The organism is Corallococcus sp. AB045 (genome assembly GCF_003668895.1).
In the GTDB taxonomy this organism is placed as follows: Bacteria; Myxococcota; Myxococcia; order Myxococcales; family Myxococcaceae; genus Corallococcus; species Corallococcus coralloides.
The window spans coordinates 1-56,145 of sequence record NZ_RAWN01000040.1 but is presented as its reverse complement, the minus strand read 5'-3'; the positions used below and the strand labels follow the sequence as shown (position 1 = coordinate 56,145).

Below are 56,145 nucleotides of genomic sequence, written 5' to 3'. Positions count from 1 at the left end.
CCGGCCGCTGCTGGAGTCCGTCAGGTTGATGCCCAGGAAGCCCTCCTTGTTACGAGGGTCGTACGCACCCGTGCCCTCGATGCGGTAGGCCGGGTACAGCGCCATCGCCGCCGGATTGCCCAGGAGTGCATCCGCACCCAGGCCCGTGGCCCGGAAGGCGCCGCCCATGCCCTGGGACCGTGCATTCGCGATGTTGCGCAGCTCATCGGCCCGTTCGGTCGTGGCGGCTCGGGCGAGGAAGGGGACCACGGAGAGCGTCAACGACAGGGCGGCGGCGATGGCACGGAGCGGCATGGCACCGGGGAATCTATCCGGCTTGCTGGGGTTCTGGGCCACCAATAGATTCCCCGCCCCATGTCCTCTCCTGACACGAAGGCAGCGAAGCTCATCCGCAAGTGCGTCATCCCCGCCGCCGGCCTGGGCACCCGTTTCCTCCCGGCCACCAAGGCCGTGCCGAAGGAGATGCTGCCCATCGTCGACACGCCCACCCTCCAGTACATCGTGGAGGAGGCCGTCGCCGCGGGCATCGAGGACGTCGTCGTCATCAACGGCCGCGGCAAGGGCGCCATCGAGGACCACTTCGACATCGGCTTCGAGCTGGAGACCACGCTGCGCGCCCGCGGCAAGACGGCGGACGCGGACAAGCTGCGCGCCATCGCGAACCTGGTGCGCATCATCAGCGTGCGTCAGAAGGAGCCGCTCGGCCTGGGCCACGCGGTGCTGTGCGCCAAGAGCGTCATCGGCGACGAGCCCTTCGGCGTCCTCCTGGGCGACGACATGATCGACTCGGAGGATCCGGGCATCGGCCAGCTCGCGCGCATCTACCAGCAGCACCAGAAGGCCGTCATCGCGCTGATGGAGGTCCCCGACAGTGAGACGCACATGTACGGCATCGCCGCGGGCAAGGACCTGGGCAACGGCGTCATTCAAATCGACCACGTGGTGGAGAAGCCCAAGAAGGGCACCGCCCCGTCGAACCTGGCGGTGATTGGCCGCTACGTGCTGCCCCCGTCCATCTTCCCCATCCTGGAGAAGCAGACCACGGGCGTGGGCGGGGAAATCCAGCTCACGGACGGCCTGGCCACGCTCCAGAAGACCGAAGGTCTGCTGGGCTACAAGTTCCAGGGCCAGCGCTACGACGCCGGTGACAAGGTGGGTTACCTCAAGGCGAACATCGCCTATGCGCTCAAGCGCCCCGACCTGCGCGGAGGGCTCCTGGAGTACCTGCGCGAGGTCGTCAAGACGGAGAAGCCGTGAAGCGTCTCATCGCTGTATCCGCAGTCCTCGTGTCCCTCGCCGCCGGCGCCTACGTGCTGCCCGGCGGCTCCATCCTGCGGCGCATGGCCACCGCGCGGGAGGAGAAGCGCCTGTCGGCCTTCCGCGTGGAAGGCTCCGTCATCTTCTCCTCCACGGGTGTGGCGGAGGCGGGGGCCGCCCTCAACGTCCCCACGGACCGCCCGGAGCTCCAGGGTGACGGCGTGCTGTCCGCGAAGATTCCGGGCCGCTGCCGCTTCGACGCGAGCTCGCCGGACAGCAGCCTCAAGTCCTCCACCGTGCAGGTCTCCGGCAAGAAGCGCGTGGAGGGCAAGGAGATGCCTGCCGTCTCCGTGCTGGTGGCCCAGGTGTGCGCCATCCTCGCGCAGGACGCGGGCAGCGTGCAGGACACCAAGCTCGCCCAGGAGGCCTACCTCCAGGGGCTGGGCGTCAACACCAAGGTCACGTCGCTCGCGCGCTTCGGCGGTGAGGTGGCCTTCGTCCTGGGAGACCCCGCGGAGGGCAAGCCCCAGTTCTGGGTCTACAAGGACGCCTTCCGGCCCGCGCGGCTGCGCTACTCGGACGCGTCCGGGGCGGCCTGGGACGTGCGCTTCCTGGACTACGCCTCGCCGGCCACCGGCGACTGGATGCCCCGCACGGTGGAGGTGTGGAAGGCGGGCCAGCGCGTGGTGCGCTTCACCGCCCTCAAGGCGGACAACCGCTCGGCCGTGCCGGACGCGCTCTTCAAGTAGCGGCGCGCTTCGATTCGCTTGCGGCGGGCGGGGCTGACGGTGAAAGTCCCGCCCGTTCCAGGACCGGGATATCCCCGGTTCCCGGCGCGGAGGCGATTCGCATGAAGCTCCATGGCAACCCGATGAGCACGTGTACCCGCAAGGTCCTCACCGTCCTGGCGGAGAAGGGCCACGAGGTCGAGTTCATCAACATCGACCTGCAGAAGGGCGAGCAGAAGTCGCCCGCGCACGTGGCGCGCCAGCCCTTTGGCGTGGTGCCCGCGCTGGAGCTGGACGACGGCTTTGTCATGTACGAGTCGCGCGCCATCAGCCGCTTCCTGGACCGCACCCTGCCGGGCCCGTCGCTGACGCCCGCGGACCCCAAGGCCTACGCGCTGATGGAGCAGTTCATCGGCGTGGAGCAGTCCTACTTCTCCGGCCCGGCGATGAAGATCGTCATGGAGCGCTTCCGGGGCACCAACAACGAGGAGAACATCGCCAAGGGCCGCGAGGGCCTGAAGCGTCCGCTGGAGGTCCTCGACGCGGCGCTGGCGACCCGGCCGTACCTGGCGGGCAATGACTTCACGCTCGCCGAGGTCTGCTTCGCGCCGTACATGGAGTACCTCTTCGTCATGGGGGAGAAGGACACCGTGGCCCCGTACAAGAACGTGATGGCCTGGTGGGACCGCGTGTCCAACCGCCCGTCCGTGAAGAAGGCCGCCGGCCGCTAGCCCGCCCGCTCGTCCCTCTTCCCCGCAGGCCACCCGGGCCTCTTCCGCACCCTGTCTTCCAGGGTCGGGAGGGGCCCTTCGTGTTTCCAGGGCACCGGGGATGTCAGACGCCCGGGGCACAGTGGATCCCGGGTGCAGGACGGGCGGGCCGGGGAACTGGCGGCAAGAGGTCGGTCATGGAGCAAGAGCACTTCGCGCTGGGTGGTTTTCCTCGGGCACAGGCAGAGGCCCCCTCTCGCGGTTCCATTCCGTTGCGGACGCGGCGTACGGATGTGGGAAGGGAAGTGTCGCAGCGGGAGCACGCCGCTACAGTGCGCCCCGTCGTGAGCGCCACTCCCGCCCAACTTGCCTCTGTCGCCGTAGGCCGTCCCGTGCGCGGGGAGTTCACCTACCTGGTGCCGGAGGCGCTCGGGGAAAAGCTCGCCCCGGGGCAGCGCGTGCTCGTGCCCTTCGGCCGGGGCATGGCGCTGGGCTTCTACCTGGGGCCCGCGAACGCGCCGGTGGAAGGCGGCGTGCGGCTCAAGCCCATCCAGCGCGTGCTGGAGGACTCGCCGTCCCTGCCCAAGGACCTCATCGCGCTCCTGCGCTTCACCGCGGAGCACTACCGCTACCCGCTGGGCGAGGTCATTCGCGGCGCGCTGCCGCCGGGCCTCTCCACCGCGGTGGATGAGAAGGAAGCGAAGCCGGACATCCAGTTCTTCGTGGAGGCGCTCATCACGGAGGTGCCTCCGCAACTGGCTCGCGCCCCGGCGCAGGCCGCGGTGCTCCAGTACCTCCTGGCGGTGGGCGGACGCGCGCCGCTGGACGAGGTGACGCACGCCATCCCCGGCGCGCGCGAGACGCTGAAGAAGCTGGCCACGCGCAAGTTCGTGAAGTGGGTGGAGGTGACGCTCCAGCCCGGCGTGCGCGAGGGCCTGGTGCAGAACCGCCCGGACCGCCTCACCCCGGAGCAGGCCCTGGCGGTGAAGGAGTTGCAGGGCGCTGTCGACGCGGGCGGCTTCCAGCCGTACCTCCTGCACGGCGTCACCGGCAGCGGCAAGACGGAGGTGTACCTGCGCGCGGTGGAGCACACGCTCGCGCGCGGCCTGGGCAGCCTGGTGCTGGTGCCCGAAATCGCGCTCACGCCGCAGCTGGTGGGGCGCTTCCGCAGCCGCTTTGGCGGCGACGTGGCGGTGCTGCACTCGGGGCTGAAGGACCGCGAGCGGCTGTTCCACTGGCAGGCGTTGCGCAAGGGCACGGTGAAGATCGCCGTGGGCGTGCGCTCGGCGGTGTTCGCGCCGGTGGAGCACCTGGGGCTCATCGTCGTGGACGAGGAGCACGACCCGTCCTTCAAGCAGGACGAGAAGCTGCGCTATCAGGCGCGCGACCTGGCGGTGGTGCGCGGCAAGCAGGCCAGCGCGGTGGTGGTGCTGGGCTCCGCGACGCCTTCGCTGGAGACGCTCCAGAACACGCGCTCCGGCCGCTACAAGCTGATTGAGCTGAAGAACCGCGTGGACGACCGGCCCATGCCCACCATCAACCTGGTGGACCTGCGCGTGGAGCGTCCGCGCGAGGGCCAGGTGACGGAAGAGGCGCCCATCTTGAGCCCGCAGATGCTCCAGGCCATGGAGGAGACGGTGGCCAAGGGGCAGCAGGTCATCCTGTTCCTCAACCGCCGCGGCCACAGCACCATCCTCCTGTGCGAGGTGTGCGGCCTGTCGCTCAAGTGCCAGGACTGCGACGTGTGCATGACGCACCACCGCTCGCAGAACCGGGTGGTGTGCCACTACTGCGGCGTGGCCTTCCCGGTCCCGGACAGCTGCCGCGAGTGCACCGGCCCGCTGCTCAAGCTCGGCATCGGCACGGAGCGTGTGGAGGCGGAGGTCCTGGAGCGGATGCCGCACGCACGCGTAGCGCGGCTGGACCGGGACTCCGCGACGAGCGCGGAGAAGCTGACGGAGCTGCTGGCCTCCTTCGCGCGGCGGGAGCTCGACGTGCTGGTGGGCACCCAGATGGTGGCCAAGGGGCACGACTTCCCGGGCGTGACGCTGGTGTGCGTGGTGATGGCGGACACCTCCCTGGCGATTCCCGATTTCCGAGCCGCTGAGCGGACCTTCCACCTGTTGACCCAGGTGGCGGGGCGCGCGGGGCGTGGGAAGGACCCGGGGCGGGTGTTGGTGCAGACCTACAATCCGGACGCGGAGCCGGTGAAGCGGATGCTGGCGCACGACTTCGACGGGTTCTCCAAGCAGGAGCTGGAGTGGCGCAAGGCGTTGGCCTATCCGCCCTTCGCGCGCATGGCGTCCGTCCGGCTGGAGGGTGAGCACCCGGAGCAGACCGCGGGTGTGGCTCGGTTCCTGGGGAACCTGGTGGGACGACACATGCCGCCGGCGTCGGCGGGGGTGCGCCTGTTGGGGCCGGCCCTGGCGCCCATTGCCCGCATCCGGGGCAAGACGCGCTGGCAGTTGCTCCTGAAGGCGCCGACGCATGCGGCGCTCGCCCCACTGCTCGCCCGGTTGGAGGCGGCGTTGGCGGATGTGCCCAATGGGGTGAAGGTCGTCATCGACGTGGATCCCGGGGCCATGCTGTAGACTCCCTGGCTCCCCCATGGGCGCCTCGGTCCTCCTCGTACACGACGATATCGCCACCATCGCCGCCGTCCGGCGACTGCTGTCCCGCGAAGGGCACGAGGTCATCCTCGCGACCTCCGCGGCGGACGCGCTCATTGCATTCGGGCATCACCTGCCGGAGCTCATCGTGCTCGCACCGAGCGTGGAGAGCGACCGCGGGCGCGTGGTGTTGGAGGAGCTGGTGCAGCACCCGGAAGGCCACAAGGCTCGGGTGCTGCTGCTGAGTGAGCCCATCGAAGGCTTCAGCGCGCCGGTGGCGCCGCTGCCCCTGGACGGGCCGAGCTTCGTGACGCTGGTGGACACGTTGATCCGCGCGCCGGCGGAGGCGGATGGCTGGCGCGTGGTGGAGAACCGGACGCTGCAGGAGCCGGCGAAGGGGAGCGCCCCGGCGGCGGACGAGGCCTGGCATGCGACGGCGCCGCGCTCGGTGGGCGGGGACCCCGCGCTGGCGAACGCGCTGTTCGGGGACCTGGCGCCGCTGAACCAGACGGACTGGGAAGTCGCGGCGATGACGCGCGAGGAGCGCAGCGCGCACGCCGTGCACCAGCAGCGCGAGCGCAGCACCCACCTGGCGATGAACGCCGCGCTGGAGCAGGCGCACCTGGAAGTGGAGACGGAGGCGATCGCCTCCATCGACTCCGCGCTGACGGTGGGCACGAAGTCGCAGTGGGCCGGGGCGGCGGAGGAGGGTGACTCCGGCGAGGCATGGGGCGAGGAGGATCCGGACGCGAGCGTCGGCAGTGAGTGGGACGCGGAGCCGCCGAACGCGGAAGGGGTGGACGAGGGCCGTCCACCGGAAGCGCGCACCACGTTGCGCTTTCCGTTCCCGAACGAGGAGGGCGAGGAAGAGGCGCCCGCCGAGGGGCAGCTCGCGTTCCGTGAGGAGCGGCTCACCCCGCCGGGGCTGAAGCCGGTGAAGCCCGCGCCAAAGCTGGGGGACGAGGGGTTCTTCGACGTCGACTCGGACGAGGAGGCGAAGGCGTCGGAGCCGGAGGGCTCGGAGCCGTTGGCGTGGAAGGAGCTGGAGCCGGATCCGGAGCTGGAGGCGCGTGCGTCTCCGGGCGGCGTGGAAGACTCCGACGAGACGGACTTCGGTTCGGTCGCGGACGACGTGGCGGCGGAGGAGCGGGCCGCGGCGGCGGGTGGGGCGGAGGAGGACGCGCCCTCGGAGCCGACCGCGGAGGAGCTGGCGGCGGCGGGCCTGTCGAACTGGGACGTGCTGGAGGCGGACCTCAAGGCCTCCGCCGAGGCGCGCGAGCAGGAGGATGAGGAGTCCTCCTCGGACGCCGCGAAGCCGGTGGGTTCGGACTGGTTCGACTCCGAGACCGTCGAGGAGGCGAAGTCGGAGGGCTCCAAGCCCCTCCAGTGGGCGGAGTCGTCGGGCACCGCGAGCCCGACGGATGCGGCACGCGCGAAGATTGATGACGCGAAGCCGGGCAAGGAGGCGTCGCGTCCGGATGAGGCCAAGGAGTCGCGCGATGGAGGAACGGCGGACAGCGCCGCGCCGCGCGTGAACACCGAGAGGCCGCTGCGTGTCGCGGCCCGTGTCCCGCTGCGCTCGTCGGGCAAGAGCAGCGCGGGTGTCGTGGCGAGCGTGGGTGTCTCGTCCGCGAGCCCAGGCGATGCAGCAGGAGCGGGTGGAAGCGCCGCGGCCTCGGGCAATGCGGCAGGCGCGGGAGGCAGCGCCGCGGGCCTGAGCGACAAGTCCGGTGCTTCGGCAACGGGCGGCACCTCCACGCGTCCGGGCACCGAGTCCGGAGTGGGCGATGCGGCACGTGCAGGTGTCACCTCGCTTCCTGACAATGCGTCGGGTGCTGTTGTCGCGGCAGGAGCAGGGGGCTCCTCCGCGAATCCGCGCGACGGAGCCGCGGATGCAGTTGGTGCCTCGTCGCGCGAGAACGCCCGGCTGGAAGTCCAGGCACAGTCTTCGCCGCTGCAGGTGCCCGGAGGATTGCAGCGGGCGAACAAGACGCGCACGCAGGAGCAGGAGCCCCCCGCTCCAGCGCGCCCGGACGCGGCCGAGCCGTCGTCGGAGCTCGCCGCGGAGCTGGAGTCACTGCGCGAGGAACTCGCGCTGGCCCACGCCGCCATCGAGGAGGCGGAGGCCCGGGCCGCGGACGCGGAAGCCCTGGCCGAATCGGAGCAGTCGCTCCGCGTCGAGCTGGAAGAGCGCATCGCGAGCGAAGAGCGAGCACGCGAAGACGCGAGGCTCGAAGCGGACGCGGAGGTGGAGGCCCGGAGCGCCGTGGAGGTGAGGGCCGAAGCGGAGGTCCACGCTCGCGCCCGAGCCGAGTCCTTGTTGAAGCAGGCCTCGGCGGCCCATGAGGCCTCGGAAGTCCGGGCCGAGTCGGCGACGGAGGCCCTCGCGGAGGTCGAGGCACGGCTCGCCTCCGAGGCCGGAAGCCGCGTGGAGGCCGAAGCCCGCGCGGAAGCCGAGGCGCGCGACCGCCGCGAAGCCGAAGCCCTCGCGGAGATGGCCCGGCTCGAGCTCGTCGAACTCGAGAAGCGGCTCGCCACGGAGGTCCAGGCGCGCGAGGAGGCCGAGCTCCGAGCCCGCCAGGAAGCGCAGACGCGCGAGGAAGCCGAAGCCCGCGCGGAGCTGGAGCAGGCCGCACGCGCGGACGTGGAAGCGCGGCTCGAAGCCGAGACCGAAGCCAGGATCGCGGCCGAAGCCCGCGCGGAAGCCGAATCCAAGGCCCGCGAGGACACGCGTCAGCGAGCGCAATCCGAGTCCGCGCAGGCGGAGAGCCGCGACACCGAGGATGCCGCGCTCCGTGCGGACCTGGAGGCGCGGCGTGCCGAGGCGGAAGCCAGGGCTGAAGCGGAGGCGAAGGCCCGCACCGCCGCCGAAGCGAAGGTGAAGCACTCCGCGCAGGCGCTGTCCCTGGTGGAGGTGCGAGCGCACCAACTGGCCCAGTCGCTGGCCGAGTCCGAAGCGAAGTCGAAGCAATCCGCGCAGGCGCTGGCCCAGGCGGAGACGCGGGTGCAGCAGGCCACGCAGGCGCTGGCGCAATCCGAGGCGAAGGCGAAGCAGTCCGCGCAGGCCTTGGCGCAGGTGGAGGCCAGGGCGCAGCAACTGGCGCAGGTGCTGCTCCAAGGCGAAGCCAAGGCAAGACAGTCCGCCCAGGCGGTGAGCCAGGCCGAAAGCCGCGCCACGCAAGCCGAGGAGGCCCGCGCCGCCGCGGAAGCCACCGCCGAACGAAACGCCGAAGCCCTGCTCCAGGCGGAAGCCCGCGTGGAGCAATTGACGCAGGCCCTGAATCAGGCCGAAGCGCGAGCCACCGAAGCCGAGAAAGCCCGCGACGCCAACACCGAGCAGCTGGCGCAGGCACGGGCCGAAGCAGGGGCCCGAGCGGAGCAACTCCAGCAGCTCCAGTCCAACTCGGGGAGCCGCGAGGACCAGTTCACGCAGGCCCAGGCCGAAGCCCAGGCTCGCATCGAGCAGCTCACGCAGGCGCTCGCGGAAGCGGAAGCCCGCATCGAACAGCTCACGCAGGAGCGCACCGAGGCTGATGCCCACGCGGATCAGCTCACGCAGGAGCGCACCGAGGCTGAAGCCCGCATCGAACAGCTCACGCAGGAGCGCACCGAGGCTGAAGCCCGCATCGAACAGTTCACGCAGGCGCGCACCGAGGCTGAAGCCCGCATCGAACAGCTCACGCAGGCACGAGCCGAAGCAGAGGCCCGCGCGGAGCAGTTCCTTCAGGTGCGCACGGAAGCGGAAGCCCGCGCGGATCAGCTCGCGCAAGCACGCACCGAGGCCCAGGCTCGCATCGATCAGCTCACGCAGGCGCGCACGGAAACCGAGGCACGCGCGGAGGAGTCCACCCGCGTTGGCACCGAGGCCCAGGCTCGCATCGAGCAGCTCACGCAGGAGCTGACCCAGGCCCAGGCCCGGGCGGATCAACTCGCGCAGTCCCTCGCCCAGGCGGAGTCCCGCGCCGAGCAGTCCACGCACGCCCGGACCGACGCGGACGAACTCGCGCGGACCCGCATGGCCCAGGCCGAACAGGCTCGCGCCGAAGCGGAAGCCACCGCCGAACAGCAGCTCCAGGCCCGCACCGCCGCGGAAACCCGCGCCCTCCAGGCCGAGCAGAAGGCCGCCGAAGCCACCGCCAAGGCCACATCCGAAGGCCGGCTGCGCACCGTGCTGGAAGTCCGCCTCGACTCCGAAGGCCGGGCACGCCAGGACCTCGAAGCCCGCCTCGAAACCGAGTCCCAGGCCCGCACCGCCGCGGAATCCCGTCTCGCCGCCGAGACCCAGGCACGCACCGAAGCCGAAGCCCGCGCCCGCTCCGAATCCACGGACCTCACGCAGGCCAAGGACACCCTGCAAGCGCAGCTCGACCAGCTCCGCGAGGAGCTCACCCGCGAGCGCGAAACCCGCGCGAGGCTCGAAGCCGAAGCCGTCGAACAGCGCCTCCAGGCCGAACGCGAGCGCGAACAACTCGAAGCCCGAGCGCAGCGGGACGCGGAAGAGGCCGCGGCCCAGGCCCGCGCCACCATCATCCCCCTCGAATCGCCCGGCCGCCCGGAGATGGCGGTGGCCCGCAGCGGCAGCCTCACGCAAGAGGGCCTCTCGCGCCTCATCCTGCGGCTCTGCGACGCGCGCATGGAGGTGCGCCTGGAGCTCAAGGTGATGAACGCCTTGCGCGTCCTCTGGCTGCGCGACGGAGCCCTGGTCGGCGCCGCGTCCTCCGCGCAGGGCGAGTCGCTCGTCGACCGCGCCCGCGCGGACGGCCTCATCGACGCGCGCCAGGAAGCCGAGCTGCGGCTCGTGCGCAGCGCCACCACCGGCACGCTGCTGGAAGCCCTGCGCGGGCGCGGCTACGTGCGCGAGGCCGAATCCGTCCCGCTGGTCCAGCGCTACACCGAACAGGTCTTCCTGGACGCGCTCGCGGAGCCCTCCACGCTCTACCGTCTGGTGCCGGAGCCCGCGCCTCACGAGGTGGCGCTCGCCGCCGCCACGCGCCCGCCGCTGCACCTGCTCGCGGAAGGGCTGCGCAACACGCTCACCGCCGAATCGCTCCTGGACGCAGCGGGCTCGCTGCGCGCCCAGGTCTCCCGAGGCGACGCGCACATGCCCCCCGCGGACTTCGGCCTCTCCGCCCGCGAGCTCCAGCTGCTCCAGGCCGTGGACGGCGAACGCACGCTGGAGTCACTGCTCCTGGGCGCGGGCCTGCCGCAGGACGGCGCGCTCAAGACGCTCGCGGTGGCGCGGACGCTGGGCCTCATCGCGCTGCATCCGCCTTCGGAGGACGCCCACGGCGGCCTGCCGCCGGAGCTGGACGTGCACCGCCTGGAGGCCAAGTTCGAGGAGATCCAGGACGCGGACTACTTCACCGTGTTGGGGCTCGCACGCTCGGCAGGCAGTGAGGAGGTCAAGCGGGCCTACGCGCTGCTCGCCGCCGAGTTCCACCCGCTGCGCTTCGCCGGACATCCGGACCCCGCGCTCCAGCACCGCGCGCAGCAGATTCGCGCGGTGTTGACTGAGGCCGCCCGGGCGTTGGGAGACGACCGCCTGCGGGGCGAGTACGCCCGTAATCTGCTCGACTGATGCCCGGTGGAACGGTTGCCCGTCGCGGTCCGGAGGGGTTAAGAGTCCCCTCCATGGTTCGCGAGATTCTCATCTGGCCCGACCCCATCCTGAAGCAGAAGGCCAAGCCGGTGGCGAAGGTGGACGACAAGGTCCGCGCGCTCATCAAGGACATGTTCGAGACGATGTACGCCGCCGAGGGCGTCGGTCTCGCCGCCCCGCAGGTGGGCATCCTCCAGCGCATCATCGTCCTGGACACCCGGCCGCAGCAGCCGGACTCCAAACCCCTGGCGATGATCAACCCGGAGTTCGTCTTGCTCGAAGGGGAGACGACCTACACGGAGGGCTGCCTCTCCATCCCCGGTGAGGCCGAGGACGTGGACCGCGCCGCCTTCGCCACGGTGCGCTACCTGGACGAGGAAGGCCAGGAGCAGACGCTGCGCTGTGACGGCCTGCTGGCCATCGCCGTGCAGCACGAGACGGACCACCTGGACGGCACCGTCTTCGTGGACCACGTCTCCACGCTCAAGCGCGAGTTCATCCGCAAGCGCATGAAGAAGCTCAAGGCGTCGCGCGAGCAGGGCGCTCCGGCGTCCGCTTAAGCCTTCGCGGTGGCGCGCACGCCCTTCTTGGGGCAGCGGTCCGCCACCACGCAGGAGCCACAATCGGGCGAGCGCGCGAAGCAAGTGCGCCGCCCGTGCCACACCAGCAGCTGATGCCCCAGCGTCCACCGCTCGCGAGGCAGCAGCGCCTGCAGGTCCTTCTCCACCTTGTCCGGGTCTTCGTGGGTGGTGAAGCCCAGCCGGTACGCCAGCCGCTTCACGTGCGTGTCCACGGGGAAGGCCGCGTCGCCGCCCAGGTGGATGCACACCACGCCCGCCGTCTTCAGCCCCACGCCCGGCAGCTCCGCCAGCGTGTCGCGCGTAAGCGGCACCTGCCCGCCATGCTCCGCGACGAGCGCGCGCGCCGTGGCGACGATGTTCTTCGCCTTCGCGCGGTACAGCCCGCAGGTGCGGATGAAGGGCTCCACGTCCGTGGGCTCGACGCGCGCGTAGGCCTGGGCATCCGGGAAGCGGGCGAACAGGGCAGGGGTCACCAGGTTGACGCGCTTGTCGGTGCACTGCGCGGACAGGATGACGGCGACCAGCAGCTCCAGCGGCGTGCGGTAGTCCAGCTCGATGCGGGCGTCCGGCATGGCTGCTTCCAGACCGTCCAGGACCGACACCGCACGCTGCCGCTTCTCACCCACTGTCTCTCGCCGGGCCACGCGGGCGTTGTATGTCACGGGGCGGCCCCGCCCAAGCGCCATGGCGGGGCATCCCTTTTCACGCAGCGAGGAGAACCATGAAGCCCATCGACTTCCGCTCCGACACCGTGACGAAGCCCACGCCCGCCATGCGCAGGCTCATCGCCGACGCGGAGGTGGGCGACGACGTCTACGGCGAGGACCCCACGGTGCGCCGGCTGGAGGAGCGCGTGGCCGAGCGGCTCGGACTGGAGGCCGCCGTCTTCGTCCCCTCCGGCACGCAGGCGAATCAGATCGCCATCGGCGCGTACTGCCGCCCCGGCGACGAGGTGCTCACGGAGGAGGGCAGCCACATCCTCCAGTACGAAGGCGGCGCGGTGCCGGCGCTGTGGGGCGTGCAGCCGGGGCCCCTGCCGGGCGAGCGCGGCCTGCTGAAGCCGGAGACCGTCGCGGCGGCGGTGCGCGAGGACAACATCCACAACCCGCGCACGCGCCTGCTGTCGCTGGAGAACACGCACAACCGCGGCGGCGGCACGGTGTGGCCGGTGGAGCGCTTCAAGGCGGTGGTGGAGGCGGGGCGCAAGGCCGGGCTCGCGGTGCACCTGGACGGCGCGCGGCTGTTCAACGCGGAGGTGGCGGCGGGCCAGCCCGCGTCCGCGTGGGCGTCGCTGACGGACTCGACGTCGGTGTGCTTCTCGAAGGGGCTGGGCGCGCCGGTGGGCTCGGCGCTCGCGGGCAAGAAGGACGTCATCCGCGAGGCGCGGCGGCTGCGCAAGCGGCTGGGCGGCGGCATGCGGCAGGCGGGCATCCTCGCGGCGGCGGCGCTGTACGCGCTGGAGCACCACGTGGAGCGCCTGGCCGAGGACCACGCCAACGCGCGCCGGCTGGCGGAAGGCCTGGCCCAGGTGCCGGGCGTGAAGGTGGACCTGGCGCGGGTGGAGACGAACATGGTGTTCGCGGACCTGGTGCGACCGGCGGCGGAGGCCTCCGCGCTGCTCCTGAAGCAGGGCGTGCTCGCCAACCCCACCGGCCCGCACTCCATCCGCCTCGTGTGCCACCTGGACGTGTCCACCGCGGACATCGACGACGCCCTGGCGCGCGTCCGTCAGGCCTTCGCCGGCTGATCCGGGCGGGCCCGCCGCGGTCCTCCAGAACCTGTCCGACAGTCGGACAGGTTGCAGCTGCTCGGCGTGGATGGCGCGGGGCCCCTGGCCACGGTGGCTGATCCGGCAGGCCCGACAGGGAAGGGCAGGGGGCGCCGGCCAGCGCGGGACCCGCCGCGGTCGTCCCAACCTGTCCGACAGTCGGACAGGTTCGCGGGGGGCGCCGCGGTCGGGCAGCCCCAAGAGGCGAGCCGCCCCGTCCAGGTGGACAGCCGCCATGTCCGAGGGGCTGAGCCCAAGGGACCGCCGCGTCCCGTGGGCGAGCCCCCTCCACGCCGGGTGTGGACCGCACGCACCTGTGCGCTACGGGAAATGATCCACGCCCCCAGGGCGGGTGGACGGCCCGGCGCGCGTGGTAGTCTCGCCCCGCCGTGCGCCGACCCGCCGTCCTTGCCCTGCTGGCCCTCTCCGCCTGCGCGACGCCGCGGCCGGGGAAGATGAGCTTTGAGGAGCTGTACGCGACCTCGGGCGACAGCGGCTTCGCCAACAGCAGCACGCCCTTCCTCCCCCGGGAACCGGACCGCGCCCGTGGGCCCCTGGCGCCGGAACGTTCCCTGGAACTCGACGCCGCCCTCGCCGCGTTCACGAAGCAGGCCCAGGGCTACCGCGAGAAGGTCCAGCGCGGCAGCGCCATGCCCGCCGAGCAGGTGCGCAACTGGGAGGCGATGAACGCGGCCTTGGACGCCTTCCTGGCCCGGCCGGTGGAGCACACGGACACCCGCGACCTGACGCGCGCCCGGGGCGTGATGGAGGCGGAGCTGGAGCAGGACGCGCGCCTGTACGGCGACATGCCGGGCTCGCTCGCGGAGGCCGTGGTGGTGCGTGTGGGCCGCCTCATCGTGCGCGCGTCCACCCTGCGCCGCTGGGAGCAGCCGCCGGAGCCCTCCGGACCGCCGCGCCTCGCCTGGCCCGTGGAGCCGGTCACCATCACCAGCCTCTACGGCGACCGCTGGCACCCCATCACCGGCCAGCTGCGACGCCACTCGGGCGTGGACCTGGCGGCCCGCCGGGGACAGCCCGTGGGCGTCGCGGACCGGGGCGTCGTCCTGCGCGCCGGCTGGAACGGCGACCACGGCAAGATGGTGGAGGTCCAGCACGACGGCCAGTGGGTGACGCGCTACAGCCACCTGTCCGAGGTCCTGGTGACGACCGGCGAGGTGCTGGCGAGGGGCGAGGTGGTGGGGCTCGCGGGGGACACGGGCCTGGCGACCGGCGTCCACGTCCACTTCGAGCTCTGGCACGAGGGCTACTCACTGGATCCGCTGGAGGCGCTCGTCGCCCCCGAGGCGGCCCCGGACGCGTCCGACGAGGGGCGTCCCGTGGCCCGCATGCCGGCGGAGTCCCCCGTCCTCACGTCCCAGGGGCGTCACCCGGCCACGGGTTCGCGCCCCTGAGGGGGACGGGCCTGCACAACGGCCCTGCGACTACAGCGAGTTCTTCAGCTCCTTCGCGGGACGGAAACCGACCGTCTTCGACGCCTTGAGCTTCATCATCTCGTTGGTCTGCGGGTTGCGGATCTTCCGCGCCTTGCGCGAGCGCAACGACCACGTGCCGAACCCGGGGTAGCTGAATCGGGTGTCCTTCTTCACCGCCTTGCCGATGTTGGTGAAGACGCTGTCGAGGATCTGGGCGGCTTGCTTCTTCGTGAGCTTCGACTGCGCAGCCACCACTTCCACGAGCTCTGCCTTGGTCATGACACCCCTCCCTCTTGCGTTGTCTGGCGTTGATCGAGCGGATGGCGGAGGTAACAAATCGAGCTTTCGACTGTCAATGCGCCACCTGCTCCCGGGCCGGAAAATCGGCCTCCGGATGAAAACTGGCCTCTGAAAATACACCCTGTAGAGAGAGGGGAGGATCGCATCTTTTGATACATCCTCACACTCCTGCTTTTCACATCAGGGGAAGTGATCGCCTGGTGATCGGTTCCGCGTGAAAGGCATTGGAAAATCGATCACTTAGCAGTCGCCGCTGATCCAGCTCCAGCAAGGTGCCATCAGGGGGCTAGAGTGCCTGCCCGCGTGCCCACCCGACTGCTTCCATGGCTCCTCGTCCTGTTGTGCGCCTGCTCGCGGCCGTCCCCACGGCCCCAGGCGACGGGCGAGCTCTGGGTGGACGGGGCAGCCTCGGGCGGCGACGGCACCCGGGAGCGCCCCCTGCGTTCGCTGATCGAGGCCCTGGCCCGCCCCGGCCCGAAGCGCGTGCACCTGGCCCCTGGCCGCTACGAAGGCCCCTTCCGGCTGCCGGAGGGCACCCGGCTCGTGGGGGAGGGCCCCTCCACGATCCTGGCGGCGACGGACCCCGGCACGACCGTGGTGGAGGCGCCAGGGGACACCGCCCTGGAGTCCCTGGCGGTCGAGGGAGGAGGCTGGGGCCTGGAGGCCCGGGGCCCCGTGAAGGTCCACACCGTGACCTTCCGGAATCAGTCCCGGGGCGCCATCCGGCTGGGCTCGGGTCCGCTGGAAGGCAGGGGGCTGCGCTTCGAGGCAGGGGCGGGCAGCCAGGCGTCGGTCGCGGTGGGGGTGCTCGTGGAGGCCGGAACCACGGGGGCCTCCGCTCCCTCCCTGATCCTCCGGGACAGCGCGTTCACGGGGGCCTACGACCGCGCGGTTCGGGCTCGGGGTGGGGCCAAGGTGCGCCTGGAGGGGGTGGACTTCCAGGGCCCCCGGATGGCGCTGAGCCAGGAGGGCGGCGTGGCGGAGGTCGAACGGGCGCGGGTTTCGGGCGGCACGGGCACGGCGTTCTCCACGGTGGAGGGCGCGCTGACGCTGGTGGACGTCCGGGTCCAGGGCCACGAGTACGGCGTGACGGCCAACCAGGCCCGGCTGTCGGTGCGGGGCTTCAGCTCGGAGCACGCCACGCGCGCGGGAATGGGGCTCACCGCGACGACCGGCCTGCTGGAGGACGTGACCGTGAAGGACGCGGGCAACTACGGAGCGCTTCAGCTCACCGCCTCGGACCTGGAGGTGCGGCGCTTCCGCCTGGAGGGCTCACGGGAATACGGCGTGGTGGCGCTGCAAGGCCGCGTGCGCCTGCGGGACGGCGTCGTCAAAGGCGTGAGCACCGCGGATGGCATCACGGGAGACGGGCTCCACCTGCGCCAGGTGGACGCGGACGTCGACACCGTGACCGTCGAGGGCGCGAAGGGCACCTGCGTGCTGGCGACGCAGCGGGCCCGCGCGACGCTCCGCAACGCCCGGCTCTCGGGCTGCGGGCTCGCCGCGTTGGCGGTGGATACGAATGCCACCCTGGAGTCCCGGAGCATCGACGTACGCGACACGCCGGGCTCCATCCTGGTGGCCATCGAAGAGGGCCAGTTGCAGGTGGAGCACCTCACCGCGAAGGACGCGCGGGGCGAACTGGTCTCCACCGACTGCGAGGGCCAGACGCGCGTCCGCCTCCGCCATGTCGACGCGAGCAGCAGGCGAGGACTGAGCTCCCCCTGCGTCCAGCTCGACGCCCGCCCGCCTCAGCCCTGAGCGGGTGCGGACGTGGGAGGCAGCGGCGTGGCGCGCTGTTCGAGCCACTCGCGAATGACGGGGTAGACCTCCATGGGCGCGCCGGTGCCGAAGATGAGGTCGCCGTGGCCGTAGTCCATCTTGTCCCCGCGGTCCCGGCCAAAGACATGCAGTGTGCGATCCGGTGACGTGAGCAGCGCGTACTGCGCCTCCACGTTGGCCGCGGTGGCCAGCCGGTCCGCGCTGCCGCCCATCACCAGCACCGGCAACTGGAGCTTCGAGATGCCCGCGCGCCAGTCCGTCTTGCGGTCGTAGGAACGGAACGTGTCGTGGGAGATCCAGTCCTGGAACTGGAGCAGCACCTTGCGGCTCATCGCCGCCATCATGTTGACGGACAGCTGCCGCAGGACGCGTGGCGGAACATGCCGGGGGTTCACGACGATGTCCGACAGGGGCAGCGCGAGGTAGCCCAGGAAGGGCGCCATGCTGGAGCTCACCCAAGACTGCCGGATGCTCCCGGGCCACGCCGCGCGCACGCCCAGCGAGATGAGCGTCCGCAGGAACGGCTCCGACTTGAGATACACCGGCGCGCCCAACTCGAGCAGGCCCGCCAGCTTCCCGCTCTCGGGCCCCTGGGCCACGCCGTACCCCACCAGGCCTCCCAGTGAATGGCCCAGCCAGAAGGCCTGCTTCGCGCCGGTCTCCTTCAGCGCCAGCTCCAGCAGGGCCGGCCCGTCATGGTTGATGTGGTCGTCGACGGTGAAGTCCGTGGGCCGCCGGCCCCTGGGCGGACGCTGCGAGTGCCCGGTGCCGCGCCACTCCACGCTGAAGCAGTCGAAGCCGGCCTCGGTGAGGTAGTGGGCCACGGAGTAGGGCGGCTCGAAGTCGAAGGTGAAGCGGTTGGCCGCCAGCCCGTGGCACAGCAGGACGGGCTCGGCGAAGCGGCGCACCGGGGCCCGCCGGGCGTGCACGGTCAACTCCCACCCATCCGCGCAGCGCACGCGCAGCATGTCGGGAAGGGGCCCCTTGAGGCGGTACCAGCGCCGCACGAGCAGGACCCACGCCACATTCACCAGCAGCAGGACGGCCGCCGCGGTCAATCCCCACAGGGCCCACTGCCCGTACGGCATTTCTCCTCCCATGCGACCCGGGACTGACTCCGGCGCGAATAAAACCCTGCTAAGGTCCGTTCCCTCGCCGTTTCTGCCACATGGGCAGCCGACCACCTGGGGAAGTCGAGGGAACGATGAAGCTGCGGAAACTGATGTTCGTGCTCCCGAACCTCTTCACCGTCACTTCCATCTTCTGTGGCTTCTACGCCATCACCCTGTGTTCGGGTGAGGCTGAACCGGTGCAGCTGTACCAGGCGGCCCTGGCCATCCTCTTCGCCATGTTCTTCGACGGGTTCGACGGACGGGTGGCCCGCCTGACGAAGACGCAGAGCGACTTCGGCATGCAACTCGACAGCCTCGCGGACGTCATGTCCTTTGGCGCGGCGCCGGCGCTCCTCGTCTACAAGTGGGCGTTGGCCCCCATGGGCTTCTGGGGCCTGTTCATCTCCTTCGCGTTCATGGCCTGCGGCGCCATGCGGCTGGCGCGCTTCAACGTGCTCGCCATGCGCAACCCGCATGGCGGTGGCGGCGGCTTCTTCGTGGGGCTCCCCATCCCGCTGGCGGCCGGCGTGCTCGTCTCCCTCATCATCTCCCACCACGTGGCCAGCCAGGGCGAGGCGCTCGGTGGCGGCGCGCGCCTGCCGGTGGCGGTGGCGGTGGGCGCCCTGTCGCTGCTGATGGTGTCCACGGTGCGCTACCGCACCTTCAAGGACGCGCGTCCCAGCCGCAAGACGGCGCTCGTCTTCATGGTCATGGCTCTCACGGGCGCGTTCATCGCCCAGCAGTTCCACCCGGCCTGGGTGCTGGTGACGTACTTCGCCGCGTACCTGGTCATGGGGCTGGTGGAGTCCGCGGTCTCCGTGCGCAGCCGGCTGGCGTCGCGCAAGGTCGGCGCCGTCGCGGCGGTGGCGGTGGCGGCCGGGTTGGACGAGGACGACGACGAGGACTCCGAGGCCAACGCCCCTGACGACGGTCCCGCGTTCCTCTGAGCAGTCAGGCGCGGGAGCCGGGACGCGGACCGTGCCCTCCCGGCCCGGGGCCGCTAGGATGCCCGGCCCATGCGCGTCGAGCTGCTGTGCACCGGTGACGAGCTCGTCACCGGCCTCATCACGGACACCAACAGCACCTATCTGGAAGCCCGCCTCTTCGACCTGGGCGTGAAGGTCGCACGGGTGACGCTGGTGGGCGACGTGCGTCCGGACATCACGGGCGCGCTGTTGGAGGCCTCGGCGCGCGCGGACGTGGTCATCGTCTCGGGAGGCCTGGGGCCCACGGCGGACGACTTCACGCTGGAGTGCGCCGCCGCCGCCGCGGGTGTGCCCATGGAAGAGGACGCGCGGGTGCTCGGTTGGCTGAAGGAGCGCTACGCCGCGCGGGGCATGCCCCTGAATCCGGGCGCCCTGCGCATGGCGCGCATCCCCGCGGGCACCGAGCCGGTGCGCAATCCCCAGGGCTCGGCGCCGCTGGTCATCCAGCAACTGGGCCGAGCCCACCTGTTCTTCCTGCCAGGCGTCCCGCGCGAATACCGCGCCCTGGTGGACGGAGAGGTGTTGCCGCGCGTGCGGACCTGGCTCGCCGCCGAATCTGGTCGCACGTTCCGGGCCTTCCGACTGCTGCGAACCGTGCGCCTGCCCGAATCCGTGCTGAACGAGCGGGTGATGCCCCTGGCCCCCAGCCACCCCAGGGTGGTGTTCGGCTTCCGGACGCACGCACCGGAGAACCACCTGAAGCTGATGGCGGAAGCCCCCACGCAGGCGGAAGCCGACGCAGCGCTCGCGGCCGCGGAGGCCGCATGCCGGCAGGTGCTGGGCACGCATGTGTACGGCGCGGATGGCAGCGAATATGCCCCCGTCCTCCTCGAGCTGCTGGCGCGCGGCGGTCACACGCTGGCGGTGGCGGAGAGCTGCACGGGTGGCCTCGTCGCGCAGGAGCTCACGGCCGTCCCGGGCTCCAGCCAGGTCTTCATTGGAGGGGCGGTCGCCTACTCGGAGAAGATGAAGTCCGCCTGGGTGGGCGTGCCCCCGGACATCCTCGAGAAGCACAGCGCGGTGTCGTCCCAGACGGCGCTCGCCATGGCGGAGGGAGTCCGCGTCGCCTGCGGCGCCACGTTTGGCCTGTCCGTCACGGGCTACGCGGGCCCTGGTGGCGGAACGCCCGAGGACCCCGTGGGCACCGTGTACTGCGGGCTGGCCGGTCCCGGAATGGAGTCCCGCTGCGAGCGGATCTCGCTCTCGGGTGACCGGGACCGGGTCCGTCTGTTCGCCGCGTCCCACGTGCTGGAAATGTTGAGGTTGCACCTGCTCGCCGCCCCCGTGTCGCCATGAGTCGCTCCAAATCAAAGCGTCCCCGTCCTTCCGCCCTGGACGCGCCGTCCACGGTGCCCCCGGCCCCCGCCACCGCGGGCGAACCCGTCCCGGCCACGCCCGAGTCCTCCGCGCCGCTCGACAGCCCCCCGGCGGCGACGGAAGCCACCAGCCCCCCCACGTCGCAGCCCGGAGCAGGAGCGCATCCGGTGCGGAGCGCGGTGCGCCTGTGGCTGTCCGCCTACCGGGTGGAGGTGGTGCTGTTCCTCGTCGCGTTCGCGGTGCTGTCCAGCTTCAGCTCGCAGCGCTTCCTCCGGCAGAGCGCCGCACCGCACTTCATCTACCAGGCGCAGTCCTGGTTGGAGGGACGGCTCGACGTGGATCCGCAGGTGTTGCCCAACCTGGAGGACTGGGCCTGCGTGCGGCTGGTGGACGGACACAAGGTGCGGTGCGAGGGACGCCCGCTCCGCGATGACCGCTGGTTCGTCAGCTTCCCGTCCTTCCCCGCGGTCGTGATGCTCCCCTTCGTCGCGCTGCACGGCTACCAGTTCAACGACACGTCCTTCGGCGTCTTCGTGGGCGCGCTCGCGGTGGCGCTCTTCTATTCGCTGCTGCGCTTCCTCGCGCAGGAGGGGGAGACGGAGCGCAACCGCGACGACAACGTGGTGTTGTCGCTGGTGCTCGCCTTCGGCACGCTGTTCTTCTACTGCGCCATCCGGGGCGAGGTCTGGTTTGGCGCGCAGGTGATGGGCGTGGCGCTCACGTGTCTGTACGTGCGCAACGCCGTCAAGGCGCGGCGCCCCGTGCTCGCGGGCCTCTTCTTCTCCATGGCCGTGCTCACCCGCACGCCGCTGGTGTTCGCGGGCCTCTTCTTCGTCCTGGAAGCGCTCTGCCCTGGCCCGGACCGGCTGGCCCAACTGAAGGCCCTTCCGTCCACGTGGAAGCCCGCCCTCCGCAAGCTTGTCCTCTTCGGCGCGGGGGCCGCGCCCCTTGCCGCGCTCGCGGCTGCGTACAACATCTACCGCTTCGGCAAGCCCGGCGAGTTCGGCCACTCGTACCTCTTCAACAACCGGGTGAACGTCGACATCGACCGCTTCGGGCTCTTCAACATCGAGTACCTGTCGCGCAACCTCCAGGCCGCGTTCCTCAAGCTGCCCCAGGTGTCGCTGTCTCCGCCGCGGCTGTCGTACGACCCGCATGGGCTGACGCTGCTGCTCACGCTGCCCCTGCTGGTGTTCCTGCTGGTCCCCCGCACGCGTCCCCGTCTGCACTGGCCCCTGTGGCTGACCGTGGCGGTGTGCGCGCTGCCGGGGCTCTTCTACCAGAACACCGGTTACATGCAGTTCGGCTTCCGGTTCAGCCTGGACTACACGCCCTACCTGCTGTTGCTCTTCGCCATTGGCGGATGGTCGCTGCGCAACCGCGCGGTGGTGGCAGTGCTGGCGCTTGGCGTGCTGGTGAACTTCTGGGGCGCCGTGGCCTTCCGTGGCTACACGGAGTTCGTGCGGAACTGGTAGGCCTCCAGGCTCCGGCGGCTTGAATCCGCCGGACCTCACCCGCACCTCAAGGGCGACATGCAACCTCCCACTGGCCAGCCCCCTCCAGGCAAGCGTTGGCACACCCGTGAGGACAGCGGCATCCGTCTGGATGCGGCGTTGCGCTGGTGGCACGACGACGAGCCCATCGAGCACCCGAAGATCATCGAGCTCTTCAACGCCTCACTGGTCCTGGATGACGACGGGCGCTACCAGCTCCGCATCGCCCCGGACTGGTGCTACGTCCAGGTGGAGGACGCGGCCTATGAGGTCCGCACCGTGGACATCACCCCGGACGAGCGTGTGTCCCTGCGACTGAGCGACCGGACGGCCGAAGCCCTGGACCTGGGGACGCTCCAGCTCTCTCCGGACGGAGTCCTCACCTGCCGCGTGAAGCAGGGCAGAGCGAAGGCCCGCTTCTCTCGTGATGCGCAGTACCAGTTCGGCGAGCTGCTGGAAGAGAGCCCCGAAGGGCACCTGGTGCTGCGCGCGGGCCAACGCCACTGGGAGGTCCCCCTCTCGCTGGATGCACTCCAGGCCGCGACCTAGGCCGCCGCTGCGTCCGCGGACGGCACGGAAGGCGCGGTGGCTCCCACCAGGTCGCGGGCGAGGGCCTCCAGGACGTCCGGGTGCTCCCGCAGCCACTCGCACGCCCGCTCGCGGCCCTGGCCGATGCGCTCACCCCGCAAGCTGAAGTGGCTGCCGGACTTCTCCACCACGCCCGCGCTCACGGCCAGGTCCAGCACCTCGGCGGCGCGGTGGATGCCCGTGCCGTAGAGCACGTCGAACTCCGCCTCCTGGAACGGGGGCGCCAGCTTGTTCTTCACCACCTTCACGCGGGCCCGGGAGCCCACCACCGCGTCGCCCTCCTTGAGGTTGCCCGTGCGGCGGATCTCCATCCGCACCGACGAATAGAACTTCAGCGCGTTGCCACCCGTCGTCGTCTCCGGGTTGCCGAACATCACGCCAATCTTCATGCGGATCTGGTTGATGAAGATGATGCAGGTGCCGGAGCGGCTCACCGCGCCCGTGAGCTTGCGCAGCGCCTGGCTCATCAGCCGCGCCTGGACGCCCATGTGCGCGTCACCCATCTCCCCTTCGATTTCCGCGCGAGGAACCAGCGCCGCCACCGAATCCACCACGATGAGGTCCACTGCGCCGGAGCGCACGAGCTGCTCGGTGATTTCGAGCGCCTGCTCGCCGGTGTCCGGCTGCGCCACGAGCAGTTCCTCCGTCCGCACCCCCAGCTTGCGCGCGTAGGACAGGTCCAGCGCGTGCTCCGCGTCGATGAAGGCCGCGACGCCTCCCACGGCCTGCACCTGCGCGATGGCATGCAGGGTGAGTGTCGTCTTGCCGGAGGACTCGTTGCCGAACAGCTCCACCACGCGCCCTCGCGGATAGCCCCCCACGCCCAGCGCCCGGTCCAACCCCACCGAACCCGTGGGAATGATCGCCACCTTCTGCTCCGGTGCGTCCGCGCCGAGCGTCATCACCGCGCCCCGGCCGAACTGCTTCTCGATGGACGCCACCGCCGCCGCCACTGCCTTCAACTTCTCCGTCAGCCTGCTCATCTCGTCTGCCTCCCTCGCCGCCCTGCGGGCTGGATGCCTCGGCGGTGGGCAGAGCAACGCTCATGCCGCGCGGGCTTCCAGGTGGACGGGCCTGCAAGGGCGTCCAGGTTCGCTGGAGCCGTCCGAACTGGCGGAGCGGCGTGGCTGTCTCCCGCGCGCTGAGAAGGCGCAAAGGTAGGGACGCCTCCGCATAAGCAGACACGACGGGACGTGACAGTCCGGCTTGATGGGATGGAAGGCTTTGCGTTGAAACCCTGGCGCGTCGCCGTGACATCCCTCACGTGAATACGACCCGTGAGAACCTTCCCCATGTGGTCATCCTGGGAGGCGGCTTCGGCGGCCTCTACGCGGCCCGGTACCTGCGAAAGGCAGGGGTTCGCGTCACGATGGTGGACCGTCACAACCACCACCTCTTCCAGCCCCTGCTGTACCAGGTGGCCACGGCGACACTGAGCCCCAGCGACATCGCCGCGCCACTGCGGGCGATGCTCGGACGCGATCACGTCCAGGTGCTGCTCGCGGAAGTGACCGGTGTGGACACCGCGCGCAAGCACGTCCTCCTGGCGGACGGCGAGCTGGCGTATGACTTCCTCATCGTCGCCACCGGGGCGACGCACTCGTACTTCGGCAATGACGCCTGGTCGCGACACTCGATGGGATTGAAGACCGTCGAGGACGCGCTGGAGATCCGCCGCCGCGTGCTCCTTGCCTTCGAGCAGGCCGAGCGCGAACCGGATCCCGAGCGCCGCCGCGCGCTGCTCACCTTCGCCATCATTGGCGCGGGTCCCACGGGCGTGGAGCTGGCGGGGGCGCTGGCGGAGATCAGCCGCAATTCATTGTCGGGTGACTTCCAGAACATCGACCCACGGGATGCGCGCGTCATCCTCATCGAGGGAATGGACCGCGTGCTCCCCACCTATCCCGAGAATCTCTCGGCGGAGGCCCGCCGGGTGGTGGAAGGGCTCGGCGTCGAGGTTCGTACGGGTACCCGGGTCACGAACATCGACGCCGCGGGCGTGGACATGGGCCCTGAGCATCTCGCGGCCCGAACGGTGCTCTGGGCCGCGGGGGTGGAGGCCTCGCCCGTGGCCCGCTCGCTCGGCGTGACGCTGGACAGGGCAGGGCGCGTCCCGGTGACGCCCGAGCTCACCGTGCCCGGGCATCCCGACATCTTCGTCGTGGGGGACCTGGCGCTCGTGAAGCAGGAGGACGGAAGCGCGGTCCCGGGAGTGGCGCCCGCGGCGATGCAGGAGGGCAAGCACGCGGTGCTCAACCTCCGCCGCCAGCTCGCGGGCGAGCCCATGCAGCCCTTCCGCTACTGGGACCGGGGAACCTACGCGGTCATCGGCAGAGGCCATGCCGTGGGCGTGGCCTTCCGCCGTGTGAAGCAATCCGGCTTCGTCGCCTGGTTGGCCTGGCTCTTCATCCACATCACCTTCCTCATTGGCTTCCGAAGCAAGCTGGCCGTGCTGCTCAACTGGGCGTACTCGTACCTGACCTTCGGCAGGTCCGCGCGCATCATCACCGGCCCCGCTCCCCGTCTGGAGGAGCGGGTGGTGCATCCGCTGCCCGCGAGTGGAAGGTCAGCCCCGGTCGAAGGGAGCCCCGAGACGTCCATCCAGCTCGGAGTCCTGGTGCCTGACAAGAGTGGGACGGGATGAGGCATTCACCGCGCCCCGGGTATTGGCGTGGAGCCAGCCCCGGCGGTCCAGCATCCGGCAATCGACGGCGAGCCGCATGTCCACGTCCTCGATACGTCCGTGTCCCTCCAGGTCCGCGCGCGTCAGCGCGAGCTTGAGGATGCGGTCATGCGCCCGAGCAGACAGGCCAAAATGAGTGACCGCGTCCTTCAGCGCCTTCTCCGCGGGCGGTGACAGCACGCAGTAGCGGCGCAGCAGATGCGAAGGCATCTGTGCATTGCAGTGCACCCCGGGCGTGTCGTGGAAGCGGGCGCGCTGCCGCTCGCGCGCGGTCTCCACACGCTGCCGGTAGTACTGGCTGGGCAGCTCCTGGCTCCTCTCCGCGAGGTGGTGGTACTCCACCGGCCGCGTCTGCACGGTGATGTCGATGCGGTCCAGCAGCGGCCCGCTGATGCGCGAGTGGTAGCCGAAGATGCGGTGCTCGAGGCAGGTGCACGTGTGTCCGGGGACGTTGAAGTAGCCGCACGGGCAGGGATTCATCGCCGCCACCAGCATGACCCGGCAGGGATAGGTGATGTGCTGGGTGGCCCGCGCCAGGTGGATGGCGCCCTCCTCCAGGGGCTGGCGCAGCACCTCCAGCACGTTCTTGCGGAACTCCGGCAACTCGTCGAGGAACAGCACGCCGTGGTGGGCCAGGGACAGCTCGCCTGGACGAGCCGTGGGGCCACCTCCCACGAGCCCCGCATCGGACAGCGTGTGATGGGGCGCGCGAAACGGGCGCTCGCGGATCAGCGCCTGCTCGTCTCCCAGCAGCCCCTGGATGGAGTAGACCTTCGTGACCTCCAGCGCTTCGTTGAAGGTCATCTCGGGCAGGATGCCTGGCAGCCGTCGCGCCAGCATCGTCTTGCCCGAGCCTGGCGGCCCGGCCATCAGGATGTTGTGGCCGCCAGCCGCCGCGAGCTCCAACGCCAGCTTCAGCTCCGGCTGTCCCCGGACGTCGGCCATGTCCGCGGCCGCCGTGCGAGGACCGCCCACGGAAGTCCCCGTGCGCGTCAGCGGCGTCAACGGGGACTTGCCGGTGAGGTGCCCCACGGCCTCTCGCAGGTGCGCCACGGACAGCACCTGGATGCCCTCCACCAGCGCCGCCTCCGCCGCGTTGGCCGCCGGCACCATGACCCCCTGGAAGCCGCCATTCCGGGCCGCCACGGCCAGCGGGAGCACCCCCTTGATGGCCTTGATGGAGCCATCCAGCGACAGCTCTCCGCCAAAGAGGTACCGCTCCAGCGGTTCCTCCTCCATCAACCGCGCCGCCGCCAGGACGCCCAATGCGATGGGCAGCTCGAAGGCCGCCCCTTCCTTGCGGATCTCCGCGGGCGCCAGGTTGACCGTGATCCGCTTCTGCGGAAGGTCGAATCCCGCGTTCTTCAGCGCGGAGACCACCCGGACCTTCGACTCCCGGGCTGCTCCCTCTGGCAGCCCCACGACGTTGAAGTAGGGCAGCCCGAGGGCCATGTCGACCTCGCACTCCACCACCACCGCGTCGATGCCCATCAATGCCCCCGACCGCACCCTCGCCAGCATCGTCTCCCCCTTCCAACCCGTACAGGAGGAGGGGAGAGCAATGCCCGTACCGGCGCGCTGTCCTCAGAGGCGGCCCTCCACGGCCATCCCACGCGGCAGACGTCGGGTCCCGAGCGCGGACATGGGGCCTGAAAACAAGAAGCCCGCTGGCGTCGGAACGCCAGCGGGCTTCGGATGGAATCGGTGACGGCGTGTCCGCGCGTCAACCCTGACGAAAGGCGTGGATCAGGGAGCCGGCGGGGCAGGGGGCGCGGGCGGTGCACCGTCCGGCGTGGTCTGCGTGCCCTGGATGACCGCGTTCTGGGGAAGCTCGGTGGCCATGCCCAGGATCTTCGCTCCCGCGGCACGGGCGCCATCCAGCGCCACCACCAGCTTGCCGTAGTTCGCCGCGTCGTCCGCCATGAAGAAGACGACCTTCTCGTCCGGCTTCTTGGCGTTCAGCATCCGCTTGAGGCGGGCGACGTAGTCCGAAGCGGGGATCTGCTCCGTGTTGATGGAGTAGGCGCCGCTCTTGTCCACCTGCACGACGATCTGCTGATCATCGGGCTCCGGCGGCGGCTGGTTCTCCTCCACCTCCGTCTCCGGGACGCGGACGAGGATGTCCTTCTCCAGGAGGGGCGTCACCACCATGAAGATGATGAGGAGCACCAGCACCACGTCCACCAGGGGCGTGACGTTGATCTCCGAGTTCGGCGCGGACGCGGGCTTGACCCACTGACGCTGCTTGTGTCCTCGGGACATTACTTCTTCTCCTCCACACCCAGGGCGATCTGCTTCGCCTTCGCCTTGCGGGCCGTGTCCAGCACCTTGCGCACGTCGCCCACGTTCAGGGCGTTGTCACCCTTCAGGAGGATCTTCTTGCCCGGATCCTTCACCAGCTCCGCGGCGATCTTCTCCTGGAGCCCCTTCTCGTCGACCTCATCGTTCTCCACGAACATCTTCTTGTCCGGGGTGATGGAGAGGATCAGCGGATCGGCGTCCGTCTTGCCTTCTTTTTCAATCTCCGTGGCCTTGGGCAGCTCCACGGACTTGCCGCGCTGGAGCATGGGCGTCACGACCATGAAGATGATGAGGAGCACCAGCACCACGTCCACCAGCGGCGTGACGTTGATCTCGCTCTTGATGCCCCCTTTGGGGCCTGCTGACATTCCCATGCGTGCACCTGTATCCGGGAAGGAACGCCCACCCCGGGGCAGCGCGGCTTCTCAGCCGGACCGCCCACATGGGTGGGGACGTCCCAGGGTGGGGCTACTAGGCCGCGTGCGACGAACCGCCGCCCACGTGCCGGGCCACCACGTCCAGGAACTCGTTGGAGGACTCGGAGATGTCCACGGAGCGGGCATCCACCCAGCCCTGCAGGAAGTTGTAGGCCATAACCGCGGGGATCGCCACGAGCAGACCGAACGCCGTGGTGATGAGCGCCTCGGAGATACCGGCGGAGATCGTCGCCAGACCGCCGGAGCCCGCCGCCGCCATCAGCTGGAAGGCGTTCACGATACCCATCGTGGTGCCCAGCAGACCGACGAACGGCGCCGTCGAACCGACCGTGGCCAGCAGGCCCAGGCCGCGCTTGAGGCTCTGCACCTCGCGCTGCGCCTGGCGCTCCAGCGCGCGGGCCACGGACTCCACCGCCAGGTCCTTGTTCCCGGGGGTGATCCGGTACGCCGTCAGGCCGGAGTTGATCACGCGGCCCAGGTGGCCCACGTCCTTGCCCAGGTTGGTGTTCGCCGCGGTGGTCAGGTCGCCCTTCGCGAGGATGGCGCCCATCTTGGCGGCGAAGTTGCGGCTGTCCGAGCGGGTCTTGCGGAAGACGATCATCCGCTCCGCCATGACGACCAGCGACGCCACCGACATGATGGCGAGGGTGAAGATGATCATGCGGGCGAAGAGGCCCGTGTGGTGCCAGATATCAAGCAGGGTAAATTGCATGGCTGTGGAGCGCTCCTCCTCACGAGCGCGAGGTGATGTTCGGCGGACTGCTCAAGCGGGGCTGCCTGCTTTGGATCAGCGCGGCAGCTTCAGGTTGAAGTTGAACGTGTACTGCACTTCGACCGGCCTGCCCTGGAACGTGACCGGCTTGTAGCGTGAGGCGGTGAGCACGTCCATCACGGCCTGCTCCATGTGAGGGAGCGGCTTGATCGTGCGGCAGCGCTCGACCTTTCCCTCGGTCGTGATCACGCACTTCACGATCATCAGGCCCTGCACGCGCGCCTCGATGGCCTCACGCGTATAGGACACCTCAGGACCCGCGATCTTCTCGGGACGCGTCATGCCCTGGCCGAACGCCAGCACGTCCGTGCCCGTTCCACCCAGCTGACCGCCCACCACGCCACCGATCACGCCACCCACCACGCCACCCACCACACCGCCCGCGACGCCACCTTCCACGCCACCCTCGACCTCGGACTCGCTCGCCTCTTCCTCGGGCTCGGGCGCGGTCTCCGTCTCCTGCGGCTTCTGCTGCGGGATCTCCTTCGGCTGCACGATCACGTCCTTGGGCTTCTTGGGCGTGACCTTCTTCTCCGTCTTCGGCTTCGACGCCGGGGGAGGCGGCGGAGGCGGCGGAGGCGGCGGAGCCATCGTGGCCTTCAGCGTGACCTCGACCTCCTTCTCCTCCACGGGAGGTGGACGCGTGGAGAGATAGGCCACAAGACCCAGCAGGCCAACGTGGAGCAGCGTGGAAACGCCAGCACCCACGCCGAAGCGCGACCTGGGTCCTTGGCCGCGGTCAAGGACTGAATCGAACATGCACGTAACTCCTCTTCACCAGTGGACTACCCGTCCCCGCCATGCCCGGATTGAAGGGCGGCCACCATACAGAAAAGGGTTCCGGGTTCAAGCAACCGTGTCTGGTGCCGCCGACGTGATCGCGCAATGCCGCACTGGTCACCAAAAAGCAACGGTCTATTGACAACTGCTTGACCTCGGATATTTTCCCAAGTCATTTTCGGTTGCAGCCCACCTTGGAGGGGTTAGGTATGCAAGTGAAACAAGTACTTCGGGAAACCGGAGTCGTCCTTGCTGCAGGTCTGTTGTACGGATCCGCGGCTTTCGCGCAGTCCAGCGTCATCATCGGCACTGTCATCAACACTGAGGACAAGAAGCCGGCTGCAGATGTCGTTGTGACCGCCACCTCGCCCAACCTGCAGGGCGAGCAGACCGTGGTTACTGACGCACAGGGTAACTACCGTATTCCCCAGCTCCCGCCGGGCACGTATACGTTGCGGTTCGAGAAGGAGACGTTCAAGCCTTACGCCCGCCCCGAAATCCAGTTGCTCCTCAACCGCACCATCCGTGTGAACGTGGAGCTCCTGCCGGACTCCTTCACGCAGACGGTTGACGTTATTGGTACGCCGCCGACGATCGACGTCGGTTCGACGAACCAGGGCGTCAACGTGGATCAGGAGTTCATCAGGCGCATCGCGGTGGCCCGTCCGGTCGGCAAGGGTGGCGCGACGCGCTCCTTTGAATCCCTGGCCGAGCTCGCCCCTGGCGCCCAGTCCGACCAGTACGGCGTGTCCATCAACGGCACGACCTCGCCTGAGAACGGCTACGTGGTGGACGGTCTGTCCACGAACGACCCGGCCTTCGGCGTGAACGCCAGCCCGCTGAGCATCGAGTTCGTGCAGGACGTGAACATCATCACCGGCGGTTACATGCCGGAGTTCGGTCGCTCCACGGGCGGTGTGATCAACGCGGTGACCCGGTCCGGTTCCAACGAGTTCCACGGCTCCGTGTTCGCCAACTGGACGCCGGGTGCCCTGGAAGGCAACCGCAAGCTGGTCATCGAGGACGGCACCACGATCACCGGCCTGAACGCCCTGAGCAACCTGGGCGACTTCGGCGCGACCCTCGGTGGTCCCATCCTGAAGGACAAGCTCTGGTTCTTCGCCGGCTTCGCGCCGTCGTTCCAGCGCTACGAGCACACGCGCTCGCTCAACGCCTTCGAGCTGGAGAACCCGTTCAACGCGGCGAACCCCACGCCGGCGGCGAACCCGGTGGCGACCGACGAGAACGGCTTCAGCGTGGTCCGGGAGATCCCGGGCTCGCAGCGGACGTACTTCGCCGACTCGCGCACGATCCAGTTCATGGGTAAGTTGACCTACCTCATCAACCAGGATCACAACGTGTCGTTCGCCCTCAACGGCACCCCGACCGTGTCGGGTGGCCTGGGCAAGCTGCAGATCAGCCCCCGCTCGGGTGGTCTGCCTGCGGCGCAGAACTCGCGTCCCGGTGACATCGGCCAGACCGAGAACCGCGCCAACACCACGGCGCTCGCCCTCAAGTACGCGGGCGCGTTCATGGACAAGAAGGTCCTGGTCGACGCCAACCTCGGTTGGTTCCACCAGACCGCGGGAACGCCTCCGGCGGACGGCAGCGCCATCGGCTCGACGAGCGGCCTGGCGGGCTACGCGCTGGCGCAGTACACCACCCGGCGTGCCCTGACGCAGTTCGAGAGCGTCCCGAACGCGGCGGAGTTCTGCGGCGACACCATCGAGGAGCAGCGGCTGCGCTGCCCGACGACGAACTACTTCGTCGGCGGCCCCGGTTTCATGTCCGAGGCCACGCTGGATCGCTACCAGATCAACGCCAAGGCCACCTACCTGCTGAACGCCCTGGGCACGCACGTCTTCAAGGCGGGCGTGGACACGGAGTTCCTGACCTTCGATCAGAAGAAGGCCTACTCCGGTAGCGTGTTCCTGCGGGAGGCGCGCACGTCGTACAACGGCGCGACCATCCCGATCTGGGCGGACGACCGTCGTTACGGCTACCAGACGGCGCCGGACTCCCCGGTGTTCGAGACCCTGCAGCAGTCCTCGACGAGCGGCACCACCATCGGTGGCTTCCTCCAGGACAGCTGGTCCATCGCCAACCGCGTCACCCTCAACCTGGGTGTCCGGTACGACGTGCAGTCCATGTACGGCGGTGATGGCAACCTGGCCCTGAAGCTCGGCAACCAGTGGTCGCCCCGTATCGGCGCGGTGGTGGATCCGTTCGCCAACGGCCGCGCGAAGCTGTTCGTGAACTTCGCTCGTTACTACGAGCAGGTTCCGCTCAACATGATGGACCGCGCCTTCCCGGGTGAGCGCCGCTTCACCGCGCGTCGCTTCTTCTCGGAGCCGGGCGCCGCGGGCGGTTGCGATCCGTCCACGCTGGAGGGCCAGCGCGGCAACTGCGCGGACACCCAGTTCATCGTGCCGCGCGCGGAGAGCACCCCCAACGCGAACCAGTTCTACAACGGCGGTCTGGTGCAGAACGAGCCGGTCGATCCGGACATCGAGCCCCAGTCGTCCGACGAAATCGTGGTCGGCGGCGAGTACGAGCTCCTGTCGAACACCCGCCTGGGCGCGACCTACACCCACCGCAACATGGGCAAGGTCATCGAGGACATGAGCCGCGATGACGGCAACACGTACTTCCTCGGTAACCCTGGCAGCGGCTTCGCCAAGGAGTTCCCGACGCCGGTGCGTGACTACGACGCGGTCACCGTCTACCTGAACCGCACGTTCACGGAGGGCTGGCTGGCGCAGGCGAGCTACACCTGGTCCCGCCTGTACGGCAACTACCCCGGTCTGTTCCGCCCGGAGAACAACCAGCTCGATCCGAACATCCTCGCGGACTTCGACCTGATTGCCCTCCTGAACAACCGCACGGGCCTGCTGCCCTTCGACCGTACGCACGCCATCAAGGTGTTCGGCGCCAAGGAGTTCAACATCTCCAACGCGCTGTCGGCGAGCATCGGTCTGTCCTACCGCGGCAACTCCGGTACGCCGATCAACTACCTCGGCGCCTACCCGGGCTACGGCCAGGATGAGACGTTCATCCTGCCGCGCGGCACCGGCGGTCGCACCCCGTGGATCAACAGCATCGACTCCAACGTGGGCGTGAACTACCGCGTGAGCAAGGACAGCGTGGTGTCCTTCACCCTGGACGTGTTCAACCTCTTCAACTTCCAGGGCGTGGACAGCGTGGACGACTCGTACACGTTCGCCCAGGTTCTCCCGGTGTACGACGCGAAGACCGGCAAGTCCGGCAACGCGTCCGACCTGCCGGGTCCGGGCAACCCGGGCAACGTTCCGCTCGCGGACGGCTCGGGCTATCTGGCGGAAGAAGACGTGAACCTGAACTTCAAGAACCCGGACCGTTACCAGGCCCCGCGGCAGATCCGCTTCGGTGTCCGGTACACGTTCTAATCCCCCAACCACGTGAGGAAGATCAGCAACATGCGCAAGAGCATTCTTTCGACGCTGGTTACGGTTGCTCTCGCGGGCAGTGTCACCGCCTGCGACATCGAGCAGCCGGATCCCGGGTGCATTGTCCAGGACGCGTCGTTCGCGAACTGGTGGGCGAAGTTCGACGCCGTGGACGCGCCGACGGGCACCTGCACGGACTTCGAGCCGCTGCTGGGTGACGAGCTCGGTGTCTGGAAGTTCGCGGACCCCGTGGCGAACACGGCCAAGCTGGTGATCAGGCCCCTGAGCCTGGCCGCCCTGGGTCAGTTCGACCTGACCAACACGTTCGACAGCCTCCAGGCGACGGGCAAACTGAGCACGGGGAAGGACGCGGATCAGTTCTGCACCGCGGACACCTTCACGACTGCCACTGTCAACGTGGATCAGGGTGACTTCGCTGCCGCACCGCAGGCCATCACGTACCAGTTCGACAACGTGAAGGTGTATTCGAACACCCGCGCGCCGGGTACGCAGATGACCGGCGAGCTGACCTACACGAACAACGGCTGCACCGCGCACTACGTGGTGCGCGCCGTGTGGCCCGCGACGAACTGCGACCCCACGCTGGATCCGAACGACGAGGCGAACTTCACCTCGACGTGCGGTCCGGGCTCCGGCATCAACCCGGACTTCGACCTGGTCTGCGACGCCGAGACCGAGTACTGCACCCCGGCCAAGGCCATCCCGTCGTTCAAGTAGTCGGCACTGACCGACCCTGAAGGCCAACGCGGCCCCGGCAGCCCCTCCCCCACGCGGGAGTGGCGGTCCGGGGCCGCGCTGTTGTTAGGTGTCTGGAATCCACGTTGGGAGGACCATGGAGGGCCGTTACGAACTCATCGAGCACGTCTGCTCACTGCTGGCGGACGAGGCGGGAACGCTCCGCAAGGAGGCGCCCTACCGGGTCGCGCTCTGCTACCCGAGCCCCTACCACGTGGGCATGAGCTCGCTGGGCTACCAGGCCATCTACCGGGAGGTGCATGAGCACGCGGGCGCGACCGCCGAGCGTGTCTTCCTTCCCGATGATGTCGAGACATACAAGAGAACCAGGACGCCATTGTTTACCTGGGAATCCCAGGCACCCGTGTCTAGCTTTGAAATGCTTGCCTTTTCAGTTGCCTATGAATTGGAGCTTTCAGGTTTGTTCACGATGTTGGATTTGTCTGGTTTGCCGGTTCTTTCATCGGAACGGGATGCCAGACATCCGCTGGTGGTGGCGGGCGGCCCGCTGACGTTCTCCAACCCGGATCCGCTGGAGCCCTTCGTGGACGTGCTCGTCCAGGGGGAGGCGGAGGATTTGATCCACGTGCTGCTGGAGGCCGCGGCCTCCATGGAGCGCGAGGCGCTGCTGGATCACCTGGCGAAGGTCCCCGGCTTCCGGGTGCCCGGGCGGGGTGGGGCGCGCTACCACGTGGCGAAGGCGACGGACGCCCGGCTGCCGGCGCGCACGCAGATCATCACGCCCCACACGGAGCTCCGGTCGATGTTCCTCATCGAGCCGGAGCGGGGCTGCTCCCGTGGCTGCCACTACTGCGTCATGCGCCGCACCACGAATGGCGGCATGCGCACGGTGCCGCCGGAGCGCATCCTGTCGCTCATCCCGGACCATGCGAAGCGCGTGGGCCTGGTGGGCGCGGCGGTGACGGACCACCCGCGCATCGTGGAGCTCCTGCGCACCCTCGTGGACTCGGGGCGCGAGGTGGGCGTTTCCTCGCTGCGGGCGGACCGGCTCACGCAGGAGCTGGTGGATCAGCTCCGGCGGGGTGGGGCGACGAACCTCACGGTGGCCGCGGATGGGGCGTCCCAGAAGATGCGGGACCTGGTGGACCGCAAGCACTCCGAGGAACAGATTGTCCGCGCGGCCCGGTTCGCGCGCACGGCGGGCATGAAGCAGCTCAAGGTCTACAACGTGGTGGGCCTGCCCCATGAAGAGGACGCGGACATCGACGAGCTGATCCGCTTCACCACGGAGCTGTCGCGCATCCTTCCGGTGGCGCTGGGGGTTGCGCCCTTCGTGGCCAAGCGCAACACGCCGCTGGACGGGGCTCCCTTCGCGGGCCTGCGGGAAGTGGAGAACAAGCTGGAGCGGCTGCGCAAGGGCCTGCGAGGGAGGGCGGAGGTGAGGCCCACGTCCGCGCGCTGGGCCTGGGTGGAGTACATGCTGGCCCAGTGCGGTCCGGAGGCGGGGCTCGCGGCCATGGACGCCTGGCGCGCGGGGGGCAGCTTCGCCGCGTGGAAGCGGGCCTTCCAGGAGCGCGGGTGCGAGCCGTACATGGCCCGCCGGGTGGAGGACGGGCGGCGCCAGCCCACGGTGTGGCCCATCGTGCCGGGCCGCCCGCCGCCCCAGCCGTCCGCCGCCTGACGGGGCCCGCAAAGGCCGTATTCGCCGGGCTCCGCTTTCGCTAGAAGATGGTCAGCGGGGCCGATGGCCGGCACTCGCATGGCCTCGGAGCGCATCTGGTGAGCACGCAGCGCGTGGAAAAGTCGTGGCAGAAGACGGGCCTCAAGGACTACTCGACGGAGGCCCTGCTGAGCACGCTGGGGCACTACGGCATCCCGGTGGGAGAAGAGGACTACCGCAAGCTGGCGGAGTCCGCCTATCCGCTCGGCATCGCCCAGCAGTGGGCGGCGAAGTGGAAGGGCACCGGCCCCTTCAAGGACTACGTCGTGGCCGCGGCCGTGGAGCTGTGGCGCCGGTGGATGCCGGACCGCGTGTCCCCGCAGGAGTTCACCACGGCCCTGGCGACGCTGATGCAGGTGCTCGTGCACAAGCTCAACGGCGCGAAGGAGGCCCCGGTGGCCTCCTCCTTCGAGCACGTGAAGGCGCTGCGCTCGAAGCTGGCGGTGGATGACAAGGGCGCGCTGCCCCAGCCGTTCCTCCAGGAGGCGCTGGCGCCCTTCTCGGAGAAGGACGCGGAGCTGTTCGACAGCCTGGCGGAGTCGCTGGCCGCGCAGGGCCACCTGGACGACGCCTCGGCGTTCGCCGAGGTGGAGGAGTTCCTGCTGCCCGACCGGCGCGGCATCTCCCAGGCGGTGGTGCGCGCCGCGAAGGGCGAGCGCGAGCCCGCCATCCAGGACCTCAAGAACCTCATCCACGACACGGCGCGCGCGCCCATCTCGCGCCTGCTGGCGGTGGACGGCCTCATCCACCTGCAGGCGTGGATCGACGCGTCCGTCGAGGGCCGCGGCCTGCTGGCGGAGGCGGAGAAGGCCAACGACATCCACCTGGCGCTGGACCTGGTGCCCCGCCTGGAGCACGTCTTCAAGCAGCAGAACGACCGGTCCGCGCTCCTGGAGCTGATGGGCACGCAGGAGCGGCTGGAGGCCCTGCACGACAAGATGCACCCGGGCCACCGGGCGCACCGGCACCAGCACGCGCAGCCGCAGCGTCGCCGCTAGTCGGCCGAGCTTCAGGTCCCCGTGCGCCGGGGGCTCCGGGCTTCCGGGGCCTCGGGCGCTTGGGGTTCGCTGGCCGCCGCGGGCGTCGCGCCTTCCGCGTCCGGCGTGCCGGGCTTCACGCCAGGCTTCTCTGTCGCCGCGCGCTTGAGCTTCACGGTGACGACGCCGGGCACGCCTTCCGCCACGTCCCGCACGGGCACGACCGCGCCCACGGTGGTGTACCGGATGGCGCCCGTCTGGGTGAAGGCGTGCTTGAGGGCGTACTCGCGGGCGCGGGGGAGGAACCACTCGCGCACCCGGGGCAGGGGCAGGGCGTGCAGCTCGCCCTGCGTGAGGAACACGTACAGCATCAGGTCCGCGCCGCTGTAGAGGAAGCAGCCCGGCGTGTCCTTCTCCAGGTTGGAGATGAGCTCGAAGAAGTAGCGGCGCCGGGTGGCCTGGCGGTCGCCCTTCACTTCAATGCCGCGCACCTCTCCGGAGGGCAGCTCCCAGAGCAGGTCCACGCCCCGGTGCTGGAAGCGCGGATCCAACTGCACGTCGTGCACGCGCGACCCGGGCTCCGTCTCCAGGAGCCACGCGCGGGCGTGCTGCACGGCCCGGTCGGCCGCGCCCTGCACGCCCCGCATGCTGAAACTGCGGCCTCCCATCGCGGCTAGCGGCGCAGCTCGACGCCGGAGGCCACGAGCTGAATCTCGCGGGGCTTGCCGTCGGTGCCGCGCGGGACGATGGCGCCCTCGGCCTCGTAGTGCTTCGCGTGGGCGTCGCTCAGCTCCGCGACCTTCACCACGCCCTCCACGCGCGCCTGCGAGCCCGCCGAGTCCAGCGGGACGAAAAAGCCGTAGTCCTTGAACGTCACGCGCACGCCGGGGCTCTTGGCGTCCTGGGCCAGCTCCATCCAGCAGCCCTTCTTCTCACACGCCTTTCGCACCTGGCCCTCCACGCGCACGACCTTGCCGTCGTGGGCCTGGGGCTTCGCGAGCAGCTCTGACAGCTTCACCGTCTTCTCACCCTTGAGGGGCTCGCCGCGGGTGAGCGTCCAGTCGCCAGGGTTCGCGGCCTTGGCGGCCTCGGGCGTCTTCGCGTCGGCGGGGTGGTGGCAGTCGCTCGCCGCGGCTTCGGCCTTGGACGCTTCCGCGGCCTTGGCTGCGGGCTTGGGCGTCTTGTCCGCCGCGAGGGCCACGAGGGGAGCGGCGACCAGCATCACGAGGGCGGTGCGGAGCATGTGCATGCCCGTTCGCTTAGCCCAGGTTTCCGGGGCCCGGCAAGGCACCCCTTCCATCCTCGCGACTTGTCCCGCACACTCGGCGCGAGGTGCGCATGAAGGTCACCATCCCCGCCCCCAACCGCCGGTTGGGCACATTCGAATGGCTCGGGCTCGTCGGGCTCGGGGGGCTGCTCGTGGGGCGTTACGTCCCCGTGGCCCGCATCATCCCGTTCTGGGGCTGTGTGCTGCGCGAGCACACGGGCTGGCCCTGCCTGGGCTGTGGGCTCACCCGCGTGGCGGACCGCGTCGCGCACTTCAACATCCCGGGGGCGTGGGAGGCCAACCCCCTGGGCACCGTGTGCGCGCTCTTGTTCGCGCTGGCCGCGGTGGCGACGGTGCTGCACTTCCTCTTCGCGATGCCCATCCCGGAGGTGGAGCTGGAGGAGCGCGAGTGGCGGTGGGTGCGCATCGCGTTCCCGCTGGTGTTGCTGGTCAATTACGCCTACGTCGTGGTGCACACCCGTTTCCCGCACCTGCTGTCCTGAAGGGCGGGACCCTGTCCTCTTCCGTGCTCTCCGCCTTCCTCCTGCTGGGCTACCTCTGCGGCTCCGTCCCCTTCGGCGTGCTGCTGACGCGGTGGCTGCGCGGAGTGGACGTGCGCGCCAGCGGCAGCGGCAACATCGGCGCCACCAACGTCACGCGCGTCGCCGGCAAGAAGCTGGGCGCGGTGGTGCTGCTGCTGGACGCGCTCAAGGCCGTGCTGCCCGTGGCGCTGGCCGTGCACTACCTGCCCGGGGACACGAAGGCGCACGCGCTGGTGGGGCTGTCCGCGGTGCTGGGGCACGTGTACCCGGTGTGGCTCAAGCTCCAGGGCGGCAAGGGCGTGGCGTCCGCGCTGGGCGTGCTGGTGGTACTGGTGCCCAAGGCGGCGCTCGCGGGGGCCATCATCTACGGGCTGGTGGTGGCCCGCTGGCGCGTGAGCTCCGTGGGCTCGCTGGCCGCGGCGGTGGTCGCCATCGCCACCGCGTTCCTCACCGCGCCCGCCCGCGAGTACGTGCTGCTCACCGCGGGCCTATTCGTCCTGATGCTCTGGACCCACCGGAGCAACCTCCAGCGACTCGCCCGCCGCACCGAGCACCGGCTTTGAGCCGGGAGGCAGCGGCGGGGCGCGGTAGCCCAGCAGCGTGCAGGGGATGGGGCCGTTCCACACGTCGCGCCGGGCCATGGGGCGCGCGTGGAAGGCGCTCTCGAAGGCGGGGTTGCCGGACAGCACCCAGACGCGCCAGCCCGGCAGCGCGCGCAAGCTGTCACCCAGCTTGAAGTAGAAGGTCTTCATGCCCTTCTGGCCGCCGGAGCCGAGCCGGTCTCCATAAGGCGGGTTGGTGAGGACGAGCCCGCCGCCCTCGGGCAGGGGCGGGAGCTTCGTCGCGTCGCCCTCCGCGAGCTGGATTTCCTCGCCCATCCGCGCCGCCTTCACGTTGCGGTCCGCGGCCTCCAGGGCCTCGTCGCTCTTGTCGAAGCCGAGGATGGGGACCTCCACCTTGCGCTCGTTGCGCCGCGCGTCCGCGCGCAGGTCCGCGAGCAGCTCCTTCGCGCGCGCGCCCAGGTGCGGCCAGCGCTCCACCGCGAAGCCCCGGTTGATGCCCGGGGCGCGCTTGCGCGCGATGAGGCCGCCCTCGATGACGATGGTGCCCGAGCCGCACATGGGGTCCACCAGCGCCTCCGTGCCGGTGTAGCCCGCCGCGCGCAGGAGGGCCGCGGCCAGGTTCTCCTTCAGGGGCGCGGGGGTGGGGCGCACGCGGTAGCCGCGCCGGTGCAGCGGGTCTCCGCACAGGTCCAGGGAGAGGGACAGCTTCTCCTTCACCAGGTGCGCCACCACGGACACGTCCGGGTTGCGGGTGTCCACGTCCGGCCGCGAGCCCAGCTTGTCGCGCAGGCGGTCCACGATGGCGTCCTTCACCTTCAGGGCCACGAAGCCGGAGTGCGCGTGCTCGGTGTCCTTCAGGTTCGCGTCCACGGCGAACGTCACGTTCGTGGTGAGGTGCTCCTCCCACGGCACGCTGGCGACGGCGTCGTAGAGCCCCTGGGCACCATGCGCTTCGAACTCGCCCAGTGGATAGAGCACGCGCATGCCGATGCGGGACCAGAGGCAGACGTTGAGGGCCTCGTCGAGCGAGGCCATGAAGCGCACGCCGCCGCGGTCCTGGCGGATGCGCTTCGCGCCAAGCTCCTTCAGCTCCTCGGCGAGCAGGTCCTCGGTGCCACGCGCGGCGGTGACGAATAGGGCAAGACGTTCAGCCATGGTGCACCGCCCTTAGACGACCCGGGGCCGATTGGGAACTGCTCAGGTGGCCACGACCTCGTACATCGTGAAACTGGCGTCCTCCTGGGACGCGCTGGCCCCCTTCGCCCGCTGGAAGTCCTCGGACTGGAAGTAGGCCCGCATGGCGTCCCGGTCCTTCCAGCGCGTGACGAGCAGGATTTCAGGCGAGCGCTCGAACGAACGCAGCACCTCCAGGCCCAGGAATCCCGCGTAGCCGTCCACGCGCCGCGAGCGCTCCTGGAGCCGGTGGACCCAGCCGTCGGCCTCTTCGGGGGACGCGCGGAAGCGGGAGATGGCGACGATCATTCGGCCGTCCAAGGGAAAGTAGAGCGGGGGCGCCCGGAAGCTCTTTCCGTGGCGCCCCCGAGGGGAAAACCGCCGGGGGACGAATGTCCGTTCCCCTGGCTGTGAGGCGGTGGCGACGGGCTACATCGCCCCGGCGCCGGGCATGTCGCCCAGGCCGCGCAGCAGCACCTCGCGGGGCTTGGCGCCGTCCGCGGGGCCCACCACGCCGTCGCGCTCCATGCGTTCAATCATGCGCGCCGCGCGGTTGTAGCCGATGCGCATCTTGCGCTGGAGCATGGAGATGGAGACGGAGCGCATCTCGCTGACCGCCGCGAGCGCCTGGTCGTAGAGCTCGTCGGACAGCTCGTCCTCCTCGCCACCGCCGCCCTCGTTGTCCTCGTCGCGCGGCTTGAGGATGGACTCGTCGAAGACGGGCTTGCCCTGGGCCTTGAGGTGGTCCACCGCCTTCTTGATCTCCTGCTCGGAGACGTAGGCGCCGTGTACGCGCTGCAGGTGGGCGCTCGTGGGCGGCATGATGAGCATGTCGCCCATGCCCAGCAGGGCCTCCGCGCCCACCGTACCCAGAATCGTCATCGAGTCCGGCTTCGAGCGCAGCATGAAGCTGATGCGCGTGGGGAAGTTGGCCTTGATGATGCCCGTGACGACGTCCGTGGACGGACGCTGGGTCGCGACCATCAGGTGGATGCCGGCCGCGCGCGCCATCTGCGCGAGGCGCGCCACGTAGGTCTCCACCTCGCGGCTGGCGACCATCATCAGGTCCGCGAGCTCGTCGATGATGACCACGATGTAGGGCAGCTTCTTGAGCTCCTTCTTCTCCGGGGAAGCGGCCTCCGCCGGCGTGGACTCCTCGCCGTCCTCCTCGAACTCCGCGTCCTCCTCGCCGTCGGCCTCCAGGGTGGGAGCGGGCTCGGAGACGATGGCCTCACGCAGGTCTTCGTCGTCCTCGCGCGGCATGGCCACGCCCAGCCCGTCGCTGGCGGAAGCGGGGGCGGGCACGGTGCTGCCCTCCACGTCCACGACGAACATCTTCTTGGGCTTGGTCTTCTTCTTCGCGGCGGGGGCAGGGGCGGGCTTCTCCTCCGACGCCTGCGTCTCCACCAGCTTGTTGAAGCCGGCGATGTTGCGCACGCCCGCCTCGGACAGCATCTGGTAGCGGCGCTCCATCTCCTCCACCGCCCAGCGCAGCGCGAGCGCGGCCTTCTTGGGGTCGGTGACGACGGGGAGCAGCAGGTGCGGGATGCCCTCGTAGACGGAGAGTTCCAGCATCTTCGGGTCCACCATGATGAAGCGGACCTCCTCGGGCGTGGCCTTGAGGAGGATGCTCATGATCATCGAGTTCACCGCCACGGACTTGCCGGAGCCGGTGGTACCCGCGATGAGCAGGTGGGGGGCCTTCACCAGGTCGAAGACGTACGGCATGCCTTCGATGTCCTTGCCCACGCACATGGTGAGCTTGCTGCCGCTCTTCTGGAACGTGTCCTGCTCCGCGATCTCCTTGAGGAACACCGTCTCGCGGTCGCGGTTGGGGACCTCGATGCCGACCACGCCCTTGCCGGGGATGGGGGCGACGATGCGCACGCGCATGGCCTCCATGGCCATGGCCAGGTCGTCCTGGAGCGCGGCGATCTTGCTGACCTTGATGCCGGGCCCGGGCAGGAACTCGTACATGGTGACGACTGGGCCGGGGCGGATCTCCACGACCTCGCCCACGATGCCGAAGTCCGCCAGCTTCGCGCGCAGCTTCTCCGCCGTGACGAGGAACGCGTCCTTGTCCAGCGCGGAGCGCTCCTTCTTGTCCGCCTCCAGCACGTCCAGCGGCGGCAGCGAGAAGCTCTTGCGGTCACCCACGAACTCGAACTGGTCCTGCGGCCGCTTCATGGCGGTGGGCTTGGGCGGCGCCTTGGGCTCCACGATGAGCGGCATGCGCGCCAGCGCCGCGGGAGGCGCGGGGATGAGGGCGTTGCCCGGCGCGGCGGCGGCCGGCTTCTCCGCGGCCACGGGCTTCGCGGCGGGCTCGGCGGCCGGAGGCGTGAGCGACGCGGCGGGCACCGGCGGCGTGGACGGCGCGGAGGGCGGGGTGACGATCTGCGGCGTCTTGCGAGCGCGGCGCGGCGGCTCTCCACCGTCCGCGTTGGCGGGCAGCTGCGGCTGGGGCGCGAGGAATGACGCGGCCCAGGCGGGGTCGGCGCCCGGGGAGCGGCGCTCGGCGCGCTCGGGCGGCAGCGAGGGCTGCTCGTCGGAGGCGTCGTCGTTCTCCTCGTCCTCGGACGGCTCCTCGCGGGCGAGCTTCTTCTCCAGCTTCTCGCGCTCCTTCTGCTCCTTGAGCGCCTTCTTCGCGTTGGCGAGCTGCTCCTTCTCGTTCTGCCGGGCCAGGCGCACGGCTTCTTCCGCCAGGGACTCGGCCTCGGCGGCCTCGGCCTCGGCGGCAATGCGCTCGGCCTCGGACAGCTCCTCCTCCTCGGCCTCCAGCTCCGCGAGGAACGCGGCCTCCTCTTCCTTCTCCTGCGCGAGCCGCTCCTGGCGGGCCGCGTAGTTGACCTTCTGCTGCTCCCAGAAGACGTGCGCGTTCTCGGAGATGCGGCGGCCCAGGACGGTGAGGCCGGCCCACACCAGCGAGCACAGCTTGAAGAACGTGTACTGGGTGCCCACGATGAGCGCCGCCGCGCTGATGGCGGTGACGAGGATGATGGTGCCGACGGTGGAGAACATCCCCTCCATCAGGCCGCCCAGGCTTGCGCCCAGCGCGCCGCCGGGCGGGTGGGCCCAGCCCTTGTCCTTGGCGAACATGAGCTGCGCGAGCACGGACACGCTGCAGGTGAGCAGCGCCAGGGAGATGATCTGCGGCAGGCGGCGCCGGTCGCGGTTGCCCACGAAGAGCACCACGGCGGTGTAGATGCCACCCGCGGGGATGAGGTAGGCGCACACGCCCAGCGCGCCGCGCAGGGTCTCCGCGATGAGGTGGCCCATGGGGCCCACCGCGTTGTGGAAGCCGGGCCCCACCCGGTCATGCGCGTCGAACGTGGCGACCGCCAGCAAGGCCAGCAACGAGGCGGCCAGGATGAAGACGCCGATGAGCGCCCGCTTGGCGGGGCTCGCCGCGCCCGGGGCCTTCATCTTCTTGTTGTTGAGCGCCTTGCGGCGCGTCGCGATCTCCTGCCGGGAGAGCACCGCCTTCTCCGCCCGGCCACCCTTCTTTGCCGCTGTCATGGACCCCTGTTCCCTCTGCCCGATTCCAGCCGCGTAGCGAGCTGTAGCAATCCGCCCGGCGAGAATAGGGAGGGAGGGGGCGGGGTCAATTTTCCGGCAGGCGTCCAAGGGGGCCCGGAGGAGGCGGAAGCAGGGCCTACATTTCGGGCGCGTCCCCGCGGCGAGAGGGTATGGTGCCTGCCGCCAAGGAGAACCCGAGACCATGTCCGACCTGAGCCCCGACAAGCCCTCCCACAACGAAGACGACTACTTCGCGCGCGAGGAGATTGAAGCCAAGCGCAAGCTGGCCCTCGAGCAGTCCAAGGAGATGGCCGCCCAGCAGCGCGAGTCGCTCAAGCAGCTGCACTACATGAAGTGTCCCAAGTGCGGCATGGACCTGCAGACGCTGAAGCAGGGCGACGTGGAGCTGGAGAGCTGCTTCAACTGCCACGGCGTCTGGCTGGACGCGGGCGAGCTGGAGCAGGTCATCAAGCAGCACGGCCACGAGGGCAGCGGCAAGGTGATGGGCGCCATCCTCAACCTGTTCAAGCGCTCGTAGTATCGCAAGTCCGGAGGAGGCTTCCCCATGGCCCTCACGCTCGAGCAGGTCCGGCACGTGGCCACCCTGGCGCGGCTGTCGCTGACGCCGCAGGAGGAGGAGCGCTACGCCACCCAGCTGTCCGCGGTCCTGGACGCGGTGGCGGAGCTGGAAGCGCTCGACGTGAGCCAGGTGGAGCCCACCTCCCACGCGACGCTCGCGTCCTCGCTCTTGCGCGAGGACGTGCTGCGTCCGTCACTGCCCCCCGAAGCAGGGCTCGCCAACGCGCCGGCGAAGGTGGGCAGTGCCTTCGCGGTCCCGAAGATTCTGGAGTAGCCCGCCATGTCGTCGCTGACCGACCTGTCGATGCTGGAGCTGGCGGCGAAGCTGGCTTCGCGCGAGGTGTCCTCCGTGGAGGCCACCCAGGCGAGCCTCCAGCGCATCGCCCAGGTGGACCCGAAGGTGCGCGCCTTCCTGCGCGTGGACGAGGCCGGGGCGCTGAGGGCCGCCGAGGCCAGTGACGCGCGCCGCAAGGCGGGCAGCCCGCTGAGCGCGCTGGACGGCGTGCCCGTGGGCCTCAAGGACATCTTCCTCACGGAGGGCGTGGAGACCACCTGCGCCTCGCGCGTCCTGGAGGGCTTCGTCCCGCCCTACGACGCCACCGTGGTGCGCCTGCTGAAAGAGGCGGGCCTGCCGCTCGTGGGCAAGCTGAACATGGACGAGTTCGCCATGGGCTCGTCCAACGAGTCGAGCGCGTACTTCCCCACCCACAACCCGTGGGACCTGACGCGCACGCCGGGCGGTTCGTCCGGTGGCTCGGCGGCGGCGGTGGCGGCGCGCGAGGTGTTCGGCGCGCTGGGCACCGACACGGGCGGCTCCATCCGCCAGCCCGCGGCGCTCACCAACACCGTGGGGCTCAAGCCCACGTACGGCAGGGTGTCGCGCTACGGCGTCATCGCCTTCGCCTCGTCGTTGGATCAGCCGGGCCCCATGGCGCGCACGGTGGGGGACACCGCGGCGCTCTTCCAGCTCATCGCGCGGCATGATCCGCTCGACTCGACCTCCGCGGACGTGGAGACGCCGGACTGCCTCACGGGGCTGGAGGACGGCGTGCGCGGCCTCAAGCTGGGCGTGCCTCGCGAGTACTTCGCGGAGGGCATGGACCCGGAGGTGGCGGGCACGCTGCGCGCGTCGCTGGAGGAGCTGGAGAAGCTGGGCGCGACGCTGGTGGACGTGTCGCTGCCGCACACGAAGTACGCGCTGGCGACGTACTACCTGCTGGCGTCGTCCGAGGCGTCCAGCAACCTGGCCCGCTACGACGGCATCCGCTACGGGCAGCGGGCGAAGGACGCGCGCGGGCTCAAGGAGCTGTACACGCAGACGCGTGGGCAGGGCTTCGGCGCGGAGGTGAAGCGCCGCATCATGCTGGGCACCTACGCGCTGTCCGCCGGCTACTACGACGCGTACTACCTGCGCGCGCAGAAGGTCCGCACGCTCATCCGCGAGGACTTCACGAAGGTGTTCCAGCAGGTGGACGCCATCGTGTCACCCACGTCGCCGGTGCCGGCGTTCAAGCTGGGCGCGAAGGTGGACGACCCGCTGTCCATGTACCTGATGGACGTCTACACGCTGCCGTGCAACCTGGCGGGACTGCCCGGCCTGTCCGTGCCGTGCGGCTTCACGCAGGCGGGGCTGCCCATCGGCATGCAGCTCTTGGGGCGCCCCTTCGACGAGGCCCGCCTGCTCCGCATCGCCCGCGCGTTCGAGCGCGAGCACGACTTCTTCCGCCGCGCCGCCCCCGTCTAGCGGGCGCGACACAAGGGTGACACCGCCATGCCCCTGAGCGACTTCCAGACGGTCATCGGCCTCGAGGTCCACGCGCAGCTGCTCACGCAGTCGAAGATCTTCTGCGGCTGCTCCACTGCCTTCGGCGCCGAGCCGAACCACCACACCTGCCCGGTGTGCCTGGGCATGCCCGGCGTGCTGCCTGTGCTCAACCAGCGCGTGGTGGAGTACGCGGTGCGTACGGGCCTGGCGCTCGGGTGCACGGTGAAGCCCACGAGCGTGTGGAGCCGGAAGAACTACTTCTATCCGGACCTGCCCAAGGGCTATCAGATTACCCAGTACGACCAGCCCATCTGCGAGTGGGGCGAGCTGGTCATCGACACGCCCTCCGGGGAGAAGACGGTGCGCGTGCGGCGCATCCACCTGGAGGAGGACGCGGGCAAGAGCGTGCACGACGCGACCGCGTCCGCGGGGCAGAGCCTGGTGGACCTGAACCGCGCGGGCGTGCCGCTGATGGAGATCGTCAGCGAGCCGGACCTGCGTGATGCCGACGAGGCGGTGGAGTACCTCAAGGTGCTGCGCGACGTGCTGGTGTACCTGGGCGTCAACGACGGCAACCTGGAGGAGGGCAGCTTCCGCTGCGACGCCAACGTGTCGGTGATGCCCAAGGGCTCCACCACGTACGGGCAGCGCTGCGAGTTGAAGAACCTCAACTCGTTCCGCTTCCTCAAGCAGGCCATCGAGTACGAGGCCGCGCGGCAGGTGGACGTCATCGAGTCCGGCGGCAAGGTGGACCAGGAGACGCGCCTCTGGGACGTGAACAAGGGCATCACCCGGTCCATGCGCTCCAAGGAGGACGCGCACGACTACCGCTACTTCCCGGAGCCGGACCTGCCGCCGCTCCTCGTGTCGGACGCGCTGAGGGACTCGCAGCGGCAGTCGCTGCCGGAGCTGCCGCGCGCGAAGCGCACGCGCTTCATGGGCGAGTACGGCCTGCCGGCCTACGACGCGCGCATCCTCACCGCCGAGCGCCCGCTGGCGGACTTCTTCGAGGCCTGCGCGAAGCACGTCTCCGACGCGAAGAAGCTCTCCAACTGGTTCCTGGGTGAGCTGAGCCGCCTGCTCAAGGAGGAGGGCACGCCCATCTCCGCGCTGCGCTTCACCCCGGCGCAGCTGGGTGAGTTGCTGGCCACGGTGGAGAAGGGCACGGTGTCCGCGAACGCGGCGAAGGACGTGCTCGGGGAGATGTTCCGCACGGGCCGCCCGCCCGCGGACATCATCGCGGAGAAGGGGCTCGCGCAGGTCAGCGACGTGGGCGCCGTGGAGGCGGTGGTGGACGACATCCTCGCGAAGAACGCGGGCGAGGTGGAGAAGTACAAGGCCGGCAAGAAGAGCGTGTACGGCTTCTTCGTGGGCCAGGTGATGAAGGCCATGAAGGGCAAGGGCAACCCCGGCCTCGTCAACGAGCTGCTCAAGAAGAAGCTGGGCGAGTAGGGCGCTCGTGGCCCGGCTCCTGACGGTGAACGGTGTCTCGTACCGCTGGAGCCTTCGGGGGCGGCGGGACGCACCGGAGGGAACGGGCTGGCGGCTGCTCACGGTCGTGTGGGCCGAGGCCACCCGGCAGGCGTTGCACGTCCGTGTCCGCCACGATGATCCGTGGCTCCACGTCGACGACGGCGACATGACCGGACTCGTGACTCGCGACGTGGGCCCCGACCTGGTGGCGCGGGTCATCGTGATGGCGTGGGACCTGGGATGGAAGCCGGAGGATCGCGGCCCCACGCTCAAGTTCGTCCTGGAGGATGACGCGCGGCTCGTTCCCGCGGCGCCTACCGGGGAACAGTGACGTGGAGCACGTCCTCGCCGCGTGGATCCGCGGACTGGGCGAGCACGTGCACGTCGTCCGGCCCCCGGCGCTCCAGGATGAGCGAGGGCGCCTCGAAGGTGTTGTCGAAGAAGCCACCGGTGAGCTGCGGGTTCACCGCGTAGCGCACGCGCTTCAGGGTGCGCAGCTGCGTGAAGAGTCCCTCGTTGAACCACTGCTCGCGGCGCAGTTGTGTCTCGCCGGGCGCGTTGAAGGCCCAGGGGGCGTCCCAGCTCCAGGCGTTGGCGGAGGGCTGCGCGAGCACCTCCACGCCCAGCGCGTCCAGGTACTGCGCGCAGGGCACGAAATAGGGCTCGCCGGACGTGTGGGGTTCGCGGAAGCCGTCGTAGCAGACGAGCGTCCCCAGCTTCCCGAACGGCGTGTCCAGCACGGGCAGGTCCTCCGGGCGGCCCGGGCTCAGGTGCAGCACGTCCTCCTGCGTGGGCACCAGGTTCACCTTTCGCGTGACGGCCACGCAGTGCCCGTCCGGTGAGAACGTGTAGCTGGTGTTGAAGGTGCGCGCGCCCGCGGGCTCGTACTCGGGGGTGTCCGGGCCCAGGCGGTTCGTGGGCAGCAGCGCGCTGCCGGCCACCACCCACAGGCCGAAGTCGCGCGCGATGCCGGAGAAGGTCTCGTACATGGCGCGGTGCACGCGGGGCGCAACCGTGGCGTAGAGGCATTCCTCCAGCGTCGGTGGATGAAAGGCGCTCCACGTGCGGAGCATGCCCAGCCACTCCGCGAGCGCCACGCGCGTCATGGCCCCGTTCGTCGTCTTGCGGCGGCGCACGCGCGACAGGTGCCCCATCAGTCCCAGCGCCGCGCCCACCATCTCCGGCCAGACGACGAGCGCGGGGTTCAACGGCCGGCCCGAGGCGTCCCGGGGACGCAGCGCGTCCGCCCGTGCAGCGAGCGCCCGATGGTGCGAGGCGAACGTCTCCTGCGAGGCATAGTCGTCGAGCGTGACGCGCGGCTGGATGGCGAACAGGTCGAGGGAGGGGGGCACGGTGCCGCGAGGATGGCACCCACCCCCATGCCGCGCGAGCCTCGCGGCGATGGACCGTCAGGTTCCGGGAGTGCCCCCGTCGAGGCCGTGCCCGGAGGCAGTGATGCGCATGAAGAGGACACTCCACGTCGAGGTGCACCCGTTCGTCGACGCGGCGGAGGCGCTCGCGGGACGGAAGGTGAAGGGCCGGGGCGTGGCACCCGACAACACCGTGTGGTGGCTCGCGGACGCGGGAGGCGAGGGCGACGAGGTCCTCCACTTCGCGGATGCGTGGGACTTCTGGGAGCGGTTCACGCTGCCTCGCGGTGCACCGGACTTCGACTTCGTCCAGCCGCTTCCCGATGGCGCGGTGCTGCTCGTGAACGGGCGTTGCCGTTACCGTTCGGAGACGGGATACGAGCGCAACGCCCACGTCTACTCGCCGGAAGGCACGTTGCTGCGGGAGCTGACCCTGGGGGACGGCATCGAGGACGTGCAGACGACGTCCGATGGACAGGTCTGGGTCAGCTACTTCGACCAAGGCGTCATCGGCAGCCTGACCAGGGGCGGCGGGTCGTCCATCGGCGCCAAGGGCCTGGAGCGCTTCGATGCGCTGGGGCAGCGGCAGGAGAGCGGTGTGTCGATGGCGCTCGGCCTGGGGCAGTACATCCTGGACTGCTACGCGCTCAACGTCGCTTCGGAGCGGGAGACCTGGTTCTACAGCTACACGGACTTCCCGCTCGTGCGCATGCGGCCCGGACAGCCCTCCACGGTCTGGACCTCCCCGGTGCATGGCGCGCGCGCCATCGCCGTCAACGACACGCACGTGCTGTTCGGCGGGAGTTACGACGACAAGCCGCTGCTCCAGCTCTACCGGCTGTACTACCGGGGCGAACAGCGCCTGGCTCCGCTGACCCATGTCGTCCTCACGGACGAGACGGGCCGTGCGTGGCAGCCCTCGTGGCTCAAGGGCCGGGGACCCTGGCTCCACGGTGCGGAAGGGACTCGCCACTTCCGCGTGCACATGGATGAGCTGCTCGCCCTCGCCGCTGCTACTTGAGGAAGCCCAGCTCGCGCAGGCGCTGCTTGAGGAACGCGTCCGCGGTGATGGGCGGGTGGCGCGCGGGGTTGTCCGGCGTCTCCGTCTGCGGCAGCGGCTTCAGGATGCAGTCGGAGAACGGGTGCACGAAGAAGGGCATCGAGTAGCGCACGGTGTCCTGCTCCGTGCTGGGCGGGTTCACCACCCGGTGCGTCGTGGACGGGATGACGCCGTTCATCACCCGGCTCAGCATGTCGCCGGAGTCCACGACAATCTGGCCGCGCAGCGTGTCCACCGGAATCCATTCGCCGTCGCGCGTGAGCAGCTCCAGGCCGCCGGCCGTGCCCTCGCACAGGAGCGTGATGAAGTTGATGTCCTCGTGCTCCGCGGCGCGCACCGCGCCCGGGATGAAGCGGTCCTTCAGCGGCGGGTAGTGGATGAGCCGCAGCACGGAGTTGCCGTCCACCGTCATGTCGCTGAACGTGTTGCGCGCGATGCCCAGGTAGTCCGCCAGCGCCTGGAGCATCACCGTCGCCGCGTCGTCCAGCTCCCGGTAGAGCGTAAGCGTGTGCTCACGGAAGGTGGGCACCTCCTCCGGCCAGACGTTGGGGCCATAGTCGTCGCGGTACGGGTGGCCCACGGGCAGCTCGCGCCCCACGTGCCAGAACTCCTTCAGGTCCCCCACCTTGCGGTTCTTCGCGTGCTCCTGGCCGAACGCCATGAAGCCCCGCTGCCCCGGACGCTCCGGCACCGCGTAGCGCGTCTTGGTGGACTCCGGCAGCTGGAAGAAGCGCTCCACGTCCGCGTACGTGCGGCGGATGAGCGCGTCCTCGACGCCGTGGCCTTCCACGGTCACGAAGCCGAACTCCTTGAGCGCGTCGCCAAACACCTGGACGAAGCGGGCCCGCTCCTCGGGAGTGCCGGAGCGGTAGTGGGACAGGTTCACGGTGGGGATGCGTCGGGCCGAGCGGGACATGCGCGCATCCTAGCCGCGTGACACCTTCCTGACACGTCGCAGTCCGCCGCCCAACCGTCACCCCGGCCCACGGGCGGGGGCCCTCCTCACTTTGAGACACCCACCCTTGGCGGCAGTGGATGCCGGGCTTCCGGGATGTGCAGATTGGGCAGGGAATAGGCCAGGGGGGCGCGGTATGGCCGAAGTCGCGAGGAACGAGCGCACGTGCTCAGCGTGCGGGCGGGGACATGGCGAGGGGACGTCGTGCGACACGCTTGTCCGGGAGGCGGGGGGCGGCCCGGGCAAGGCCGTGGAGCCGCCGGCCGCCGTGGCCGCGGCGGAGGAGGTGGACCCGCTGGTGGGCACCCAGATGGGCAGCTTCCGGCTGGTGCGCCGGGTGGGCCGGGGAGGCATGGGGTCCGTCTACCTGGCCGAGCACGTGTCCATTGGCAGCCGCGTGGCGGTGAAGGTGCTGCACGAACACCTGACGCGCTACCCGGAGCTGGTGCAGCGCTTCCACGCCGAGGCCCGGGCGGTGAACCTCATCGGGCACGAGAACATCGTCAGCATCTTCGACCTCAACGCCACGGCGCCCCGGCCGTACCTCATCATGGAGTTCCTGGAGGGGGCGCCGCTGTCGGCGTGGGTGGGGACGCCCCTGTCAGCCGGGGCGGTGGTGCCCATGCTGATGCAGGTGTGTGATGCGCTGCATGCGGCGCACGGGCGGGGCATCGTCCACCGCGACCTGAAGCCGGACAACATCTTCCTGGTGAAGCGCGGGCGGGGGATGCCGTTCGTGAAGGTGCTCGACTTCGGCATCGCGAAGCTGGTGGACGCGAGCATGCCGGAGACGGTGGCGGGCATCATCGTGGGCACGCCGGAGTACATGGCCCCGGAGCAGTCCCTGAGCCGGCGCCTGGACGGCCGCGCGGACCTGTACGCGGTGGGCGTCATCGCCTACCAGCTGCTCACCGGGCGGCTGCCCTTCCCCGACGAGGGGCTCACCGCCCAGCTCGTGGCGCACCAGACGCGCACGCCCCCGGCCCCGCGCTCCATCTGCCCTTCGGTGCCGCCCGCGCTGGAGGCGGTGGTGCTGCGCGCGCTGGCGAAGACGCCGGAGGAGCGCTTCCCCCACGCGCTCGCCCTGCGGGCCGCGTTGGAGCAGGCCCTCGCCACGCGGCCCCCGTCGCCGCGCGCGGCCGTGGGCGCTCCCCGTCCCGTGCAGGCAGGGGCCTCTCCGGGGACTCCCGTCACCGGGCCCCGGCGCACCCCGCCGCTGGCTCCGCCGGGCGCGTCCGGGGGGAAGACGCTCCCGGTGCCCGTGCAGGTGGTGCTGCAGCCGGGCGCGCAGCCCCGGGCCTTCACGGGGTCGGACCTGTCGCGCGGCGGCGTGTTCCTGCACGCGACGGGGGAGCTGCCCCCGCTGTTCGCCCAGGTCCAGGTGGTGCTGCCGCTGTCCACGGGGCCGCTTTCGGTTACATGCGAGGTGGTGCGCCACGTCTCGCCCGAGCAGGCCCAGGCCTGGAGCATGCGCCCGGGGTTCGGCGTGCAGTTCGTCGCGCCGTCCGCCGCGCTGAAGTCCCGCGTGGAGCAGCACCTCGCGAGCGCCACGGCCTCTCCGCCCCCCGCGTCCCGGGAGCTTCCCGACGACGCCGAGGCCGAGCGCGTCCTGGCGATGTGGCGCGGACAGCTGGCGGGGGAGGGCACGCACTATGCGGTGCTGGGGCTCTCACAGGACGTGGAGCTGGAGTCCGCGCGGGAGCGGGCGCGCGAGCTGTGGGGCGCCCTGTCCGCGCTGCGGCAGCGGCCCCTGTCGCGCGGGCAGCGCTCGCGCCTGGAGTCCATGCTGATCCGCGTGAGGGACGCAGGCGACACCCTGGGGGTGCCGCTGCGCCGGGCCCGCTACGACGCCCGGCTGGGCAATGCCCGGGGCGTGGCGCGGTGCCTGGAGGCGGGCCTCACCGCGGTCCAGACGGATGCCCTGCGTCGCGAGTACCTGGCGGAGCAGCCCCGGGCGGTGGGCACCGCGCGGGTGCACTTCCTCACCGGCAACGCGCTGGAGCGCGACGGCCAGCTCCAGCGGGCCCTGGAGTCCTACGAGCGGGGCTTGGAGCTGGACCCGCTGGAATGGGAGTACCACCAGCGCCGCCGGGTGGTGGACCGGGCGCTGGGCGCGCGCCTGCCGGGATCCCGAAATGAAAGAGCCCGATTCCCTGGGGAGGGAACCGGGCCCTGATGCAGCGGCGGGAGCCGCTGGCGGACGATTACTCCTCGCCGATGCTGATGCCGACGCCCGCGGAGCAGGACGCGCTCACGCCGGTGGCCTTGCTGTAGCAGCTGAGGAACGCGAGGCTGAAGGCCGCCTGCTCGGACTGGGACTTATCGGAGCAGCTCTTGAGGCTGTCCACGCAGTCCAGGGCCGCGTCCAGCTTGTCCTTGTCGGAGTCGTTGCAGCTCTCCAGGCCATCCTTACAGGCCTTGGTCTCGGCCTCGGTCGGCTCCTCGGGGGTGCTGTTGCTGTCGAAACCACACTCCTCGAACTTGGAGGCCAGGTCCTTGGCGAGGTCCTCGGTGCGATCGCAGTAGTCGCCGCCGCCGCAGGCGGTGAGCGTGAGCGAAGCCATGGCCGCCAGACCGAACAGGATCTTCTTCATGATGGTTCTCCCCCTCAGGGATGAGGTACAAGTGGAATGCAAACGGCGCGTATCCTAGCGAGCGCCCGATTGCGGTCCAGTGGACCTTATTCCGGGAATTCTATTCAAAAGCAAATAGGGAGGCTGGGAGCGGGCTGATCCGCCAACTGCCTTGACTCCCCCCCGGGATTCTCGTAAGTCCCGCCGTCTTTTAGCGCGCCGGCCGGTCTTCCGTCCGAAATGCGCGTTGGATTCCATGGGTTGAACCAACCCGAAGCTGACAGGGGTTCGACGATGTACGCAGTCATTCGCACGGGCGGAAAGCAGTACCGCGTCGCCGAGGGCGACGTTGTCCGGATCGAGAAGATCGCCGGTGACATCGGCGCTGAGGTCTCGTTCACCGAGGTTCTTCTGCTGGGTGGCTCTGAGAGCCCGAAGGTGGGACAGCCGACGGTGGCGGGCGCGAAGGTCGTGGGCAAGGTGCTGGCGCAGGACAAGCACCGCCGCGTCCTGCACTTCCGGAAGGAGAAGGAAGGCTGGACCCGTCGCCGTGGCCACCGCCAGTCGTACACCGAGGTGAAGGTCACCTCGATCTCCGGCTAGTCGCCTTTCCGGGCATTCCCCACACGAACTTCAAGGAGCAGGTGTCATGGCCCATAAAAAAGGTCAGGGTTCTTCGCGCAACGGGCGTGATTCCAACCCGCAGTACCGTGGCGTGAAGGTGTACGGTGGTGAGACGATCACGGCGGGCAGCATCCTCGTGCGCCAGGTCGGTACGGTCATCCACCCGGGCACGAACGTGAAGCTCGGTCGCGACTTCACCCTCTTCTCGACGGTGGACGGCGTGGTGAAGTACGAGCGCCTCGGCCGCGACAAGAAGAAGGTGTCCGTGTACCCGGCCGCCGCCGAGCAGGCGAGCGCCTAGTCAGTGGCCCTGGGGCGACCCGGGGCACGGCTTACCGAGCGGGTCGTTCCCGGTCCTTCCGTTCCCGTTGGGAGCGGGTGGATGCGAGGACGGCCCGCTTTGTGTTTTTCCAGGAGGGCGTTCGCCCCATGAAGTTCGTCGACGAAGTACGCATCTACGTGAAGGCAGGAGACGGCGGGAACGGCGCCGTGGCCTTCCGGCGTGAGAAGTTCATCGAGCGCGGCGGCCCCAACGGCGGGGACGGCGGCAATGGCGGCTCCGTGGTGTTCGTGTCGAACCCGCAGCTGACCACGCTCCTGGACTACCGCTACCAGCAGCACCACCGTGCCAAGAACGGCGAGCACGGCATGGGCAGCGACTGCAACGGCCATGGCGCCGAGGACATGGTGCTCCAGGTGCCGGTGGGCACGCTGATCCGCAACGAGCAGACGGGCGAGCTGCTGGTGGACCTGAGCGACCCGGGCCAGCAGTTCGTGGCGGCCAAGGGCGGCCGGGGCGGCCTGGGCAACATGAACTTCGCCACCTCCACGCGCCAGACGCCGCGCTTCGCGCAGGACGGCGGAAAGGGTGAGGAGATCACCCTGCGGCTGGAGCTGAAGCTGCTGGCGGACGTGGGCCTCCTGGGCTTCCCCAACGCGGGCAAGAGCACGTTCATCTCGCGGGTGAGCCGGGCGCGGCCGAAGGTGGCGGACTACCCGTTCACCACGCTGGTGCCGAACCTGGGCATGGTCCAGTACAAGGACAACCTGTCCTTCGTGATGGCGGACATCCCCGGCATCATCGAGGGCGCCAGCGAGGGCGTGGGCCTGGGCCACCAGTTCCTGCGCCACGTGGAGCGCTGCAAGGTGCTGGTGCACCTCATCGACATGGGCGCCGAGGGCGAGGGCCGCAAGCCGCTGGACGACTTCAACATCCTCAACGCGGAGTTGAAGAAGTACAGCGCGGAGCTGGCCAGCAAGCCGCAGGTGGTGGCCGCCAACAAGCAGGACCTGACGGAGGGGCGCGACCGCCTGGGGCCCTTCACGGAGGCGCTGCGCCGCCGGGGCATCCGCGTGTACCCGGTGTCCTGCGCCACGGGCGAGGGCATGCAGCCGCTGATGGACGCGGTGGCGGAGGTGCTCTTCACCGGCCGCACCGACAAGATCCACGTCGAGATGCCGACGAAGAGGTCCGCCTCCAAGGCTCCGGCGAAGGCTCCGGCCAAGAAGGCGGGTGCCAAGGCCACGGTGAAGAAGGCTCCGGCGAAGAAGGCCGCGAAGCAGGCGGCGCGCAAGGGGGCGGCGAAGAAGGCTCCTGCCAAGAAGGCCGCCGCGAAGAAGGCTCCGGCGAAGAAGGCCGCCGCGAAGAAGACCTCGCGCAAGCCGTTGGCGAAGAAGGCCGTCCGCAAGGCGCCGGTGAAGAAGGCGGTGCGCAAACCCGTGGCGAAGAAGGCCGCCCGGAAGGCCCCGGCGAAGAAGTCCGGCGGGAGGCGCTGATCCGATGGCTGGTGGAGGCCCCCGCTACGAGAAGTTCGAGCGCGACGTCGTCGAGCCGGAGCAGTTCCTGCTCGACGTGCGGAAGGAGAAGATCGACCGCGTCGTCAGCCAGCGCACGCGCAACTTCGTGGTGGTGCTCGACCGGCTGGAGGACAACTTCAACATGGCCGCGGTGCTGCGCACCTGCGAGTCCATGGGCGTGCAGGAGGTGCACGTCGTCGTCAACCCGGAAGCGCCCTTCATCCCCAACCTTCGGGTGGCCCAGGGCTGCGACAAGTGGTTGGACGTGCACCTCTACAAGACGTTCGCGGAGTGCCGCGAACACCTGAAGGGGCGGGGCTTCAGCCTCTACGCGTCGGCGCTGCGCGAGGGGGCCACCAACCTCTACAGCCTGCGCTTCGACACGAAGTTCGCCATGGTGTTCGGGAACGAGCGCTACGGCGTGAGCGACGACGTGCTCACCGGGGTGGACGGCACCTTCTGGGTGCCCATGAAGGGCTTCAGCCAGAGCCTGAACATCTCCGCCGCGGCGTCCGCCAGCATCACCCGGGCGATCGCCTGGCGGGACGAGCACCTGGGGAGCTCCGGGGACCTGTCCCCCGAGGAGGCCCAGGAGCTGCGGGAGCGCTTCTACCTGCTGGGCGTGAAGCAGCGGAAGCGTCTGGTCAAAGCCACACAGCGGTGAATGCCGGTCCCCCGGGGCCCGTCCGGATGCGGTAGATGGACCCTGCGGGCGCCCCGGGTGCCCGCTCCGGAGGCGCACGCCATGTTGCTGGAATCCCTGCTCTTCACGCTCCTCACGCAGGCCCCCACCACCGCCGCCCCCACCGCGCC

At 69.9% G+C, this 56,145-nt stretch carries 49 protein-coding genes (1 of these 49 only partly in view); 31 read left to right on the top strand and 18 right to left on the bottom strand.

Going from position 1 to position 56,145, the window contains the following annotated elements; translation table 11 throughout:
• A protein-coding gene (locus D7Y21_RS12420) for a hypothetical protein (protein ID WP_121713329.1) crosses the window boundary here: on the bottom strand, positions 1–294 show its start. The gene continues 576 nt to the left of window position 1, outside the view; the window shows 294 of its 870 coding nt (coding positions 1–294); its start codon is at positions 292–294; its stop codon lies beyond the left edge, outside the window.
• Positions 295–354: 60 nt separating this feature from the next.
• On the opposite strand from D7Y21_RS12420, the gene galU reads away from it, so the two are divergent.
• The 6 genes from galU to def all read left to right on the top strand — a co-directional run bounded on the left by galU (position 355) and on the right by def (position 11,463).
• A complete protein-coding gene (gene galU, locus D7Y21_RS12415) occupies positions 355–1,257 on the top strand; it encodes a UTP--glucose-1-phosphate uridylyltransferase GalU (RefSeq protein ID WP_120566581.1) in 903 nt (300 codons plus the stop codon).
• Positions 1,254–2,006 (top strand): hypothetical protein, encoded by a 753-nt coding sequence (locus D7Y21_RS12410; protein ID WP_121713327.1) that lies wholly within the window; start codon positions 1,254–1,256, stop codon positions 2,004–2,006. The genes galU and D7Y21_RS12410 overlap by 4 nt, the downstream gene beginning before the upstream one ends.
• A 101-nt stretch (positions 2,007–2,107) precedes the next feature.
• On the top strand, positions 2,108–2,716 hold the full coding sequence (locus D7Y21_RS12405) for a glutathione S-transferase family protein (protein WP_120566583.1): 609 nt from the start codon (positions 2,108–2,110) through the stop codon (positions 2,714–2,716).
• A 176-nt stretch (positions 2,717–2,892) separates the two neighbouring features.
• Positions 2,893–5,286, top strand: coding sequence for a primosomal protein N' (gene priA, locus D7Y21_RS12400; RefSeq protein ID WP_120566584.1), 2,394 nt, complete (start codon positions 2,893–2,895; stop codon positions 5,284–5,286).
• A 16-nt stretch (positions 5,287–5,302) separates the two neighbouring features.
• Positions 5,303–10,882: a response regulator gene (locus D7Y21_RS12395; RefSeq protein WP_121713325.1), complete on the top strand. Its 5,580-nt coding sequence runs from the start codon at positions 5,303–5,305 to the stop codon at positions 10,880–10,882.
• Positions 10,883–10,935: 53 nt separating this feature from the next.
• Entirely contained in the window at positions 10,936–11,463 is a 528-nt protein-coding gene (gene def / locus D7Y21_RS12390; RefSeq protein WP_120589295.1) for a peptide deformylase, read from the top strand.
• Here the strand turns inward: def and nth are convergent.
• Entirely contained in the window at positions 11,460–12,170 is a 711-nt protein-coding gene (nth, locus tag D7Y21_RS12385) for an endonuclease III (protein ID WP_121713323.1), read from the bottom strand. The genes def and nth overlap by 4 nt on opposite strands.
• A 35-nt stretch (positions 12,171–12,205) precedes the next feature.
• Here nth and ltaE point away from each other — a divergent pair, with 35 nt between their 5' ends.
• Together ltaE and D7Y21_RS12375 are read left to right on the top strand one after the other, a co-directional pair.
• Positions 12,206–13,231: a low-specificity L-threonine aldolase gene (gene ltaE / locus D7Y21_RS12380; RefSeq protein WP_121713321.1), complete on the top strand. Its 1,026-nt coding sequence runs from the start codon at positions 12,206–12,208 to the stop codon at positions 13,229–13,231.
• Positions 13,232–13,641: 410 nt separating this feature from the next.
• Positions 13,642–14,664, top strand: coding sequence for a M23 family metallopeptidase (locus tag D7Y21_RS12375; RefSeq protein ID WP_121713319.1), 1,023 nt, complete (start codon positions 13,642–13,644; stop codon positions 14,662–14,664).
• A gap of 30 nt (positions 14,665–14,694) precedes the next feature.
• Here the strand turns inward: D7Y21_RS12375 and D7Y21_RS12370 are convergent, their stop codons facing one another.
• Positions 14,695–14,964, bottom strand: a complete 270-nt coding sequence (locus D7Y21_RS12370) for an HU family DNA-binding protein (RefSeq protein WP_014394187.1) — start codon at positions 14,962–14,964, stop codon at positions 14,695–14,697.
• 324 nt (positions 14,965–15,288) lie between these two features.
• Between D7Y21_RS12370 and D7Y21_RS12365 the strand changes: the two genes are divergently transcribed.
• Positions 15,289–16,746, top strand: a complete 1,458-nt coding sequence (locus D7Y21_RS12365; protein WP_147443365.1) for a hypothetical protein — start codon at positions 15,289–15,291, stop codon at positions 16,744–16,746.
• Here D7Y21_RS12365 and D7Y21_RS12360 read toward each other — a convergent pair.
• Entirely contained in the window at positions 16,737–17,855 is a 1,119-nt protein-coding gene (locus D7Y21_RS12360) for an alpha/beta fold hydrolase (RefSeq protein WP_120566591.1), read from the bottom strand. The two genes, D7Y21_RS12365 and D7Y21_RS12360, sit on opposite strands and share 10 nt — an antisense overlap.
• A gap of 116 nt (positions 17,856–17,971) precedes the next feature.
• Between D7Y21_RS12360 and pssA the strand changes: the two genes are divergently transcribed.
• The 4 genes from pssA to D7Y21_RS12340 all read left to right on the top strand — a co-directional run bounded on the left by pssA (position 17,972) and on the right by D7Y21_RS12340 (position 22,224).
• A complete protein-coding gene (gene pssA, locus D7Y21_RS12355; RefSeq protein WP_121713318.1) occupies positions 17,972–18,826 on the top strand; it encodes a CDP-diacylglycerol--serine O-phosphatidyltransferase in 855 nt (284 codons plus the stop codon).
• Positions 18,827–18,895: 69 nt separating this feature from the next.
• On the top strand, positions 18,896–20,161 hold the full coding sequence (locus D7Y21_RS12350; RefSeq protein WP_121713316.1) for a CinA family nicotinamide mononucleotide deamidase-related protein: 1,266 nt from the start codon (positions 18,896–18,898) through the stop codon (positions 20,159–20,161).
• Entirely contained in the window at positions 20,158–21,657 is a 1,500-nt protein-coding gene (locus D7Y21_RS12345; RefSeq protein ID WP_121713313.1) for a hypothetical protein, read from the top strand. Before D7Y21_RS12350 ends, D7Y21_RS12345 begins: the two co-directional genes overlap by 4 nt.
• A gap of 57 nt (positions 21,658–21,714) precedes the next feature.
• The gene (locus D7Y21_RS12340) at positions 21,715–22,224 is read left to right on the top strand and encodes a DUF1285 domain-containing protein (RefSeq protein WP_121713311.1); all 510 of its coding nucleotides are present in this window, start codon (positions 21,715–21,717) and stop codon (positions 22,222–22,224) included.
• Here the strand turns inward: D7Y21_RS12340 and recA are convergent.
• Positions 22,221–23,246 (bottom strand): recombinase RecA, encoded by a 1,026-nt coding sequence (gene recA / locus D7Y21_RS12335; protein WP_121713309.1) that lies wholly within the window; start codon positions 23,244–23,246, stop codon positions 22,221–22,223. The genes D7Y21_RS12340 and recA overlap by 4 nt on opposite strands.
• A gap of 281 nt (positions 23,247–23,527) precedes the next feature.
• Here recA and D7Y21_RS12330 point away from each other — a divergent pair, with 281 nt between their 5' ends.
• Positions 23,528–24,907: an NAD(P)/FAD-dependent oxidoreductase gene (locus D7Y21_RS12330; RefSeq protein WP_233612073.1), complete on the top strand. Its 1,380-nt coding sequence runs from the start codon at positions 23,528–23,530 to the stop codon at positions 24,905–24,907.
• Here D7Y21_RS12330 and D7Y21_RS12325 read toward each other — a convergent pair.
• The 5 genes from D7Y21_RS12325 to D7Y21_RS12305 all read right to left on the bottom strand — a co-directional run bounded on the left by D7Y21_RS12325 (position 24,830) and on the right by D7Y21_RS12305 (position 29,215).
• Positions 24,830–26,467 (bottom strand): YifB family Mg chelatase-like AAA ATPase, encoded by a 1,638-nt coding sequence (locus D7Y21_RS12325; protein ID WP_120566597.1) that lies wholly within the window; start codon positions 26,465–26,467, stop codon positions 24,830–24,832. The two genes, D7Y21_RS12330 and D7Y21_RS12325, sit on opposite strands and share 78 nt — an antisense overlap.
• A 225-nt stretch (positions 26,468–26,692) precedes the next feature.
• Entirely contained in the window at positions 26,693–27,208 is a 516-nt protein-coding gene (locus D7Y21_RS12320; RefSeq protein ID WP_121713307.1) for a biopolymer transporter ExbD, read from the bottom strand.
• Positions 27,208–27,621 carry a biopolymer transporter ExbD gene (locus D7Y21_RS12315; RefSeq protein ID WP_014394198.1) on the bottom strand — a complete coding sequence of 138 codons (414 nt, stop codon included), beginning with the start codon at positions 27,619–27,621 and terminating at the stop codon, positions 27,208–27,210. The genes D7Y21_RS12320 and D7Y21_RS12315 overlap by 1 nt, the downstream gene beginning before the upstream one ends.
• Before the next feature lie 97 nt (positions 27,622–27,718).
• Entirely contained in the window at positions 27,719–28,396 is a 678-nt protein-coding gene (locus D7Y21_RS12310) for a MotA/TolQ/ExbB proton channel family protein (protein ID WP_120566599.1), read from the bottom strand.
• 75 nt (positions 28,397–28,471) lie between these two features.
• Entirely contained in the window at positions 28,472–29,215 is a 744-nt protein-coding gene (locus tag D7Y21_RS12305; protein ID WP_120566600.1) for an energy transducer TonB, read from the bottom strand.
• A gap of 230 nt (positions 29,216–29,445) precedes the next feature.
• On the opposite strand from D7Y21_RS12305, the gene D7Y21_RS12300 reads away from it, so the two are divergent.
• The 4 genes from D7Y21_RS12300 to D7Y21_RS12285 all read left to right on the top strand — a co-directional run bounded on the left by D7Y21_RS12300 (position 29,446) and on the right by D7Y21_RS12285 (position 36,096).
• Complete coding sequence (locus D7Y21_RS12300) at positions 29,446–32,661, top strand: TonB-dependent receptor (protein ID WP_120566601.1); 3,216 nt, start codon at positions 29,446–29,448, stop codon at positions 32,659–32,661.
• Between the two features lie 30 nt (positions 32,662–32,691).
• Positions 32,692–33,399 (top strand): hypothetical protein, encoded by a 708-nt coding sequence (locus D7Y21_RS12295; protein WP_120566602.1) that lies wholly within the window; start codon positions 32,692–32,694, stop codon positions 33,397–33,399.
• 115 nt (positions 33,400–33,514) lie between these two features.
• Entirely contained in the window at positions 33,515–35,059 is a 1,545-nt protein-coding gene (locus D7Y21_RS12290) for a radical SAM protein (protein WP_121713305.1), read from the top strand.
• Positions 35,060–35,157: 98 nt separating this feature from the next.
• The gene (locus D7Y21_RS12285; protein WP_199724597.1) at positions 35,158–36,096 is read left to right on the top strand and encodes a hypothetical protein; all 939 of its coding nucleotides are present in this window, start codon (positions 35,158–35,160) and stop codon (positions 36,094–36,096) included.
• Between the two features lie 11 nt (positions 36,097–36,107).
• Here the strand turns inward: D7Y21_RS12285 and D7Y21_RS12280 are convergent, their stop codons facing one another.
• Together D7Y21_RS12280 and D7Y21_RS12275 are read right to left on the bottom strand one after the other, a co-directional pair.
• Positions 36,108–36,722: a hypothetical protein gene (locus tag D7Y21_RS12280; protein WP_233612072.1), complete on the bottom strand. Its 615-nt coding sequence runs from the start codon at positions 36,720–36,722 to the stop codon at positions 36,108–36,110.
• Positions 36,723–36,748: 26 nt separating this feature from the next.
• Positions 36,749–37,324, bottom strand: a complete 576-nt coding sequence (locus D7Y21_RS12275; protein ID WP_199735413.1) for a DUF4920 domain-containing protein — start codon at positions 37,322–37,324, stop codon at positions 36,749–36,751.
• Between the two features lie 89 nt (positions 37,325–37,413).
• Between D7Y21_RS12275 and D7Y21_RS12270 the strand changes: the two genes are divergently transcribed.
• Positions 37,414–37,845 carry a DUF2752 domain-containing protein gene (locus D7Y21_RS12270; protein WP_121713298.1) on the top strand — a complete coding sequence of 144 codons (432 nt, stop codon included), beginning with the start codon at positions 37,414–37,416 and terminating at the stop codon, positions 37,843–37,845.
• Positions 37,846–37,868: 23 nt separating this feature from the next.
• Complete coding sequence (gene plsY, locus D7Y21_RS12265; RefSeq protein WP_121713296.1) at positions 37,869–38,447, top strand: glycerol-3-phosphate 1-O-acyltransferase PlsY; 579 nt, start codon at positions 37,869–37,871, stop codon at positions 38,445–38,447.
• On the opposite strand, the gene D7Y21_RS12260 is transcribed toward plsY, so the two are convergent.
• From D7Y21_RS12260 to D7Y21_RS12250, 3 genes are all read right to left on the bottom strand, one after another.
• Complete coding sequence (locus tag D7Y21_RS12260; protein WP_120566608.1) at positions 38,373–39,602, bottom strand: class I SAM-dependent RNA methyltransferase; 1,230 nt, start codon at positions 39,600–39,602, stop codon at positions 38,373–38,375. The genes plsY and D7Y21_RS12260 overlap by 75 nt on opposite strands.
• Before the next feature lie 42 nt (positions 39,603–39,644).
• Positions 39,645–39,929: an antibiotic biosynthesis monooxygenase gene (locus D7Y21_RS12255; protein WP_120566609.1), complete on the bottom strand. Its 285-nt coding sequence runs from the start codon at positions 39,927–39,929 to the stop codon at positions 39,645–39,647.
• Between the two features lie 120 nt (positions 39,930–40,049).
• Complete coding sequence (locus D7Y21_RS12250) at positions 40,050–43,136, bottom strand: DNA translocase FtsK 4TM domain-containing protein (RefSeq protein WP_199735412.1); 3,087 nt, start codon at positions 43,134–43,136, stop codon at positions 40,050–40,052.
• A gap of 202 nt (positions 43,137–43,338) precedes the next feature.
• On the opposite strand from D7Y21_RS12250, the gene D7Y21_RS12245 reads away from it, so the two are divergent.
• Genes D7Y21_RS12245 through D7Y21_RS12225 form a run of 5 tightly spaced genes read left to right on the top strand, consistent with a single transcriptional unit; the run spans position 43,339 to position 47,284 of the window.
• Positions 43,339–43,674 carry a zf-TFIIB domain-containing protein gene (locus D7Y21_RS12245; RefSeq protein WP_120566611.1) on the top strand — a complete coding sequence of 112 codons (336 nt, stop codon included), beginning with the start codon at positions 43,339–43,341 and terminating at the stop codon, positions 43,672–43,674.
• Positions 43,675–43,701: 27 nt separating this feature from the next.
• Positions 43,702–43,989: an Asp-tRNA(Asn)/Glu-tRNA(Gln) amidotransferase subunit GatC gene (gene gatC, locus D7Y21_RS12240; protein WP_014394213.1), complete on the top strand. Its 288-nt coding sequence runs from the start codon at positions 43,702–43,704 to the stop codon at positions 43,987–43,989.
• A 6-nt stretch (positions 43,990–43,995) separates the two neighbouring features.
• Positions 43,996–45,459: an Asp-tRNA(Asn)/Glu-tRNA(Gln) amidotransferase subunit GatA gene (gatA, locus tag D7Y21_RS12235; protein ID WP_121713292.1), complete on the top strand. Its 1,464-nt coding sequence runs from the start codon at positions 43,996–43,998 to the stop codon at positions 45,457–45,459.
• 27 nt (positions 45,460–45,486) lie between these two features.
• A complete protein-coding gene (gene gatB, locus D7Y21_RS12230; protein WP_121713290.1) occupies positions 45,487–46,932 on the top strand; it encodes an Asp-tRNA(Asn)/Glu-tRNA(Gln) amidotransferase subunit GatB in 1,446 nt (481 codons plus the stop codon).
• 7 nt (positions 46,933–46,939) lie between these two features.
• On the top strand, positions 46,940–47,284 hold the full coding sequence (locus D7Y21_RS12225; protein WP_121713288.1) for a hypothetical protein: 345 nt from the start codon (positions 46,940–46,942) through the stop codon (positions 47,282–47,284).
• On the opposite strand, the gene D7Y21_RS12220 is transcribed toward D7Y21_RS12225, so the two are convergent.
• On the bottom strand, positions 47,268–48,305 hold the full coding sequence (locus D7Y21_RS12220; protein ID WP_121713286.1) for a carbon-nitrogen hydrolase family protein: 1,038 nt from the start codon (positions 48,303–48,305) through the stop codon (positions 47,268–47,270). The genes D7Y21_RS12225 and D7Y21_RS12220 overlap by 17 nt on opposite strands.
• 109 nt (positions 48,306–48,414) lie before the next feature.
• Here D7Y21_RS12220 and D7Y21_RS12215 point away from each other — a divergent pair, with 109 nt between their 5' ends.
• Complete coding sequence (locus tag D7Y21_RS12215; RefSeq protein WP_147469261.1) at positions 48,415–49,344, top strand: hypothetical protein; 930 nt, start codon at positions 48,415–48,417, stop codon at positions 49,342–49,344.
• Here D7Y21_RS12215 and D7Y21_RS12210 read toward each other — a convergent pair.
• Positions 49,337–50,299, bottom strand: a complete 963-nt coding sequence (locus tag D7Y21_RS12210) for an isopenicillin N synthase family oxygenase (RefSeq protein WP_120566617.1) — start codon at positions 50,297–50,299, stop codon at positions 49,337–49,339. The two genes, D7Y21_RS12215 and D7Y21_RS12210, sit on opposite strands and share 8 nt — an antisense overlap.
• Before the next feature lie 175 nt (positions 50,300–50,474).
• Here D7Y21_RS12210 and D7Y21_RS12205 point away from each other — a divergent pair, with 175 nt between their 5' ends.
• Positions 50,475–52,514: a protein kinase gene (locus D7Y21_RS12205; RefSeq protein ID WP_121713282.1), complete on the top strand. Its 2,040-nt coding sequence runs from the start codon at positions 50,475–50,477 to the stop codon at positions 52,512–52,514.
• 28 nt (positions 52,515–52,542) lie between these two features.
• On the opposite strand, the gene D7Y21_RS12200 is transcribed toward D7Y21_RS12205, so the two are convergent.
• The gene (locus D7Y21_RS12200) at positions 52,543–52,932 is read right to left on the bottom strand and encodes a hypothetical protein (protein WP_120566619.1); all 390 of its coding nucleotides are present in this window, start codon (positions 52,930–52,932) and stop codon (positions 52,543–52,545) included.
• 273 nt (positions 52,933–53,205) lie between these two features.
• Here D7Y21_RS12200 and rplU point away from each other — a divergent pair, with 273 nt between their 5' ends.
• The 4 genes from rplU to D7Y21_RS12180 all read left to right on the top strand — a co-directional run bounded on the left by rplU (position 53,206) and on the right by D7Y21_RS12180 (position 55,996).
• Positions 53,206–53,514 (top strand): 50S ribosomal protein L21, encoded by a 309-nt coding sequence (rplU, locus tag D7Y21_RS12195; RefSeq protein WP_120566620.1) that lies wholly within the window; start codon positions 53,206–53,208, stop codon positions 53,512–53,514.
• A 46-nt stretch (positions 53,515–53,560) separates the two neighbouring features.
• Complete coding sequence (gene rpmA / locus D7Y21_RS12190) at positions 53,561–53,836, top strand: 50S ribosomal protein L27 (protein WP_014394223.1); 276 nt, start codon at positions 53,561–53,563, stop codon at positions 53,834–53,836.
• A gap of 128 nt (positions 53,837–53,964) precedes the next feature.
• Positions 53,965–55,311, top strand: coding sequence for a GTPase ObgE (obgE, locus tag D7Y21_RS12185; RefSeq protein WP_121713280.1), 1,347 nt, complete (start codon positions 53,965–53,967; stop codon positions 55,309–55,311).
• 4 nt (positions 55,312–55,315) lie between these two features.
• On the top strand, positions 55,316–55,996 hold the full coding sequence (locus D7Y21_RS12180) for an RNA methyltransferase (RefSeq protein ID WP_120559478.1): 681 nt from the start codon (positions 55,316–55,318) through the stop codon (positions 55,994–55,996).
• The last annotated feature ends 149 nt before the right edge of the window (positions 55,997–56,145 follow it).

What these genes read in the sequence shown, in the direction of transcription:
- D7Y21_RS12350 (WP_121713316.1), top strand. Translation starts at nt 18,896, where the DNA reads ATGCGCGTCGAGCTGCTGTGCACCGGTGACGAGCTCGTCACCGGCCTC.
- D7Y21_RS12340 (WP_121713311.1), top strand. Translation starts at nt 21,715, where the DNA reads ATGCAACCTCCCACTGGCCAGCCCCCTCCAGGCAAGCGTTGGCACACC.
- gatA (WP_121713292.1), top strand. Translation starts at nt 43,996, where the DNA reads ATGTCGTCGCTGACCGACCTGTCGATGCTGGAGCTGGCGGCGAAGCTG.
- def (WP_120589295.1), top strand. Translation starts at nt 10,936, where the DNA reads ATGGTTCGCGAGATTCTCATCTGGCCCGACCCCATCCTGAAGCAGAAG.
- rplU (WP_120566620.1), top strand. Translation starts at nt 53,206, where the DNA reads ATGTACGCAGTCATTCGCACGGGCGGAAAGCAGTACCGCGTCGCCGAG.
- D7Y21_RS12290 (WP_121713305.1), top strand. Translation starts at nt 33,515, where the DNA reads ATGGAGGGCCGTTACGAACTCATCGAGCACGTCTGCTCACTGCTGGCG.
- D7Y21_RS12275 (WP_199735413.1), bottom strand. Translation starts at nt 37,324, where the DNA reads ATGCACATGCTCCGCACCGCCCTCGTGATGCTGGTCGCCGCTCCCCTC.
- D7Y21_RS12395 (WP_121713325.1), top strand. Translation starts at nt 5,303, where the DNA reads ATGGGCGCCTCGGTCCTCCTCGTACACGACGATATCGCCACCATCGCC.
- D7Y21_RS12280 (WP_233612072.1), bottom strand. Translation starts at nt 36,722, where the DNA reads ATGCGGGGCGTGCAGGGCGCGGCCGACCGGGCCGTGCAGCACGCCCGC.
- D7Y21_RS12345 (WP_121713313.1), top strand. Translation starts at nt 20,158, where the DNA reads ATGAGTCGCTCCAAATCAAAGCGTCCCCGTCCTTCCGCCCTGGACGCG.
- rpmA (WP_014394223.1), top strand. Translation starts at nt 53,561, where the DNA reads ATGGCCCATAAAAAAGGTCAGGGTTCTTCGCGCAACGGGCGTGATTCC.
- obgE (WP_121713280.1), top strand. Translation starts at nt 53,965, where the DNA reads ATGAAGTTCGTCGACGAAGTACGCATCTACGTGAAGGCAGGAGACGGC.
- gatC (WP_014394213.1), top strand. Translation starts at nt 43,702, where the DNA reads ATGGCCCTCACGCTCGAGCAGGTCCGGCACGTGGCCACCCTGGCGCGG.
- D7Y21_RS12200 (WP_120566619.1), bottom strand. Translation starts at nt 52,932, where the DNA reads ATGAAGAAGATCCTGTTCGGTCTGGCGGCCATGGCTTCGCTCACGCTC.
- D7Y21_RS12315 (WP_014394198.1), bottom strand. Translation starts at nt 27,621, where the DNA reads ATGGGAATGTCAGCAGGCCCCAAAGGGGGCATCAAGAGCGAGATCAAC.
- pssA (WP_121713318.1), top strand. Translation starts at nt 17,972, where the DNA reads ATGAAGCTGCGGAAACTGATGTTCGTGCTCCCGAACCTCTTCACCGTC.
- gatB (WP_121713290.1), top strand. Translation starts at nt 45,487, where the DNA reads ATGCCCCTGAGCGACTTCCAGACGGTCATCGGCCTCGAGGTCCACGCG.
- D7Y21_RS12255 (WP_120566609.1), bottom strand. Translation starts at nt 39,929, where the DNA reads ATGATCGTCGCCATCTCCCGCTTCCGCGCGTCCCCCGAAGAGGCCGAC.
- D7Y21_RS12205 (WP_121713282.1), top strand. Translation starts at nt 50,475, where the DNA reads ATGGCCGAAGTCGCGAGGAACGAGCGCACGTGCTCAGCGTGCGGGCGG.
- D7Y21_RS12210 (WP_120566617.1), bottom strand. Translation starts at nt 50,299, where the DNA reads ATGTCCCGCTCGGCCCGACGCATCCCCACCGTGAACCTGTCCCACTAC.
- D7Y21_RS12260 (WP_120566608.1), bottom strand. Translation starts at nt 39,602, where the DNA reads ATGGCTGAACGTCTTGCCCTATTCGTCACCGCCGCGCGTGGCACCGAG.
- D7Y21_RS12370 (WP_014394187.1), bottom strand. Translation starts at nt 14,964, where the DNA reads ATGACCAAGGCAGAGCTCGTGGAAGTGGTGGCTGCGCAGTCGAAGCTC.
- recA (WP_121713309.1), bottom strand. Translation starts at nt 23,246, where the DNA reads ATGAGCAGGCTGACGGAGAAGTTGAAGGCAGTGGCGGCGGCGGTGGCG.
- D7Y21_RS12180 (WP_120559478.1), top strand. Translation starts at nt 55,316, where the DNA reads ATGGCTGGTGGAGGCCCCCGCTACGAGAAGTTCGAGCGCGACGTCGTC.
- D7Y21_RS12325 (WP_120566597.1), bottom strand. Translation starts at nt 26,467, where the DNA reads ATGCTGGCGAGGGTGCGGTCGGGGGCATTGATGGGCATCGACGCGGTG.
- D7Y21_RS12270 (WP_121713298.1), top strand. Translation starts at nt 37,414, where the DNA reads ATGAAGGTCACCATCCCCGCCCCCAACCGCCGGTTGGGCACATTCGAA.
- D7Y21_RS12245 (WP_120566611.1), top strand. Translation starts at nt 43,339, where the DNA reads ATGTCCGACCTGAGCCCCGACAAGCCCTCCCACAACGAAGACGACTAC.
- galU (WP_120566581.1), top strand. Translation starts at nt 355, where the DNA reads ATGTCCTCTCCTGACACGAAGGCAGCGAAGCTCATCCGCAAGTGCGTC.
- D7Y21_RS12310 (WP_120566599.1), bottom strand. Translation starts at nt 28,396, where the DNA reads ATGCAATTTACCCTGCTTGATATCTGGCACCACACGGGCCTCTTCGCC.
- D7Y21_RS12360 (WP_120566591.1), bottom strand. Translation starts at nt 17,855, where the DNA reads ATGCCGTACGGGCAGTGGGCCCTGTGGGGATTGACCGCGGCGGCCGTC.
- D7Y21_RS12215 (WP_147469261.1), top strand. Translation starts at nt 48,415, where the DNA reads ATGAAGAGGACACTCCACGTCGAGGTGCACCCGTTCGTCGACGCGGCG.
- D7Y21_RS12305 (WP_120566600.1), bottom strand. Translation starts at nt 29,215, where the DNA reads ATGTTCGATTCAGTCCTTGACCGCGGCCAAGGACCCAGGTCGCGCTTC.
- D7Y21_RS12250 (WP_199735412.1), bottom strand. Translation starts at nt 43,136, where the DNA reads ATGACAGCGGCAAAGAAGGGTGGCCGGGCGGAGAAGGCGGTGCTCTCC.
- ltaE (WP_121713321.1), top strand. Translation starts at nt 12,206, where the DNA reads ATGAAGCCCATCGACTTCCGCTCCGACACCGTGACGAAGCCCACGCCC.
- D7Y21_RS12300 (WP_120566601.1), top strand. Translation starts at nt 29,446, where the DNA reads ATGCAAGTGAAACAAGTACTTCGGGAAACCGGAGTCGTCCTTGCTGCA.
- D7Y21_RS12295 (WP_120566602.1), top strand. Translation starts at nt 32,692, where the DNA reads ATGCGCAAGAGCATTCTTTCGACGCTGGTTACGGTTGCTCTCGCGGGC.
- priA (WP_120566584.1), top strand. Translation starts at nt 2,893, where the DNA reads ATGGAGCAAGAGCACTTCGCGCTGGGTGGTTTTCCTCGGGCACAGGCA.
- nth (WP_121713323.1), bottom strand. Translation starts at nt 12,170, where the DNA reads ATGGCGCTTGGGCGGGGCCGCCCCGTGACATACAACGCCCGCGTGGCC.
- D7Y21_RS12320 (WP_121713307.1), bottom strand. Translation starts at nt 27,208, where the DNA reads ATGTCCCGAGGACACAAGCAGCGTCAGTGGGTCAAGCCCGCGTCCGCG.
- D7Y21_RS12405 (WP_120566583.1), top strand. Translation starts at nt 2,108, where the DNA reads ATGAAGCTCCATGGCAACCCGATGAGCACGTGTACCCGCAAGGTCCTC.